A 57,671-nucleotide genomic window follows, 5' to 3' on the forward strand; every position below is an offset into this window, starting at 1 on the left:
TAACCCACTTACTGACGGTTGATTTACCCACTCCCATCGCTTTGGCTGCTTCTTCTTGAGTATAACTTTGGTCAACGACAAGTTGAGCCGTTTCTAATTTTATTGCTGCAGAATACGTTGCGCGTTTTAATTTCGTCATTTTTTCACCCAAATTTGTATGCAAATAGCATAACATTTCTTTCTTAATGGGTGGCCAAAATCACTCTACCACTACAGTCTAGTTTAGCTCCAGAAGGGTAAGCCCTTTTAACCTAAAATAAAGCCACTCAAGCACCCGTAATTCCTTCCAAAACGCCAATTAAACAATATCAAACACATCTTTATATTCTGCGTAAAAGTACAGTAATAGATTGAACCAAAATAGGAACTCAGCTATGGTTTGTTTATCAATAAAAACAAATAAAAAACGAGTTAATCTACAGGCTCGTTATGTTTCTATCAAGAAGGAGTCAATGCATTGACCCAATTATTATTTACTTCCTCTCTACCCAAGTTTGCATTTATCTAATGTAAAATACTTTCAACGTTTGAACAAAAGCAACACACGTATTTAAACCAATAAATTTAATCAAGGGTAAATAAAATGAAAAACGTAAAATTAACTTTAGTAACAGCTCTTTCTGTTTTGGCTTTAACTTTTGCAGGCGTGGCATCAGCGGATAACAACAGCGGATCTGATAACCATAAACAACAAAATGAAGTTACTTATACCAAGAAGGTAAATAAAAACGTTAGTAAGAATAATACGAAAACAGTAGTCGTTACTAAGAACGTTAAGAGTACTAACAAGAAAGTTGTTGTTAAAAGTACCCCAGTCAAAAAGGTTGTCGTTACAAAGACAGTGGTAAAACAGCCTGCTAAGACTAAACAACAATTTTATACTGTTCGTTCTGGCGATAATTTGTCACTTATTTCTGCAAGAACTGGAGTTAGTGTGAAGAAGCTTGCAAAATTGAATCAGATTAAGCATGTAAACAACATACGTATTGGACAGATATTGATAATTCTATAATTTTAACTCAGCATTTAATTATAGATTTTTAAAAGACACCCCACCTTTTGGCGGTGTTTTGTATTCGCTAGATAGGTTGGTCTAACGATAATCAGCCCAACTTTTCCATATCTAAAACAATCTATTGGACTTCGTGCCTCAGCTCAACCTACAGAAAGGTTGATGAAAAGCCGCCCAGCTGAACGAAGTGAGACAACCAAGGAGCAATGCGACGCCGGCCCGAAGGGTGAGTTTGAAAAACTCATGAAAAGTAGGGAGTGTAGTGAAACAGTGATTTTGGTCATCCCTTAAGAATTAGTTAAATTGACAATGCACTATTTTTTACTTTTATTGCTAATGTATATTCGTTTTACATTAAGCAAAAAATGACCTTGTTTTAAATTAATATTACTAAAATAAATAGCAGAACTGTTAACAATGACCTTTTATACCCCTTTATTACAGCCTCATTTTAAGCACATTGAAATTGGCGATACGCTTACATCACTTTGGAGTGGGTGTGGCAGTATTGTGCAGTGCCAGCTTGATGATGAGCCATGTGCTGTTAAGGCAATAAAAATACCCCGTTATATACAGCATCCTAAAATTAAACAAAGTGAAGTTGCACTTAAAAGAAAGCAGTATTCCTATAGCGTTGAATATACTTTTTATAAGCTTTATAGCCCGCATTTACCAGTACATGCGCAAAGTGTTGACTGTATAAGTGCAATTAATAAAGACGATGAATACGCATTGGTGTTTAAAGACTTCACCAAACATGGGTTTACTCAAGCAGAGCCACAACATGTTAAAGCTATATTAAAGTGGCTTGCGCACTTTCATGCATTTAACTTAAATAAGCCCGCTGATGGGTTATGGCAGCAAGGCAATTATTGGCATTTAAGCACACGACCAGATGAGTTTAATAAATTAAAAACAACGGATGATAAAAAGTCCGATATTAAAAATGCTGCACATAAAATAGATGAGCAGCTACAACGTTGTGCATACAAAACGCTGATTCATGGCGATGCAAAACTTGCTAACTTTGCAGCAAATGAGAGTGGTAAAATACTCGGTTATGATTTTCAGTATATAGGTGCAGGTTGCGGGATAATTGATGTAATGTATTTTATGACCAGTTGCTTAAGTGATGCACAATTACACGAAAGCGCTGATGAGTATCTTGCGTATTATTTTGATAATTTAAATGCTGCTATTGCTACTTATCATCCTTTAGCACCTGCCGATAAAATAGCTGACGATTGGCTCGCTTTATGGCCTGCTGCATGGGCTGACTTTTATCGATTTTTATCTGGCTGGAGCCCTGAGCATCAAAAAATAAATAGTTATATGCAACAGCAAGTAAACAGCTGGTTAGCGAGTAACATTTAATAAACACAAAGGGTTGATGGCTTGCATAAATATCAAGCAAAACAATACATTTTGGCACGATGTATGAAAATCTCTTTAAAACTACAGGTCAAATGACCTTTTTTAATATAAAATACCGCAAATTCTTCTATCACTAGGTTTACATCATGGCTATTCACGTTATTTCTCACCCTCTTGTTCAACATAAATTAGGCCTAATGCGCGCGCATGGTATTAGCACTAAAAGCTTTCGTGAATTGTGTTCTGAAGTAGGTACTTTATTAACCTACGAAGCAACAAAAAACCTACAGTTAGAAGATAACGAAATTACAGGCTGGGATGGCAATAAATTAAAAGTAGAGCATATTAAAGGTAAAAAAATTACCGTAGTGCCTATTTTGCGTGCTGGTCTTGGTATGATGGACGGTGTTATGCAGTTATTACCAGCGGCTAAAGTAAGTGTTGTTGGTCTTGAACGTAACGAAGAAACACTAGAGCCAGTACCGTATTTTGAAAAGCTAGTAGGTAATATTGATGAGCGCTTAAGTTTAGTTATTGACCCTATGCTTGCAACGGGTGGCTCAATGATTGCTACAATCGATATGCTTAAAAAAGCAGGCTGTAAAGAAATCAAAGTAATTGTATTAGTAGCCGCACCAGAAGGTGTAGAAAAAACACTTACAGCACATCCCGACGTAGAAATATTTACAGCCTCTGTAGATAGCCACTTAAACGAAAAGGGCTATATTATCCCTGGTTTAGGCGATGCGGGCGACAAAATATTCGGTACTGTTTAGGAGTCTTAAGTGCAAAATAATGACACCTTTTCAATAAAAACTATTTTAACGGGCGCGCAAATGCTGTTTGTAGCATTTGGTGCGCTGGTATTAGTGCCGCTTTTAACGGGCTTGGATCCTAATGTTGCGCTTTTTACCGCAGGCATAGGTACTTTGCTGTTTCAGGTAGTGACTAAAGGCCAAGTACCTATATTTTTAGCTTCATCGTTTGCTTTTATTGCACCTATTATTGCCGCTGTGCAAATGTGGGGCGTGCCGGCCACTATGGGCGGCTTAATGGTGGCGGGTTTTGCTTATATGCTTTTAAGCTTATTAGTAAAATTTAAAGGCGTTGCAACGCTTCATAAATTTTTACCGCCTGTGGTAGTAGGCCCAGTAATTATGGTGATTGGCCTTGCACTTGCACCTGTTGCTGTAAATATGGCAATGGGTAAAAGTGGCGACGGCAGTATTCAAATTATTGATTACACCAGCGCTATTTATATTTCGTTGTTCTCGTTAGTGGTTACGCTTATTTTTGCAGTATGGGGAAAAGGCGTATTTAAGCTAATACCTATTCTGGCAGGGGTTGTAGCGGGTTATTGTTTATCGCTCGGTATGGGCGTTGTGCAATTTGACGCAGTAACTAACGCACAGTGGTTTGCTGTACCAAACTTCACTTGGCCTGAGTTTAAATGGCAAGCTATTTTGTTTATGGTGCCTGTAGCAATAGCACCTGCAATTGAGCATATTGGCGACATGATGGCTATTAGCCAAGTAACCAATAAAGACTTTTTGAAAAAGCCTGGGCTTCACCGTACTTTGTTTGGTGATGGCCTTGCGACTTCTGCGGCATCATTATTTGGTGGCCCGCCTAACACTACTTACTCAGAAGTAACGGGGGCAGTTATGCTTACCAAAAACTTCAATCCTAAAGTAATGATGTGGACAGCTGTTATTGCCATTATTTTAGCCTTTGTTGCTAAAATGGGATCTGGCTTACAGACTATACCTGTACCTGTAATGGGCGGTATTATGATCCTACTTTTTGGCTCTATTGCTGTAGTGGGTTTAAATACATTAGTTAAGTCGGGCGATGATTTAACCGCGCCGCGTAACTTAAGTATTGTTGCACTTATTTTGGTGTGCGGTATTGGCGGTATGCATATTGGTGGCAGCCAATTTAGTTTAGAGGGCGTAAGCCTTTGCGCTATTTTAGGAATAGTACTTAACTTAGTATTACCAAAAGCAGAGCCTGAAAAAGTTTAATTTTGCACATTAGCTAAATAGATTGCACCATAATAGCGCATTTATAATGCGCTATTTTTTTAACCTATTAATAAATATATAAAAATAATAATGGTCTAGTATCTGCATTTAACTCCCAGACGCATTGTATGCAAAGGAGTAACTATGTCAGAGGCCAATATTGTGGATATAACCCCGTTTTTAGCAAAACACCAACTGCCTTTAAAGTATCAATATTTGAGTGAGCAATATTTTGTTCCACTCGCGCATGACATTCTCGAATCTAAAAAAACAAATACTCCTATTTTTGTTGCCATAAATGGATGCCAAGGCTCAGGAAAAACAACGCTCGCCGACTTTTTAGTTACGTGGTTTTCTAAAAACACACCACTTAACAGTGTTGCATTGTCGATTGATGACTTTTATTTAGCAAAACAAGCACGTACTGAGCTTGCCAAAGATGTACATCCTCTTTTTACTACTCGAGGAGTACCGGGTACTCACGACGTAGCATTAATGAATAGCACAATAACTAACTTACTGGCAGGAGAGGTAAACGTACCGCTTCCACGTTTTAATAAACACGAAGACGACTGCGTGCCAGCAAGTGATTGGCTAACAAACGAAAAGCCAGTTGATATTGTTATTTTAGAAGGGTGGTGTGTAGGCAGTGAGCCACAACCGTTGTTTTCATTGAGTGAGCCACTTAACGAGTTAGAGCAACTGTTTGATAAAGAAGGCGTTTGGCGCCGCTGTGTAAATAGCTGTTTAGCAAACGAATATAAAGCCGTTTTTAACCTAATTGATTATACCGTTATGCTAAAAGCACCGAGTTTTAGTGATGTTTTTACATGGAGACAAGAGCAAGAACAAAAGCTAATAGCCAAAAAAGGTGAAGGCTCAGGCACCATGACTAACGAGCAATTGGTGTATTTTATTTCTCATTTTGAGCGCATTACGCGTGAGAACTTAAACACACTGAGCGCTAAAGCAAACGCTTTAATTGAACTTGATAGCAACCGCGATATTAGCGGTATGCACCTAACGAGTGATGACACACTTCAACCTATTATTTTTACAGATTTGGACGGTACATTACTCGATCACGCTGATTACAATACAAATAATATCAGTGAGTTATTACAGCAGCTACAAAATGCGCATATTCCTGTGGTGTTTAATACCAGCAAAACTTTTTGCGAAGTTATCGAGCTTAAAAACGATTTAAATATTCAACAGCCTTTTATTGTAGAAAATGGTGCCGCGGTATTTATTCCAGAAGACTATTTTGAATTAAAGCCAATTGGTTGTAAAAAAGTAGGCGCGTACTGGTGTTATGCAATGGCAAAGCCGTTATCTAGTTTATTAAAGGACTTAAATACTTTAAAGGCGGATTACAAAGCACATTACAAATTGTTTAGTGACTTATCGAGTGAGCAAATATCAGAGCTTACCGGTCTTAGCGATGCACAAGCAAGGCGCGCACAAACCCGCGATTATTCAGACCCTCTTTATTGGTATGGCAATGACGAATTACTCACAGCCTTTGTAAACGATGTTGAAGCACTCGGCTACGATATAAAAATTGGCGGGCGCTTCATTCATATTGCCAAAAATACCGATAAAAGCGCTGCACAGCAGTGGTTAGTTAAACAGTTTACCCATCATTTCAGAAAGCCTCTCACGGTTATAGCTCTAGGTGATAGCGATAACGATAAGCAAATGTTAGAGCACGCAAATATCGCCATTATTATCGCCAATCCGGCGAGTAAAAAGCCGGTTAAATTGTCGCACAACAAAGCACGATACTCTCAATCACCGGCACCGCTGGGCTGGATTGAAGAAATAACATCGTTGCCGTGCATTAGCAGTATTTTAAGTATTTCTGAGGAGCAAACATCTCATGGCTGATTTTTATCAAAATGGCATTATTACAACATTACATAACATTGCCGACAGACCAATCGAGGATCTAGAAAAAGAGCTACTTACCTTTAGTAAGCAGCGTCCAATGGGATTAATACTACCTTCATTGTTTAGTGAACTTGAAGGCCCTGCGCTTCAAAATATAGTGAGTGAATTACGCGAAGTACCGTATTTATCGCAAATTACTATTGGGCTAGATAGAGCCGACGAAGCACAGTACCGTCATGCACTTGGCTTTTTTAAAGAGTTAAACCAAAACCACAAAGTATTATGGAACGACGGCCCACGCTTACAAGCACTTGATAAAGAATTACAAGAGCTAGGCGTTGCACCGCGTGAGCTTGGTAAAGGCCGTAACGTGTGGTACTGCATGGGCTATAAATTAGCAACAGCGGAAGTGGAATCTATCGCGCTGCACGATTGTGATATTTTAACTTACGACAGAAGCTTACTAGCGCGGTTAATTTACCCTGTTGCGCACCCGCGTTTTAACTATGAATTTTGTAAAGGGTTTTACCCGCGTACTGCTAATGGCAAAATTAACGGCCGTGTATCGCGCTTATTAGTAACGCCATTACTTCGCTCATTTAAAACTATTTTAGGCAATACAGACTACCTTGAATATATGGACTCTTTTAGATACCCACTTGCAGGTGAGTTTTCGTTTAGACGCGATGTATTAAACGATATTCGCATTCCAAGTGACTGGGGCCTTGAAATAGGTGTACTGAGTGAGATGTATCGTAACTATTCACATAACCGCTTGTGCCAAGTAGATATTGCCGATAATTACGATCATAAGCACCAAGAACTTTCGCTTGATGACCAAAGTGCAGGCTTGTCTAAAATGTCGATTGATATTACTAAGGCATTGTTTAGAAAGCTGGCAACTCAAGGTGTTACTTTTACCAGCGAAACAATTCGCTCACTAAAAGCAACGTACTACCGTATTGGTTTGGATTTTATAGAAACCTACCACAATGATGCGCTTATGAACGGGTTAACGCTTGATGTACACCAAGAAGAAAAAGCAGTAGAAATGTTTGCACAAAATATTATGGAAGCAGGTCAACACTTTCTAGAAAACCCAATGGAAGCGCCATTTGTGCCAAGTTGGAACCGTGTTGTATCAGCGATGCCAGATGTACTTGAGCGCTTAAAAGAAGCCGTAGAGCTAGATAACGAAGAATATAGTTAACCTGCGCGCAGGTTAACTAGCCTATAAGTCTAAACAATAAATATTAGGGGCGCATGTGATTTCAGTTAGCGAATTATTTTTACAACGAGTAGAGCAACATCTTCATATTATTTATGAGGGGGTTGAGCTGCCTTTATCGGTTACTGAGCTTGCTCAGCAACTTATTAAAATTATATTAGGTAGCAATACACTGCGCGACCCGACACCCCATACAAACCGATGGGATGAACAAGATATAGTATTGATTGCTTATGGCGACTCTATTATTAAACATGATGATAGTGAATTTGCCGTATCGAGCCCAATGGAAGCGCCACTTAAAACACTACACAGGTTTATAAGAGAGCAATGTGATATGCAGCTAAATGCCTTGCATATATTGCCATTTTATCCGTACAGCTCAGACGAAGGCTTTGCCGTAATGAACTATGTGCAAGTTAACGAGTCGTTAGGTGATTGGGGCGATATTCAAAACATCGCTAAAGATGTAAAGCTAATGGCAGATTTAGTTATAAACCATTGCTCAAGCAGAAGTGTATGGTTTGAGAACTTTTTAAATGATTTACACCCGGGTAAAGATTACTTTAAAACGGCCAGCTTAACGGATGATTTAAGCCAAGTTGTGCGCCCGCGAACCTCATCGTTATTAAATACTGTAACAACGCCAAGCGGCGAAAAACACGTGTGGTGTACGTTTAGTCACGATCAGGTTGATTTTGATTTTGCAAACCCCGATGTGCTTAAAGAGTTTGTGGGAATAATTAGGCATTATTTAGACAATGGCGTGCGTTTATTTAGACTCGATGCTGTTGCATTTTTGTGGAAACAGCTTAATACAAGTTGCATAAATTTGCCGCAAACACATGAAGCCGTAAGGCTAATGAGAACACTTATTGAGCACGCAGAGCCCAGCGTAGTTATAATTACCGAAACCAATATTCCAAACCAAGAAAACCTATCGTACTTTGGTAACGCAAACGAAGCGCACAGTATTTATAACTTTGCCTTACCGCCATTGTTGCTACACACATTACTTAGCGGCGATAGCACAGCAATTAAACATTGGATGATGAGCATGCCGCCTGCGCAAAATGGTACGGCATACTTTAACTTTATAGCCTCGCACGATGGAATCGGGCTCAGACCCATTGAAGGTTTACTACAACCGAGCGAAGTGGCATCACTAGTAAGTACAACCATGCAGTTTGGTGGTCGTGTATCTATGCGCACAAGTAACGATGGCACACATACACCGTACGAGCTAAATATTGCTTTATTTGATGCACTACAAGGGACGCACAATGGCCCCGATAAGTTTGGCCTTGAGCGGTTTATGTGTGCTCACGCCATTATGTTTGCGCTTGAAGGTATCCCAGGGCTTTATATTCATAGTTTGTTGGGTACAACTAACGACTATGACCGATTTGAAAATTCACAGCATAATCGCGCTATAAACCGCCATCGTTGGCAAGAGTCAAAACTACTGACTGCAATTGGTGAAAAGTATAGTCATCATCATAAAGTGTTTAACGGCATAAAAAGCTTATTGGCAGTACGTAAAAAGCAGGGGGCTTTTCATCCTAACGCTACTCAGTTTACGCTGCATCTAGCAGGTGGGTTATTTGGCTTTTGGAGGCAAAGCATTGACAGGCGCCAAAGCATATTTTGTGTTTATAACATTAGCGATAAACCACAAACACTCACATTGGCTGACCTAAATTTGATTAATACTCAAAAGTGGTTTGATTTAGTTGCCGATAAAACAATTGAAGAAAGCCAATTAACAATAGAGCTTGAGCCGTATCAAAGTGTCTGGCTGAGTAATATTAAGTAAATGCTAACTCTTTAAAAAGTCTGCAAATGCAGACTTTTTTATTGCCTAAATTCTGTGGTTGTTTACTGTAAAGCCCCTTTACACCAATTAATAGCATATTCTTTCTGTAGAGTTACTTTCATCACTATAATTGATATAATTAGCCCTCTTTTATTTATAGGGTTTTTCATGAAGTATTTTTATTTAGCTATTACGTTACTATTTAGCTCGTTGGCTTTAGCCCAGCAGCCAGTCGATCTTGAAATAAATATGAAAAACACCGGCCTTGCATACAAACAAGCAGTGCAGGCTACACAGATTGACGAATTTAATACCGCAATCGATGAATTTATTAAGCTGGTAAAAGTAAGTAAAACGGCTAAGTTTTACAAAAAAGCTGAACAATCATTACAAGGCCTTGATAAAGTGATTGCCCAAGCTGAACTTGCAAAAAAAGCAGCAAACGAGCAGGGGCTAAGTGCTGCAAAAGAACCACTGAAAAATATAGATAATTTACGTAAAAAATATCATGAGTTACACGAGCCTCCAGGGTTCTTTGAATTACTATTCGGTTCATAAACCTAAACTCTATGTATCTTTAGTAGCTACTTTTAAGCTAATTGCGTTAAAGGTATCTGCAGCAATAAATATAAGGAAACACAATGGAAATTTCAGTTTCAATGTTAGAAGGCCAAAAGCAAAGCGCTAAATTTGGCGACCTAGAAGTAATAAGCGATCAAAGTGTAAATGCTGGTGGCAACGCAGAGCATCCAGAACCATTTGATTACTTTTTAGTAAGTATGGTTTTATGTGCAGGTTTTTATGCGCGTAAGTTTTGCGAGCAGCGTGATATTTCTACTGAAGGTATGACGCTTACTCAAAACAACGAAAATGTAGATGACAACGGTAAAAAGTTATTTTCAATTGAGATTAACTTACCAGATGGCTTCCCTGATAAGTATAAAAAGGCGCTTATTGCAGCTGTAAATACCTGTACCGTTAAAAAAGTGATTCAGGCAGTACCTGAATTCTCGGTAGTTATTAAATAACCACCTGCTTATAAAGCTTAAAAATACCGCCGAGTAACATTAAAAACCCGGCGGTATCACTACAACAATTCTGCTATTTTTTCTTCATACCTTGCACTGCTTTAAAGCGTGGGTTGTTTTTACAAATTACAAATACACGGCCTTTGCGTTTTACAATTTGACACCCCGGACGTTGCTTCGCACTTTTAAGAGAGCTTAATACTTTCATACCTTTTCCTTTTTAACAGTCGATAAGCTTTTAAAACGGCGATTAAACTGCGCAACGCGACCATCTGTAGCGGTTGTTTTTTGCTTGCCTGTATAAAATGGGTGCGAGTCACTTGATACATCAATAGGTACGTATGGGTATGTATTACCGTTTATTTCTACTGTGCGGCTCGTTTTTATGGTTGAGCCAATAATAAAGTAAGAATCGGCAGCGGTATCGTGAAACGCAACCACGTGGTAGTCAGGATGAATATTTGGTTTCATATTACGCCTCAATAAATGATATGTGATAATGTATCATTTTAATTTAACGTATTTATTCCCTCATTGCAAATTATTTAAATGTTCCTCAAAAAGGCCGTAATTGCTGGCTATTTGTGCAAACAAATCAAAAAATAAGCACTTGAATTAAAAATGCTGGCTATTGCCGTTTAGGCTGTTATAACTATATTTAAGAGTTAAAAACGTTAACAAATACGGTTATAAAGTTATTACAGAGGTTATGTATGAGCGACGCAACACAACAACAAGAACAAATTGATCAAGGGGTGATGGAAACCCTAAGAGAGCGCGACCACAGTACCTTGGCGCAGCAATTAAACCCTTTAACCTGCAACCATAACGATATTGTAGAATTATTAGCGCGGTATATGGCACTTAGTGAACAGGAAGACGATGAGCTGTTCGATGATTGGTTTGATAACCTAACTAAAGAGCAACATACTGTTTTAAAAGTGTTTGAAGTTTATCGCGGGCAGTATGAACACCAAAATTAGTTGTAAAGCTATTTCATTATTAAGTAGCCGCAGTTAAACAATTACGGCTACTTTCATTAATTTAAAACGTTAGGTCGAACAGGGCTTGATTATTTATATAGGCTTTTTTCTCGGCCGCATGACACGCCATACATGCTCCTTTTGCAATATTAAAGGCGGTTTTATGGTCACTAGGTTTACCGTCAAGTAGCGAGGTTTGAACTTTTTTCCACAAACCACTGAATAAAATTGCATTAGCGTTGTGTGCACGTGCAGGGCGTTTTAGTGTTCCATTTTGAATGGTTGTTTTAATTTTACGCCACTGATACTCCGCAAACTCCGGGTTGTTCCTTTCAACAGCCTCATGCATTTTTTCAAATCGTTGACCAACCTCTAACATGGGTTGATCAAAGCCTCGCAGGTATTTTTGTATAATAGCAAAACGATCTTGCTCAGTTGTTTGATTGAGTATCCAATCATTTTGGTTTTTGGCGATTGAGTTAAAGCTAGTAGCGAAGAGAAAAAAGCTAGATGTAAGAAAGAAAGATATTCGCATTATTTTACCTGTTTATTTGTTGATATCGGAATTCGATATTAGTGAATAAACATATAAAACACAAGCTAAAAGAGGTTCACATTGAAGCACAAAGAGTTATTTAGCGGTTTTATTCGCTTACATGTTTTATATCATGCTGCTAAATCGCCAATATACGGAGCATGGATGATAGAAGAGCTTGCTGAACACGGTTATAAAATGTCGCCGGGCACACTGTACCCAATGCTTCATAGTATGCATGGCAAAGGCTATTTAGAATGTGAAAAAAAGATTCATGATGGGCGTTCTAAAAAGTATTACTCATGCACACCACTTGGTCTTGAAGCATTAGCCGAAGCAAAAAACAAATTAAAAGAATTAAAATTAGAAATTAAAAGTTAGCTATTGTTTAGCTAAAGCCTGTTGTTTATAAGCTCAAACGTGGTTTTATATAATTTAAGAATGCTGCAATTAGTGGCAATATCACACTATTTGTATAATATCAGTTGCATTAAATTAATGATCTATTATGGCGTTAATAAAATAGCGAAATAACAAGGTAGATTTAACATCTAGTTGTTCTCGGCAATTGCTCTATCTCCTGCATCCTCGCAGGCGTTTTGTATAAAAGCATGGCCTTCCTAGCGAAGTTTTTCAAGTTAGTATGTTCAATTAAGTAAAATAATGATTTGTGGTTAACTTAAGACCTGTTCCTGGTTGAAATACAGATGGTTGCTTTATTACTCATGTTTGGAATGATAATTGCTTCTTTAATTATAAAAATAAAGTCGTCAATTTTTAGACACATGAGGCAAAAATGAATTTTGGAACTCTTTCTTCGCAGTTATACAATGACAATAGCTATTCAAGCCTAAGTAATTTAAATAAAAACACTGTAAAAACGGATGATCCTAGTAAAAGTGAAGAGGCTAAAGCAGACTCTTCTTTAAGTAAAAATGCCGAAAAAACTACGATCTCGACTGCAGCTACTGAAGACGCAAAGTCTATCACTAGCAGCGAAACAGAAGATTCGAGTGACAATTCAGCGGTTCAAATGAATAAAGCGATCGAATCAATTAAGGATTTGCAGAGTAAAATAAGAGAAATGACCAATAGTTCTGATACGCCCACAGGTGAAGCGGTAGAAGAGCTAAGCGAACTTAGAAAGCAACTGGATAGTGAGCTAGCGTCGATACAATTAACAGTGCGAAAAAATGTATCTACTTTAATGGATTCAATGTTTTCATCATTTTCAGATAATAAAAATTCAGGTTTGCTTTTTAATAACCAAGCATAATTTAACTTACTTTTTAATATAGTTATAAACTAAGCCGTGATTTTATAAAATCTAAAAAAGCCACAATTCGAGACGATACCGCACTGTTTTTATAATACACGGCTTGTATAATTTCTCGGTTATTTGGCGAGCTAATTGCATTGGGTAGCACTTCAACTAATTTACCTGTTTTTAGGTCATTGCCAATCATAAAGTGAGAAAGTAGCGCAACGCCTTGGTTTGCAATACATAGTTGGCGCACTGTTTCGCCGCTGCTTGCGCTAAGCGAAAACGTGAATAAAGCGGGTTTTACTAATGGCCAGGTATTTAATTTAGGGGAGTCACTAAAACCAATTAACTTATGATTTTGTAAATCATCAATTTGCGCAATTACTGTGTTGTTTTTTATATATTCTGGGCTGGCTACAATACGTAACTGACTGCTGCCGAGTTTACGAGCATGTAAGTTTGAGTCTTTTAAATCACCAATACGTATGGCTAAATCGGTTTTATGTTCAAGTAAATCAATAATGCTGTCGTGTGAGGTTATATCAAGTGTTATGTGAGGGTATTGCTTAGCAAATTCGCCAATTAAAGGCGTAAGTTGGTGTAATACAAAAGGGCTTGCAGCATCTATTCGCAGCTTGCCACTTGGCGCTTGTTTTAAAAGCTTTATGGCTTCTTCACCGGTATAAAGCGTATTTAACCCCTCGCGCGCATATTTTATAAAAGTATGGCCCTCTTCGGTAAGTTCTAATCGGCGTGTTGTTCTGTTTAGCAAAGTACATTGCAATGTATTTTCAAGGCGTGATACAGCTCGCGACACTTTAGCCACCTGTTTATCGAGCAAATTAGCCGCTCCCGAAAAGCTTCCGCAATCTACTACCGTTATAAATGTTTCTAAATCTTCAGTTTTTGAATGAACAGCCATAAGTATATCAACACCATTTTTGCATTATTAACAAAAGTATTTTGTCACTAATGCTATTTTTTGCAAACGATATTTTAGCCAAACTACATTCTTCATATATTAATGAGGATATAACTATGCCATTGGCTTTGTGGGCGCTTACCTTAAGCGCATTTGCAATAGGAACAACTGAGTTTGTAATAGTGGGATTAGTTCCTACCATTGCAAACGACTTGGGCGTAAGCCTACCTTCAGCGGGTTTGCTTGTAAGTTTATATGCGGTTGGCGTTGCTATTGGTGCGCCGGTGCTAACAGCTTTAACGGGTCGTTGGAATCGTAAAGTGGTATTAATAAGCTTAATGGGCTTGTTTGTATTGGGCAACTTACTCGCTTGGCAAGCGCCAAGTTACGAAACACTAATACTTGCGCGTATTTTAACGGGGCTTGCCCATGGTGTGTTTTTCTCAATCGGATCGATGATTGCTACTAGCTTAGTAAGCAAAGATAAAGAAGCCAGTGCAATTGCCATTATGTTTACCGGGCTTACTGTAGCACTAGTAACTGGTGTGCCATTAGGTACATGGATTGGCCAACACTTTGGTTGGCGTGCAACGTTTTTAGTTGTGTCGGTATTAGGTTTAATTGCATTAATTGGCAGCTCTATTTTAGTACCAAAAAACTTAAAACAATCAATACCAGCAACGTTTAAAGAACAACTACAAGTAATTGTAAAACCGCGTTTATTACTCGTATATTTAATGACTATATTAGGCTACGGCGGCACGTTTACAGCGTTTACTTATTTAGCACCTATTTTAGAGCAACAAACAGGTTTTGCGCCTTCGGCTATTGCTTTAATAATGCTTGTTTACGGTGTATCTGTAGCAATAGGTAATATTTGGGGTGGAATGTTAGCTGACAAACGCGGCCCAATTAGCGCACTGAGTATTATATTCAGCGCTTTGAGTATTATTTTACTGATATTTACCTTTACGATGGAATCAAAAATTGCGGCTGTACTTACTATTCTAGTCTGGGGCGCATTTGCTTTTGGTAATGTACCGGGCTTGCAACTTTATGTAGTAAAGCAAGCGCAAAAGCACACGCCAAATGCGGTAGATGTTGCATCAGGTTTGAACATAGCCGCATTTAATATTGGTATTGCACTTGGCTCAATTATTGGCGGTAGTGTAGTAGAGAATATGACTCTGCAAGATACAGCATGGATAGGCGCTGTTATCTCTGTTTTAGCACTCGGTGTTACACGCTGCAGCGGTATGCTTGATAAACGTGAAATTCAGTAAGCGTAAACTATCCTTTGTTAAGGTTGAAACTAAAATTAATGACCTCATACCTGTTATGAGGTCATAGAATTTTAAGTGACAGTCGTAACAAGAAGTAAAAGGTGTATTTCGTAAAGCTTTAAAAGAGCTTGTTTTTAACCGATTATTTTACAAGGAACAACCATGACAAAACGTGTAATAGAAATGCCAGAACTCGGTATGGGAACATTCCGCTTAGAGGGCGACACTGCCTATAACTCAGTAAAAATGGCACTAGAAGTTGGGTTTCGCCATATTGATACCGCACAAATTTATGGCAATGAAGAGCAAGTAGGTCAAGCTATAAAAGACAGCAATATTCCCCGCAGTGAAATATTCTTAACCACCAAAGTGTGGAATAACAAATTAAATAAAAGCGACTTTATCCCAAGCGTTAAAAAGTCACTTGAAAAGCTACAAGTTGATTCGGTCGACTTACTGCTAATTCATTGGCCATCGCCTGCTAACGACGAGCCAATGAGTGAATACCTTACTGAATTATTAAAAGCAAAGCAGCTTGGTTTAACTAAGCACATTGGTGTTTCTAATTTCACTATTGCAAACTTAAATGAAGCAATGCAAACGCTTGACTCACGTGAAATATTTACCAATCAGGTTGAGGTACACCCGTACTTAACTAACACTAAATTACGTGCTTTTTGTGCCCAGCACGACATTCATGTAACGGCATATATGCCATTTGTTGTAGGTAAGGTGCTTAAAGATCAAACCATTATCGACATTGCTAAAAAGCATGATGCAAGCCCGGCACAAGTTGTTTTAGCATGGGTTAACGCCAATGGCATGACGACAATTCCATCATCAACTAAGCGTAAAAACTTGGAAGATAACTTTAACGACCATGTTAAATTAGATGATGAAGACATAGCCCGCATTGATGGCTTAGATTGTGGCGACCGCCAAGCAACACCCGACTTTGCGCCGCAGTGGGATCAGTAAACTTACCTCAAACGCAAAGTTAAACAAAATATTCTAAGGTGTAGATTATCTACACCTTAACTTTTATAAGGAATACACATGTTAACGGTTATAGCTGCACTGTCGTGCAAAAATATTGATGCAGATGTAATGCTTACAGCACTTGAAAACTTACAAAAGTCATCGCGCCAAGAAGTAGGGTGCTTACGTTATGAACTATCGGTAAAAAGCGATGATGAACATACAGACTATGTAGTTAGCGAACAATGGGCGTCTGATGAGCACTTTGAAGCGCATAAAAACGAGCCACACTTTAAAGCGTTTGGTACGCAAGTTACTGGGCTTTTAACCAACAGTAGTATTGATGTATATAAATCAATTGGTTAAGCAGTTTTATACCACTTAGCTAAACTACATAACTAAGTAAATACTCAAGCAGGTGCTGTTAACTTACATCACCTTTTATTCTTACACTCTAACCTACCTAAATACTATACTTCCCCAATATATCAATGAAACCTAATAGGACTCTTTTTTGTTAATTCGCAGTGTGGCGAAATCTAAAGTGCTCCATAACATTATTAAAAGTCGTTTTTTGTATCACAAATTACTCTAATAAATGGCTTATTTAATTTATTGTTTACATTAAAGTTCTCTGGTGTAAATATAGAAACACTCATAGGCACTGTTAAGTGCCTTAGCGCATGGAAAGTATAGTGAACGATGTAACATCAATCACTAGAAAATTGCTAGCTAAAAAATCACAGCCAATAACGCCTTAATAGCTTTAAGCTGTATCAATTTATATGGAGATAATAATGAAAAAATTAATGGCAATAGTCGCGTTTTTAGGCTCTGTCTCATTTGCACAAGCTAATGATAGTTTTGTAGTGAACGCTAAATTTTATGATAATAAAAACCTAATTGGCTCACCTACTTTAGTTGTAAATTCAAACGAAGAGGCATCAGTTTCAGTTGATAATTCCTATAGCTTTGCCCTTACACTAACGCCAATTGATGACTCGACCGTAAGCTTAGCAACCGACCTGAAATTAGGTGAAAAACATATGGCACCTTCTTTAGTTGTTGAACTAGGCAAAGAAGCAAGCATAAATATTGATGGTAAAGAGCTTTCAGTTTTAGTAAATAAATCAAGCAGCTAATAAGTTAAAATTAGGAGTATAATTAATGAGAAACTCAAGAAATGAAATAGTAAAATATGGAGTCTCTTTTGGTACAGCCCTAGCAATTGCCATTTCATGGAGTGCTAACGAGTCTGTGTTATGGGCAATCTTGCATGGTTTTTTATCTTGGTTTTATGTTATTTGGCATGTAATTACGTGATAAGTGTTTTCGCGTGTGCACTGGTTGATTATGTAGATTGCGGTCAATGTTAATACTCGAGCAATTACCATTTAAAACGATTAAGTTAAAAATATAAAAGGAATAATTAATAATGAAAGGTGCGGGTGGAAGCTCTGGTGGTATTGGGCATTTTTTTATTGGTTTGATTATGATGTGCGGTGGCTTTTATATGCTGCTAAACGCAATTTCTGTAACCTCTAATTTTGGACTAAGTTCTCGCATTTATAGTGTTAATGCTTTAGGTGGCTTTGGCGTTACAGGCGGCATGGTTATGATCCCGTTTATTTTTGGTGTGGGTCTGATTTTTTATAATTCTAAAAACATTTTAGGTTGGGTGCTATCTCTAGGTTCGTTAACCGCACTAATATTTGGCGTTATATCGAGTGTTCGATTTAGTATGCGAACTATGACGTCGTTTGATTTGATTGTTATTATAATTTTAGCGTTTGGCGGCTTAGGGCTGTTTTTACGATCGCTTAAATCTATTGATACTTAACCTGAGCTCTGGTCAAGAGATTTACTAACGTATTGAATCATGGTGATATTTAAATTTATTTTCTCTAGCCAGAGATTTTCAGTGAAAACAAGGCGAACTTAAGTGCCAATAGCTGCTCGAGATAGATTTATTATCCAGAGTTCAGGTTACTTAGTATGATCATTTAAACAGTAAGTGCTTGTGGCTAAACAGGCCAAGCAAATTGCCTAAATGAGATGTTAAATCTTGGACGGGTTGTTTTAGGCGCACTCGCTAGAGCGTGTTGGTAGTTGTCTTGAAATCCTTGGCCCATGATAAGGAGTGAGCCATCTTCTAGCGTGAGACTATGCTGCTCTTGAGTGTTACGTTGGCTGCGGATTAAAAATTCGCGCTCTGCACCTAAACTTATTGACGCAATAATATCTGTAGGGCCAAACGCGGGTAGATCACTATGAAAGCTTAAGCTTTCTTCTCCATCTGGGTAATAAAGGCACACCGCCACACTAAATTCGACACCCGTGAGATCAGTTATTTGCTGTTGTAATTGGCTTAAAAGAGGGAACCAAGCACTGTGACGACCATGATATGAAGGAAAAAGCTGGGATTGTTCTAATTTGGGATCTAAAAAAATCATTCGCCAAGGGAAAATACGTATTTTACTGCCATCAGGCATTTGCATAAATTCAGGCTCATTAAGATTACAATGTGATGCTAACCATTCATATATGGCAGTACTATGTGAGCGAGGCATAAACTGTGAATGGTAAGACGCATCGCAACTTAGTGGCAGCTTCATTTATTAATTCCTTTCATGGTAATACTTATTCTAATTTGAGCCTAGTCGCTTTTAGCTCATTAAACGCAATCTTTGCTCTAAAATTAATAATACAGCCCACCAACTAGCGAGCTGTTTGTCTATCACTTAATTTAAGTTATTTAATGATAGAGAGCAATGCCGGGTTTGTAACTAGATTACGCACGCCATGAGCATGATCTTCGTTAAAGGTGTTACTTTCACACCATTTGCCAATGCTGTTTATATCTACTTTAGCCACTTTTGGTTTAACTGACCATGTTACTTGAAAAGGAGCGCGAGCTTCGTTGTAACTCGGGCCAGTAGTTGAGCTGCTATAAACAACAGGTTCACCCGTATTTGTAGGTGTAGCAATCGCTTGATAGTAACCTTTAACGAATGACACAGTGCTTATTTCAGTAAAATCAAGTGCGTTAGCATCGTCTACTAACACATACACTTGCGCTTCAACACGTAGTTGTGGATTTTTAATCGAATCACTTAAACAGCTACCTAAAGTCGGGCCTGGTTTAACAATTGCTGATGTATGAACGTTATGCACTTCAATTGTATTGCCAACTGAAAGTGAACCGTGAATACTTGGACAAATCTGTGCTTTTATAGGTTTACTCTCGTTTTTAGTTAAAGCACCTGAATACAAATAACCACTTTGAAACCTTTTTCCGTCGCCATTACCAGCATATTAACTAAACTACCCACGGCATGCTCTGCATTTTTATGAAAATGGATATTACATAAGTTCATCTGGGATGACGTAGGAGATGGCGAAAAACGACGATATTTTCGCCAGTAAAGTTATCAATATTACGTGGCGACTGCGGGCCAAAACCTTTGTTTTCTGTGTTTTTAGCAAGTGCTACGCGCTGCATTTTTAGGACATTGTCACTCACGCTTTCATGATTATCCTTAGCAAATCTAATTGCTTGTAAAATAATAACTATTTAATAGACAAATCGTACTTTAAAATAAGCGCATCTATGTAACGGGTGCGCAATGTGTGTTGTTTTTCATGATCGGCGCCGTGTCCTAGTGCTTTGTTTAAAAGCTTCATGGCTGGGTGTAGTAGCGATCTTTCGTCTTGGTTTAAACTCGCTTTACTGCGCAGTTCGGTAATGTCGTCAACTAATAACCTGCCAATATCTACCGAGACTATTTCGTCTATTAATCCATTTTGAGTAAGTACGCCGTACTTACTGCATAAAAACTGTTGCCAAACTTGTTGTAGGTGCTCATCTATTTCGCAGCCAAATAACTCTTCGTTAAACGTAAATCCTTGCTGAGCGAGTTTAGTTAGGCTTGCAGTATATTGCTGTGCAAAATAATTAAAAGCGTGGCTTGATGATTCTATTTTTTGTTTTAAAAGGCCTTGCCCCCAATTAACACAGCCGCGCGGGTAATAGTCGTCATACTCTTCGCATTCATATAAGCCTGAATATGAGCTGCAGCTGAGTTGGCTTTTAATACAGTAACTTGGTTTGGGGAAAACACTTCGCTCTTGCCAAGCTAAAAGTGTATCTGCATCTATATTTAATGCTTGGCACAGTTCATCGGTGTTATAAAAATGAGTTGCTAAGTAGTCAGATAAACGCATAAAGCCTCTGGTATCGTTAAAAATAAAACACTGTTTATATATACAGTTATTCATTTTGTATTACCAAACTTAATAACACAAGCGATTTTATAATTAAATGTGCGCTTACACCTCCAAAAGTATCGGCAATTATGTTACAAATAGCGCAAGTTTTATAAATAATGATTTTTTATGCGCACCCTAGAGAAAATTAAACAAGCAAGCCTTATTACAGCTATCAAAACGCCATACTTAGCAAACGGTGAAATAGACCTAGCAAAGTACGATGAACTCGTAGAAATACAAATTGCAGCGGGCGTTGATGGCATTGTAGTTGGTGGCACAACAGGCGAAGGCCAGTTAATGAACTGGGAAGAGCATTTAATGCTTATAGCGCACAGTGCAAACAAGTATGGCGACAAACTAGTTATTGTCGGTAATACCGGTAGTAACAATACCCGTGAAGCGATTAAAGCAACTAAGTATGGCTTTTCCAGCGGTATGGATGCAGCACTGCAAATTAACCCGTACTACGGACGTACGTCAATCGCGGGTGTTAAAGAGCACTTTAAGCGTGTGTTAGATATTGGTCCTGCCTTTATTTACAACGTTGCAGGGCGAACAGGTCAAGACCTAACACCTGATATTATTGAGCCACTGGCACAGCACGAGCATTTTATTGGTGTTAAAGAGTGTGGCGGCAATGAGCGCATAGCCCATTATGAACAACAAGGTATTGCATGTTGGTCGGGTAACGATGACGAAAGTCACGATGCACGCCATACGTACAAAGCGCATGGTGTGATTTCGGTTACTTCTAACCTTATACCTGGTTTGTTCCGTCAGTTAATGGATACTAAAAGTGATGATTTAAATGCGTCGTTACAACCATTAATGAACTGGTTGTTCTGTGAGCCAAACCCGATTGCTATTAATACCGCCATGATGATGACAGGCGCAGTAAACCCTGTATTTAGATTACCGTATTTACCGCTTAGTAATGAGCAGCAAAAAATCGGTTTACCACTTATAAATCAGTTAAATGAAGCTGATGTAGTGGGTGGTAAGGCGCAGAGCTTAAATTTAGCTAATGTGTTAACTCTTTCTTAATTATAGTTTTTTGGCCATTAGTAATGCGTGTTTACATGCACCTACTTATGGCCTTTTTTACTGCCAGTAGTAATTGAGTTTAAGTTTCCAGCTTGTTAAGTTTGTATGCTTATAACTAATGCGAACATCAAAATTTTGATTTATAGGTATTGATATTTCAGCTTGAGTTGTTGATTTTTCATCATTACCCAAGATAAATTGCTCGTGAGACGCTCTTAATTTTATATCTGAATACAATGTTGTTATTACACCTAGCTCTAACGATGAATCGTAAAGCTGCTCTGTTGCTGCAAGCTTCCCGAGATAAGCGTTCGCAAGCGTGAAAACCAGCGTTTTATTGTCATTAAACAAAAAAGATTTACCCAGTCCCCCCATTAAAAATGTGCTTGTGCAGCTTTGGCACAGTGTACTTTGCCTTTCGAACCCAGCATTAATTTTCCAAGATAAGTTATTCTCTTGTGGCCATTTTACATAGGTTGGCGAAAATGATTCTAAGTCGAGTAGATGCAACTTATCGACGTATAAATTTGAATTTAAAAAAGACACCTCTGAATCAACCATTTCTAAGTTAGAAAACGCAATACGTGCCACATCTGAAGCTAACGAGTCAAAGTAACTGAGTCTAAAGCCTAGCCCCAGGCTGCTTTGTTCATTTATTCGTGTAGAAGAGATAGAGATTTTTGAAGGTTTTTGACCTTTGTGAGGTGCTTGTTGTGAATATGACGAAACACTCATTTCGTTACCAATAGGGAGCGCTAATCGCGCTTTAATTAGCGCGCTTTTTAGGTCTTTGATATGCCCAACATCTTGTTTTTTTATTTGTTGTAATTGCACTAGTTCAAATAATGTTTCAATAATTCGCTTTTTACTTTTTACATTTAGTGCTGAGAACTCATTATGCTTAATATACTTAGGCGAGTTGTATATTTTCTCTGCAATATCTGATTCATTTGTAGAGAGCTCTTTCATGTACTGTGTAAAAACAGTGCTTCGCGATGGCGTAAATAGTATTTTTTTCAATAAGTTATGATTGTTATAGGAAGCTTGATGTAATTTCGAAAAAACAGTGGTTGGGATCATCCACGGTGAGCTGTTATTCGTTAATTGCTCTGCAATGACGAGTTCGATTAGTTGCGCAATGTGAAAAGCACAGTTTTCATCAGCAAAATAATAATCGAACTGTGCACCGAGTAATTCCCACAAGTGATTTGCAATAAATGTTGTGTCGTCAATATTGAGATTGAGCTTATATTCCCACAGATCTCTGAGCTCTATTTCACCGTAGTTATGCTGGTGGCGATAAAATAATTGATCGGAAAACCCGGCATTATATCCACCAAATAATCCTTTAGTTATATACACAAGACCGTTTTCGTTTTCTGGCACATGAGCACCATAATTTATACTGTAATCGAGTAATTTATTTTTTGTGGCTGTTGAACGATTAAGTTTTAACAATAAATGGCCATAAAGTGACGCTGGATTACTCATATAACCTGACGCAAATACAAGGCTTATAGAATGAATAGGTTGCTCATCTCGCCATCGGAATAATTCGGGGCATAGAGCTTTGGGCTGCGAAAATGTTAGTCCTTGTTTTTTTAACCACGTGTATCGTGCAGGGTATTTACATTGTATTTGCGAATCGTTATTAAAGCGGTGTACGGTCGCCCTAAGTTCATCAAAAGGGCTCTTGTGACCGTTAGCAGATATAAAAAAAGATTTATTGGTAATATAGCTTTTATCGAACGCAGGCTTTTTGTAATGACCTAGTTTTAACCATGTAGGGTGCTGGGATAACTGCTGTAAATTCGTTGATGCCTGAAGGTTAAATGATGTAATAAAGAAAATAAAAAATATAAGCGTATAAACTTTCATAAATACCCAGCGGGCTTGGGGCAAAAAGAGTAAAGGGACTAAATTAGCCCCTTTATAAATTATATTGCAGAGCAGTTAGCTGAGAACTGGCTAGCGATATTGCTTTCAACAAGTGTGTAAAGTGCTTGTGCATCGTTTACAGATGTTTGAGCAAAATCGTTACGGATAGTTGAGATCATTTGTGGGTGAGCTGCACTGTTGCAACCACGAACATTTAACATTGCAGAAATGTATTCGCCTTCACCTTGTGCTATTTCTTGCTCTAGGATTGGAAATGTTTGCTGAATAAATAGTGCTGTTTTAACGTTAGCGCCTTCGCAGCTCTCTACAGATGAAACGTTAGAGGAAACTGCGGTTGTTCCTAAATCCCAAATAATATTTGAAATAGCAGCGGCAGTGCCGTTGTCAGGAAAAATCATTGCGCCGATACCACATTGTTGCCACGGATTAACGTTAGCTTGAGCTGGGGTTACTATGAATGCGCTTGCTAGCACTGCTGCAGTTAAACATTTTTTTATCATTATTAAATCCTTATTTAAATGTCCCTTAAATGGGGCTTGAATTCTATAGATATCTTGGCTTTAGAGCAATAATACTTCTTATAAATTTAATGAGAAGTATATTTTGTTAAATTAAATGAGGGTAAAGCCTGATTTTAATCTGGCTTTATAGCATTAAATCGAAGAGGTTTTTAAATCAATGGCTTTGCGATTCAACAAAACAAAATATTTAATTAGTAATATGGTATAAAGCTAACTGTTAGCTCGTTTTTGCTGTATAATTTGCGACCCTTGATAATGTGGCCGTAGGTTATACAGCATGAATTTTAAATCTTTTAGTTTCGCTCCTGAAATCATCCAGGCGTTGGACGAACTTAACTATCACACCCTTACGCCCATTCAGCGCGCAGCAATTCCAGCTGTTCGTAAAGGTAAAGACGTTTTAGCCAGTGCACAAACTGGTACCGGCAAAACTGCCGCGTTTGCTTTACCTATCATCCAAAAATTGGTTGAGTCTGAACTCAGCACAACTAATGCACCTCATGCATTAGTACTTGCTCCAACGCGTGAACTTGCAGAACAAATTGCTAATAACTTTAGAGACTTTGCAAAGCATACATCACTTAAAGTAGTTAGTTTATTTGGTGGTGTGAGCACTGCCGGCCAAGCAAACGCTTTAAAAGAAGGCGTTGATGTTGTAGTTGCTACACCAGGTCGTTTATTTGACCATATCCGCCTAGGTAACTTAAGCCTTGCGAATGTTAAGCACCTTGTTCTTGATGAAGCTGACCGTATGCTTGATATGGGTTTTATCGAAGATATGCAAAACGTCATTAAAAGCTGTGCAGAAGAGCGCCAGATTTTACTTTTCTCTGCTACATTCCCTGCAGCAATTAAACAGTTTGCATCTAAAGTATTAAAACAAGCTGAAATAGTTCGTGTTGATCAAACTAACAGTACAGCAAGTACCGTTGAACATGTTGTTTACCCAGTTGAAGAACGTCGTAAGCAAGAGTTACTTTCTGAATTGATTGGTAAGAAAAACTGGCAACAAGTGCTTGTATTCGTAAACATGAAAGAAACCGCTGACGAGCTTGTTAAAGAGCTTAATCTTGATGGTATTCCGGCTGGCGTTTGCCACGGTGATAAGTCTCAAGGTAACCGTCGTCGTGCTTTACGTGAATTTAAAGAAGGCAAGGTACGTGTATTAGTAGCTACAGAAGTGGCTGCTCGTGGTATCGATATTGATGGCTTACCTCGTGTAATTAACATTGATTTACCATGGCTTGCAGAAGATTACGTTCACCGTATTGGCCGTACAGGTCGTGCTGGTCGCCAAGGTCAAGCAATCTCTTTTGTTAGCCGCGAAGAAGAAAACACCTTGTTTGAAATTGAAACGCTAATCGGCCAAAAAATCAAACGTGTATATTTAGAAGGTTATGAAGTAAGTAACCGTGAAGTACTCATTGATAAAATTGGTAAAAAACCAGCGCATTTACGCCGTACACGTTCTAACAAGTTATCAGGACAAGCAACCGGTGAAGCGAGAGCAGTAAATCGCTCACGTATTTCAAGCGTTCGTAAAAGCTTAAAAGGCGAAAAGCTATCACTTAAAAAGTCATAGTTAACGCCGTTTAGTTAAAAAACCTGAGTTTACTCAGGTTTTTTTGTGTCTAAAATTTGAGTGTTAGTAAAGTTAATGCATTTAAACAAAAAAGCCTCACAAAGTGAGGCTTTTCGATAAACAGCTTAAAAAAGAGGTTTAAGCGTTTTCTAACATAGATAATGCGACCGCTTCAGCTGCTTTAATACCATCAATACCGGCTGATAAAATACCGCCCGCGTAGCCTGCGCCTTCACCTGCAGGGTAAAGCCCTTTAGTGTTGATGCTTTGGAATGTTTTGTCGCGCTTAATACTAATAGGCGACGAAGTACGTGTTTCAACGCCGGTTAGTAAACCGTCGTTAGTTGAAAAGCCACGAATTTGTTTATTAAACGCGGGGATTGCTTCGCGAAGCGCATCAATAGCAAATTGTGGTAGCACTTTGCTCAAGTCAGTTAACTTAATACCTGGTGTGTAAGAGGGTTGTACTTCACCTAAATTTTCTGAAGATTTACCTTTCAAAAAGTCGCCAATTAGCTGTGCTGGTGCATCGTAGTTACTACCACCAAGCTCATATGCTTGCTCTTCAAGTTTGCGCTGTAAGTCTATGCCTGCAAGTGGGTTACCTGGGAAGTCTTGCTCTGGCGATATGCCTACCACAATAGCGCTGTTAGCATTACGCTCACTTCGAGAATATTGGCTCATACCATTGGTAACAACGCGGCCTTCTTCAGAGGTTGCCGCTACTACCGTGCCACCTGGGCACATACAAAAACTGTAAACGGTGCGGCCATTATCACAATGGTGAACAAGTTTATAATCGGCAGAGCCTAAAATTGGGTTACCTGCATTTGTGCCAAAACGGCATTCATCGATCATTGATTGTTTATGTTCGATTCTAAAACCGACTGAGAATGGCTTTGCTTCAACGTATATGCCTTTTTTATGGATCATATCAAACGTGTCGCGTGCACTGTGTCCAACGGCTAATACAACATGGCGAGTGTTTAGTTGTTCGCCATTTGAAAGCGTTAAACCTGTTACTTGTCCATCGTCTAAATGAATATCGTCAACACGTGTGCTAAAGCGAATTTCGCCGCCAAGTTCTATTATACGAGCGCGCATTTTTTCAATCATGGTAACAAGTTTAAACGTACCAATATGCGGCTTACTTACGTATAAAATTTCATCGGGTGCGCCTGCTTCTACAAATTCAGTAATTACTTTACGGCCGTAATGTTTTGGATCTTTTACTTGGCTGTATAACTTACCGTCTGAGAATGTACCTGCGCCACCTTCACCAAATTGTACATTTGATTCGGTATTAAGTGTGCGTTTACGCCAAAAGCCAAACGTGTCTTTTGTACGTTCACGTACCTCTTTACCGCGCTCCAATATAATGGGATTAAAACCCATTTGAGCAAGTAATAAGCCTGCAAATAAACCACACGGGCCAAAACCAATCACAACAGGGCGCTCTGTTATATCTTCGCGGGCTTGGGCTACAAATTTATAGTTTGTATCTGGCGCTACTTTTACATGTTGGTCTTTTTCAAATGTAGCGAGTAAATCGGCTTCGTTATCAACTTCTATATCGAGTGTATAAATAAGCAAAATAGCTGATTTTTTACGTGCATCATAACCACGCTTAAACACATTAAAACTGTGCAATTGTTCTGGTTGGATTTTTAGTTTATTTACAATTGCTTGGCCAATTGCATCTTCGTCATGATCAAGTGGCAGCTTTATTTCGGTTAAACGTATCATTTATATCTCTTTTAGGTGTCATAGCGGGGTATTATTACCGCTCACAATAAGGGGATGCAGGGCACAACGGGTGTGCAAACATAAGGCGCGTATTTTACGTTAAAATAGGGTGATATGGCACTTATTTATTGTATTTTTGGGGTGAATGGGTATGATCCGCAACTGTTGTTTAAAATTTTAGGTATTAAATATAGTATGGCGTTTGTAGTCACCGAAAACTGTATAAAATGTAAGTACACCGATTGCGTATCAGTGTGCCCTGCAGATGCATTTTTTGAAGGCCCTAATTTTTTAGCCATTAGCCCAATTGATTGCATAGATTGTGGGTTATGTGTCCCGGAATGTTCAGCCGACGCAATATATCAAGAAGATGAACTCCCTGAATCTCAAAAAGAGTTTACTGAATTAAATGCTGAACTTGCACTCGTATGGCCGCGCATTACTGAGGTTAAGCCTGCACCAGAGGACGCTGATGTTTGGAATGGCATAGATAACAAACTCAAACTACTCGAAACGTGATAAGTAACAAACAGTTACTCCTTTATCATTAAATAGTTAATTTTTCATTTCAAAGTATTAACAAATGTACCTGGATAAATTACAATCTTTGGCTTAAGTTGCTCCTTATGAGTAATTACAGTCTAAATGGATGTTTATGCAGTACTTTATAACTATAATAAAAAAGTTTATCTTCCTATTTTTTAGTTTCGTTTTATTACTCTCAAGCCTTAATGTAGCGGCTGAAAAACAGCAAGTATCTTTATCCCGTATTGATTCTAATATCACCGTTGATGGTGTTATGGATGAAGCGCATTGGCAAAATGCGACTCGTATTCCTTTAATCTACCAAGACGAGCCTAACGAAAAAGGCACTCCGCCTGTAAAAACGGATGCTTTTATTTACGAGGATGGCACAAACTTATATGTTGCCTTTGTTGCAGAGGATCCAAACCCTGAGCAAATTCGTGCATCGCTGCGTGACCGCGATACGTTGTGGGAAGACGATGTAGCCATTCTTGTTATTGACACCTTTAATGATGAACGCAGTGGTTATGAATTTCATGTGAACCCTCTTGGTGCACAAGGCGACATTCGCATGACCGACACTGATGGCTGGACCTCTGATACTTCGTGGAATGCTATTTGGGATAGCGCAGGGCAAATTAACGAGCAAGGTTATGTTGTTGAAATGCGTATTCCTTTTAAGGCACTACGTTTTCCTGAAAATAAAAAAGAGCTAACGTGGGGTTTTTCAGTAATGAGAAACTACCAGCGTGATGTTTTGTATCAGCTATCAAATATGGGGTTCGATCGAGATACAAAATGCAGTCTTTGTCAGTTTGATAAGTTAGTGGGTTTTAGCGATATAGAATCAAGTAAAAACATTCAACTTACACCTACGCTAACCACACTACGTAATGACAATAAATCAGAGCTACCGGGTAATTGGGATAATGGCGATATAGACACCGAAGTGGGCTTAGATTTACGTTGGGGCTTAACAAAAGACGCTGTTTTAAATGCAACCATTAATCCAGATTTTTCTCAAGTAGAAACAGACTCTTTAGAGCTTGATGTAAATACAACTTATTCTATTTATTACGCTGAAAAGCGTCCTTTCTTTTTAGATGGGGCTTCTTACTTTAAAAGCAGCTTATTTGAACTTTTATATACACGTACAATTGCAGAGCCTACTTTAGGTGCAAAGCTAACCGGTAAAACGGGCGATCATAGTTATGCGTTAATGCTCGCTGATGATGATAATAGTAATATTTTATTACCAAGTAATCAGGGCTCTGGTTTTGCAAACCTAAATGAAAAAACTAATGCGGTCGCAGGGCGCTATCAATTTGATAATGGCGAACAAGGAACAATTGGTATTTCAACCACCCATAGAGAAAGCGACGACTATCATAATACCGTATTATCAGTAGATGGGAGTTACTGGCTTAATCAATCGGACACTCTTTTGTATCAGGTATCATCGGCTGATACCCGTAACTCTGAATTTTTAATCGAGAATTATAATTTATCTGAAACTCAGTCAGATGAAGCTTATGCTCTAGAACTTACTCGCGATAAACGTGATTACAAACTGTTTGCGTCGTATGAAAATATTGGCGAGGACTACCGCACCGATTTGGGTTATCAAGAAAAAGTAGATTACGAAAAGGTTGTGTTTGGAGGCGGGCAGACATGGTATCGAGATGAAGCTGATTTACTTACCTCATGGTCATACGAAGCTGATTGGGATAAAACGTGGGCTCAAAACGGTGACTTACTTGAAGAAGAATACGAAGGTTTTTTAAGTTTTAAAGGTCAAATGCAATCTATTTTTGAAATTGGTTTAGTACATCGCTATGAAAATTATAATGGCAATTTCTACAATCAAAATATTGGCTATATTTATACTGGGTTCAAACCTACTAAAGATTTAAAGCTAACCTTATATACCGAATATGCAAGCCGTATTGACTATACCAACGAACAGCTTGGTGATGTGTTTAATACTCAAACACAGGTGGTATGGGATATTAACGACCATTGGCAACTCGATATAAAACACAACTATAGCCAATTGGATAACCCGCAAGGGGATCGTGTATTCACTGCTAACTTAGTCGACTTTAGACTTCATTATAAATTTAGCATGCGTTCAATTCTTAAATTAATTTTACAATTTGAAGATATTGATAGAGACGAAAATGCTTACTTTTATCAAGTGAGCCAAATCAATAAAGATTATGGTAGCCAGCTTGTTTACTCATATAAAATTAATGCACAAACATTATTTTACTTAGGGTATTCAGATAAAGGTTACCAAGATGATTCTCTTAAAAATATTGAGCGGGATCAGCGTACATTTTTTACAAAAGTTAGCTATGCATGGCAGCTGTAATCGCTAAAAATTACAGTGCAGCAGAAATGCTCGTTATATTAGCAAGTTGTAATGATGCAGTTTGTTACGTTACTTAGCTTTTTTGCTAAAATTGTTGCAGAAGGCGTTGAAGAAATAGGGCAGTTTGAACTGGTTAAAAAATAGGTGTGAGCTCTGTTCAGGGATATTTAGTTAGCCGCCCTGAGTCATCGATTAATGTAGGTAATAAAGTATTACGGAACAACACTAGTAACCTTTCAGCATCGGGTACAAGTGCGTGGGATATTGTTAGTTAGTTAGTTAGTTAGTTAGTTAGTTAGTTAGTTAGTTAGTTAGTTAGTTAGTTAGTTAGTTAGTTAGTTAGTTAGTTAGTTAGTTAGTTAGTTTACAAATAAAAATGCCACTCTAAATAGAGTGGCAATTTTTTGTTTAATCAGTAATTAATATGTTAAAGATCAAATGTGCGAGAAACAGCAAGTACAATACGCTCATCAGCATAATCGTAATCTAAGCTTGTGTTTTCAGCAGCCACTTCAATACCAAAACCTTCGTAGCTTGTTTGGTATGCTAAACGGTAATGGTAATAAGATTTGTCTCCCTTAATATAATCCCACTCAAACTTATCACCATCAAGTGAGTTTGAAATATCAAAGCTTGCACGTAGTGCATGATTTGGAGCCAGCTCATAAGTGTGAGCGATCATCGAAATAACATGGCCTGTATCGTAACCAAAATAATCCCAGCTGTACCAAAAATTAAGCTCAGTTTGGCCGTATTCACTTGCGTAACCAAATTTAGTGTAAGCCTCAGCGTAGTTGCCATCGCTGTTATTACCTTGATAAGTGTAATACGCAATACCGTAGTCAACGCTAAATTGCTCATCAAGTTGTACATACTTACCTACATAGGCATCAAGCTCAAAATCGGTGTCGTCACCAAAATCTACATTTGAAGCCCATACACCTGCGTAAACACCACTATCAAAAGCATAGTCTAAGCTACCTTGAATTGCAGGATCGTTATCTGTTTGAGTTACACCGTTAAAAGTGTAGTCAGACGCTGCCGTGATTGTTGTTGACCAATCAGCTGCTGCAGTCGTTGATAAAAGTGCAAATGGTAGAGCTACTACAAGTTGTTTTAGTTTGTTATTCATTATTAATCCCTAGTGTACTGTGTCTATTTTTGTGTAATCAATTGCGTTTGCTTTTGGTGAGCTATCTATATTCGTTACTGTTTTAAATTTACTGTATCCGATAAAAGCGGCACAGATAAAGAACAAGCCAATAACTAATGCGCCTACCCATTGAATTTGTAAAAATTCTAATTTAAACAATAGTGTAAGTAGTGATAGAGCAACAATATTACCTATCATGTATTTCATTTTGCCAAAACGCTTTACGGTAAAGTTTAGGTTATCTGTATATAAACGCACTAACGAATCGAGAGAGTTAATTACAAATATGATACCTACAAATACCATGGCAAAGTTTTTAATACCTTGAGTTGGAATGCCCGCATCGTGGTAGTGATAAAGTACGCTAAACCAAATCGCAATCGGAATAGAAGGGAAAATCAACATCGCACCCAATACTTGGTATGTTTTAAGTCCACCAACAAAGCGTGATGTAAATTGACCAATCATTATGCTCCATGCAAACCACCAAAATAAGTAAAACTCATGGTAATCATTAAGCGGTAAAACAAATTCATTAATGTTGGCAAAGTAAGTACCAATAGAGCCTAAGTTATTCGTAAATGCTGACATTTCACTGTCGCCAAGAACAAATGCGCCAGCCCACATAAAGGCGATTAAAGCTAAAAATAACCACGTAGTAGAAATACTTAAAATACGTACATATTTAATATCAGTACTTGAGTAAACCGCAAAACAGATAGCCGCAAACACAATTAAGTAAAACTCAGAAACTATACTTGTTCCATCACCTAGTTCGGGTAAATACCACGGTAGGTTTGTAAGCAGTAAATAAGCGGTAAATGCACATGTACCAATAATTACAACGTTATTGATAAATTTAACCCAAGGAATTTCGAAAAATTTCACTTTAGGTTCTATTACACAGAAATAAAAGCACGTAAGAAAGTAAAATCCCCAGATCAAAAATCCCCAGTAGCCAAACTCAATAGCCAGTGGATTTGCAAACGCGTATTCTGGGCTTGCTTTTATGTCTGCATAACCTGCAAACTCAGTTAAAGGAAACATGATAAGGCCAACATCTAGGCCAGAAGTAAATAGTATTGCTATAAACGTAAAGGTTCGAACTGGTGTTACACCTACTACGCGTACATTCCCCCATTTAATTAAAATAGTGATAATGGCAAGTAAGGTAAAAATGATGCCTGCATTAAGCCAAATAGTCATTGTTACCCTCCAGTAATGAATAAAAATAATTCATAAGCACTCCGTATTTTATTGTTTTATTCTCGCATTAACACAACGTAACCTATTTACATCGTGTGCCACTGCAAGGCACGCACAGGTTTAGCCCGACGAGACTAAACCTAAGCATGTGGCTAAAGTTAGATCTGTGTACTACGTTGTGTTTCTTGCCAGTTTGTTGTTATGGCAACATTCACATCCGATTTCTGTAATGGGTCTTTACCTAAAATTATGTCAGCTGCTTTTTCGGCAACCATAATAGTAGGCGCATTCAAGTTTCCGTTAGGAACAGTTGGGAATATAGATGAGTCAACAACACGTAGTCCTTCAATACCATGTACTTGGGTATTAGAGTTAACAACGGCCATATCATCTTCACCCATTTTGCATGAGCAAGAAGGGTGGTAGGCACTTTCTACGGCTTGGCGTACAAAGGCATCTATTTCTTCATCTGTTTGAATGTGTTTACCTGGTTGAATTTCTTCATCGCGGTATTCATCAAAGGCATTTTGCTCGATTATGTCGCGTGTTAAGCGAACGCACGCTCTAAAGCCTTCAATATCGTCTTGATGCTCAAGGTAATTAAATAAAATGGTTGGTGGTTGCTCAGGATTTGCAGAGGCAATAGTCACACTACCTCGGCTTTTTGGTTTGTTATGACCCACATGTACCTGAAAGCCATGACCTGCAAATGCACTTCTACCATCGTAACGCATTGCTGCTGGTAAAAAGTGATACTGAATATCTGGCCATTCAACACCTGGTTTTGAGCGAATAAACGCACACGATTCAAAATGATTCGTTGCACCTAAACCCGAACGCGTTAGTAACCAACGCGCGCCAATCAAACCTTTTGAAACAATGCCTAGCTTGCCGTTAAGCGTGATAGGTTGCTTACACTTGTATTGAAAGTAAAACTCAAGATGATCTTGTAAGTTTTGACCAACACCTGGTAAATGATGCTGTACTTCAACGCCTGCTTTTTCAAGCGCTTGAGTATCACCAATACCAGAGAGTTGTAAAATATGTGGAGAGCCAATTGGCCCTGCACTTAGTACAACGTCTTTTGCAGCATGTGCAGTTTTAACGTCGCCATTTACTTTGTATTCAATGCCAGTGGCTTTTTTGCCGTCTAAAATCACGCGTTGTGCCAGTGCACCTGTAATAATTGTTAAATTACTACGCGATTTTACAGGGTCTAAATACTCACGAGACGCAGAGCTGCGCACGCCGTCTTTTACGGTCATGTGCATTGGGCCAAAACCCTCTTGTTGCGAGGCGTTGTAATCATCTGTTGAGGCGTAACCAGCTTCAACACCTGCTTTTATAAACGTGCGATAAAGCGGGTTTTGCATTTCGTTGCCGTTATTAACGCCAAGCGGGCCTTTACCACCACGGTAAGTATTTTCACCAAGGTAAAAGCTTTCTGCCTTTTGAAAATACGGTAAACATGATTGGTAATCCCAACCGTTTGCACCGTGTTGCTGCCATTCGTCAAAATCTTTTGCGTGGCCACGTACATACACCATGCCATTAATAGATGACGAGCCGCCTAATACTTTGCCACGAGGGCAATGCATTTCACGGTTATCTAAATGAGGCTCTGGCTGCGTATGAAACTGCCATGCGTATTTGTCACTATTCATAGGAATAGATAACGCAGTTGGCATTTTTATAAAAATACTTTTATCGCTACCGCCAGTTTCAAGTAGTAACACGCGGTTATTTGAATCTTCAGACAAACGGTTTGCTAAAACACAACCCGCCGAACCCGCGCCAACAATAATATAGTCGTAATGATTACTCATAGTAGGGCGCCTTAAAATGGGCTTTCTATGTCGGCCATACCAACATAGATAGACTTAGTTTGCGTGTATTGATCAAGCGTTTGAATACCATTTTCACGGCCAATACCCGATTGCTTATAACCGCCAACTGGCATTTCAGCAGGTGAGTTACCGTATGCATTAATCCAACAAATACCCGCTTGTAACTTATGAATAACGCGGTGCGCACGTTTAATATCGCTAGTAAATACGCCAGCTGCTAAGCCTAGGTGTGTACCGTTAGCACGTGCAATCACATCGTCTTCGTCGTCAAAAACCAGCACGCTCATTACTGGGCCAAATATTTCTTCTTTAACGATAGTCATGTCGTCATTACAATCAATAAATACAGTCGGTGCTACAAAATAGCCATTAGGTGCAGATTCTGGGGAAAGCGTTGTACCACCAGTTAAAAGCGTTGCACCTTCTTCAATACCTTTATTAACGTAGCTCATTACTAGTTCTTGATGCTTTTTAGAAATAAGTGCGCCAAAGTTAGTATTTAAATCTTGTGGGTCGCCAGCAATGATGTTTTTCTCAGTGCGCGCTTTAAGCTCATCAATAAACTGCTGGTAGATATTTTTATGAACGTAAATACGTGTACAGTTAGTACAAATTTCGCCTTGCGTATAAAAGTTACCTAACATAGCAGCGCTAACCGCTTGCTCAATGTTGGCATCATCAAATACTAATAATGGAGATTTACCACCGAGTTCCATTGTTACATCTTTTAACGTACAGGCAGCACTTGCTACTACTTTTTTACCTGTGCCTACTTCACCCGTAAACGATACTTTATCAATATCGCTGTGCTGAGTTAGCCACTGGCCTACATCGCCTGCGCCTTGAACAACATTAAACACACCTGCAGGTACGCCAGCTTCAAAAAACACTTCAGCAAGCTTAATAGCACCAAGTGGTGTTTCCTCAGATGGTTTAAATATAAATGCATTACCAGCAGCAAGGGCAGGGCCCGACTTCCAACATGCAATTTGTAATGGGTAGTTCCATGCACCAATACCTGCACATATACCTAGCGGTTCTTTACGTGTGTAGTAAAAGTCATCACCCACCATTTGTTGTTGGCCTACTTGTGCTGGCGCAAGGCCTGCAAAGTATTCAATTACATCAGCGCCGGTTTCAATATCAACACAATTTGCTTCTTGCATTGGTTTACCGGTGTCGAGTACTTCTACAAGTGCCAGCTCATCGTTGCGTTCGCGTAAAATAGCCACTGCTTTTAATAAAATGCGGCTGCGTTCAATGGGTGTCATTGCTGACCACTGAGCAAAGCCTTGCTTTGCACTTGCTATGGCTGCGTTTTGAATAAATTCGTCGGCAATTTCTACTGCGTAAATAACCTCGCCCGTAGCTGGGTTTGTTACATCAAATGTTTTGCCGCTTTGGTTTGCAAGAAAATGGCCGTTAATAAAATTTTGATAGACAGGTGTAGTCACGCTAGGCTCCATATTGCTTGATAAGTGAAAGTACATAGCTTTTTGCTAACTTTTCACTGTGTTTAAACTGATTATTGTCTGATTTACTCAGTACTGATCTTAACCATAGGCCATCGATCATGGCGGCGCTAAGTTCAGCAGCTTGCTTTGCTTGCTCAATAGGCATTAATTGCTTAAAAGAAAATGCTAAATTACTTTGCAAGCGTCTACTGTTTACATTTTGTAGTCTGTGTAACTCTTTATCGTGCATCGATTGTGCCCAAAAACTCAACCACGTTCGGGTTGTATCATTGCGTTGTTGTACAAGCGCAAAGTTGGCTTCGACAATATACATTAAACGTTCAGTCGCATTTGTTTGATGGTTTACTTTGCCTATCAAGTCTTGCTTTAAGCTTGTTAGTAAGTATCGAACAGTGGCTTCAATCAGCCCCTGCTTACCATTAAAATAATGACTAATAATACCCGACGATAAACCTGCATTTTTACTAATGCTGTTTATAGTCGTTCCTTGCAGACCTTTGCTTGCAACAGATTCTATAGTTGCGTCAATTAACTGCTGACGCCTGACAGGTTCCATTCCAACTTTAGGCATAATTTTTATTAATTGAACGTTCAATAAAGATAAGCTTAAGGTAATAGCTCTAACAATTCAAGGCTGAGGTAAACATCTAGATGCCAAAATGCAAATTAATCATTAATAAATTTGCAACTAACGCAACAAATAAAGTCGGTTTATATTGTATTTAAATCCATTAAATACAGTGAGTTATAGTTGTGTGTTTTGAATTCAATAATGGTAATGATTTGTTTACAGTAATAAATGAATAAAATGATCAAAAACAATTAGTACAATAATAGTTAGAGTACTAATAGTATTAATTTGATACAAAATTGCACTAAACCTGCAATTGCTTAGTACTCTAATAAATTTACTTTGAGTGTGAACTACGCAGGTTTACTGCATTTAATTGGTAGGATTTTTAAGTTAGGCGTTATTAATAACGCCTTTGAAAAGTAGAGGGTAACGTCTTAGTCTATTGCCAATGTAGTCATCAGCTAAAATTTGCTGGCAAATAAAATCAATATCTTCGCTTGCTTCAAAAACCCAATCAAAGCGCTCTATAGCCAGTAAAAATCCACGCTTTAAATGAGTTTGAGCACGGTACTGTTCTAAATTGTCTTGAATAATTGAGACTTTGCTTGGATCAGCTTTAAGTTCTTCTACTACTTGGTTTATAAAATTAGTATTGAGCTTATTGCTTGTATTAGAAGGGCGGTTCCTGAGTTTTCGCGGGTACATTAGCTCTCGTTTGCAATGTTATATAATTTTTTCAAAAAGTCGTCTTTATGCTTTTCATGTTCGTAGTCAAGGTGGTAGGTATTATGAAAACCAAAGCGTAATTCAACGCCGCTACCTTGTAGGTATACAGTGTAGCCATCTGCGTCTGAATAAGCAGTAACGCCTTGATAATGTTTACCTTCGTCAGTCATTTCGCCTTTTTGAATGATGCGTTCATACACGGCTAAAATCTGTTTGTTGTCAATTTCGTTTTTCATACTTCACCCTTTTATTTAATACCTCATACGATAAGGATATGAGGGTCGATCATCTTAAAAACAATAGCTAAAAATGTGTGATATTGCTTTGTAATTTAGCCTTTTTAAATTATGCTCAAAACTCATTTAATGTTGAGCTTACACCATGATAGACAAGGCGTTACTACTAAAAACTCGTGAGTTATCGGATCAATTAATTGCATTGCAAACGCCAATTAGGATACTCGATGCTATTAATTGGGATAAGCAAACTAAAGAGGAGTTTTTTAGACAAAAATGTCAAAAAAATCCACTTATCGATCGTGCTTATTATCAACAGCGCGACCTTGGTTTTGTCCCTAGCGAGTTACGCCAAGCGTTTTCTACTTTGCACCGTAACATTATTAACCAATTGGGGCAGTTAAATCCGATTGCTCAATATATGGGAAAAATGTGCACTGAATATAAAACAGTATTAAGTATGCTTGAATATCGTGGTACGCCAGAGTTTCATGATTTATCGGTGGAGCTATTTGGTCACCCTAAAGACTTATTCCATGCTGGTGAGCCCTCACTTTCTGAGCTAGCTAATATGTTAGATAAACCGCTGCAAAATTTACTTATAGCCGACATATTGCCCGACGACCCTAAAAATATTGATGCTGTAGATGCTGTACGTATTTTGTCTGAGCAAGTAAATGCCAGTATGGCAGGGATAAACGTAGAGGTAATGCTTAGCGATGGTATTGTCAGTGATGCAGCCGCCGGTGCTAATAATATAAAGCTTAATCAAGATGTTAAGTTTTCTCAGCGTGAGCTTGATATTTTAGAAGTTCACGAAGGATGGATACACGTAGGTACCACTCAAAATGGTTTAGCTCAGCCTTATTTAACGTGTTTGAGTAAAGGCACGCCAAGCTCGACCATTACCCAAGAAGGCTTAGCGGTATTAACCGAAATTATTACATTAAAATCGACCCCAAGGCGTTTATCTAAATTAGTTAATCGGATTCAAGCAGTTACAAAGGTAATAGATGGCGCTGAGTTTGTAGATATATACCGTGATTATGTAGCGCAAGGCTTATCAAAAGACGACAGTTACACACTCGCGCAGCGTGTGTTTAGAGGTAGTACGCCAACAGGTCTGCCTTTTACAAAAGATATTGCCTACATTAAAGGCTTTGTACTGGTATATAACTTAATACGTGTGGCGATACAGCTTGGTCGAATCGATAGACTGCCTTTATTATTGGTAGGTAAAATATCGATAGATGATTTTAGATTAATATCGCAGCTTCATGATTTAGGTGTAATAGAGAGCCCGCAGTTTGTACCACCACACTTTAAAGATTTACGCGGTTTGGCCACTTGGTTGAGCTTTGGTCGCTTTATTGGTGACTTATCGTTTGAAAAGTTAGAAAACGATTATAAACCGTTATTTTTGTAATTAAATCACCATTTTCATTCAGGAAATATCTGTTTATTTTTTAGTATCGAAATCAAAACGCAGTTGGTATGAGTAACTGCGTTTAATTGTGTAGCTACACCTATATGGTCACATATAGAGACTGTAAGTACTGAGCCAAAAGGTTCATCGTTGAACAATAATCCTTTAATAAAAATACCTAACTGTTGTTCATAGGCAGTAATTTCAATTGCCATTTGGGCTACAGCCAAACTTTTAGATAATCAGTAAATGCCTCATTATTATGAAAACTTAAGCGCTAAATTTTACAGTTCAATGTGACAGGCTACGTAATTTAATAATTGATTAGCAGCAACCACTGCTGCAGATACTTTTTTGAAACTTTTAACTTATTGTTCAGTAAAATTAATTGTTTATTTTAATTATCGGTTTCAAAGGGTTATTTTATATTTTGTTTCGTACACGTGCATCATGCGTTTAGCAGTATCTGCATCGAATCCGTCATAGTGAATTCCCTTAAGAAATTCATACATAGCGGGGGTACGCATATACTGATTAACTAAGGTTATTGCTTTTTCGCCTTCGACTGTTTGACTACAAGCAAAGTAACCATTAATAAACTCAGGGTATTCACTTATTGCACGGCTATCTAGTTGGGCATATTGTTCGTCGGATAAAAATGATTTAACAGTATATTCATAGTCAACAATTATATCGATACGCTTATGTGTGAGTAGTTGTCCTAATTGTGCAAAGCTATCGGCACTATTTATAGAAGCGACTTGATGCCGATAATCTGCGAACATGGTATCAAGCTGTTGGTAGCTTGTTGAAGAAAGGATCCCAAATGTTTTATTATTAGAAAGTAGTTTGGAAACAGACACTTTTTCTGGTAGCCCTTGTAGGGTTTCTTTATACCCAAAAATTTTACGCTGTACGAACATTGTTGTGGGTATTTCAGAGAACAAGAAAAGCTTTTCTCGTTGCTTTGTTTTAATCAAGTTATAACTGCATACCGGTTGCGGCCCTGATAAACGCTTTATTAAGCGAGCATGGTTGGTCCATTCTGTGCTGATGTTAAATTCATCGCGTAGTATTTGTTGAAAAAGAGCATAAAAGCGTTTTTCAGCTGTACGCTCAGTCGTATCGTTATTATACGCACGGGACAATATAGTAAGGGAAGAGTGAGCTTCGGCTAGGAGAGGTAAACTAAGTAAACTAATGAAAATACAACATTTTAAAATATTCATGCAATGTCCTTTTTGTTTAAAACTATCAAGGAATGCTTGAGTTGTCTTTATAAAAAAAGCCCATACGGGCTTTTTTTATACTTAAACATAACAGATTCAATTAACGTGCGTTCGTGCTTTCAAATATTTTGTCAGCTGAGGCTGCTACAAAACCAGTATAAAGCTCGCCGTCTGCTTGAGGGTAACGAATAGCAAACTCATAAAAACAGCTAGGGATGCTCATATCACCGTCACTAAAGGTCACTGAGTATTCATCAGCAAGTGTTGACGATTGCTCTAGTAACACCTCTGGTGAGCCTTTAACTTCGCCGCCTGATGTATTAAGCGAAAAGCCTGCATCTTTCAGAGCTTGATTAACATCATGAATATTATCAAACTTAGCAAGCGTATTAATATTTACAGTAAAGTGGTTAGCACGATAACCCCACGCCGACATCCACGCTGCATATTCGCTTTCAGCTAGCAGCTGTTTGTAAGTATCGGTGCTTACTTGCCAATGTGTACCTGAGTATAAAAAGTTATCTGCTGTTACGGCGCTTTCGTCAATTTTACTTACCATATCGCTTACGATGGCTTGTAACTCAGGTGAGCATTTTTCGACTAATAACTCAGAGATAAACACTTTTGGCTGATTTGGATCGCTATGCTCGTAGTGCTTTGCGTAGAGTTTTTTAGCTTCAAAGTGGTATTCACCACATTCTTTGTAACCAATTGCTAAAAAGTGAGCCGCGAGTTTTTCAAGGCCGACCTTTTCAATATTAAATGTACGCAGTGCAATATGATCGTTAATAATGTCATCTTTTTGCGTTGACCCTAAAAGGTCATGAATTTTGTCTGCCGATGGAGTTACGTTTAAGTAGTTTTCCCAAAGGTTATTAAATAATGTGTTTACATCAGTATGCATATCAAATCCTTAAATCTTAAAATTTGGTTTTATTGCTTATTCAATTATTAAGCCCGGCGCTAGGGTTTGCGGTAAGCTCACTTTGTCTGATTCAACAGACGCTACAGGGTATGCGCAATAATCAGCGGCGTAATAAGCACTTGCTCTGTGATTACCACTGGCACCAATACCGCCAAATGGAGCTGCGCTTGAGGCACCCGTAATAGGGCGATTCCAGTTAACAATACCGGCGCGAATACGCTTTAAAAAGTGAGTGTAATCATCTTCACTATCGCTAAGTAAACCAGCGGATAAGCCAAAGCTTGTGTTGTTGGCTTCAGCAATGGCGCTGTCAAAATAGTCAAAGCGATATACTTTAATCAGCGGTCCAAAATGCTCTTCATCTGGCATGTCGGTAACGTGTGTTACATCAATAATACCCGGGCTTACAAAACCTGTGCCTGGTTTTAATTGCTTAAGTTCAACAAGGATTTGCGCGCCTTTTGATACTAATTCACTTTGCGCAGCAACCATGCCTAATGCTGCTTTTTCGCTTATCATTGCACCCATAAAAGGCTGCTCTGTAGCAAAGCTGTCATCTACAACTATGTTTTTAGTCGCGCTTATTAGTTTTTCTAAAATAGCATCGCCATTGAGCGACTTTTCAATAAATAAGCGGCGTGCACACGTACAGCGCTGGCCTGAGGTAATAAAACCAGATTGAATAATATCGTGCACAGCAGCGCTTACATCATTCACGTCTTTTACAATCAGTGGATTATTACCGCCCATTTCAAGCGCTAAAATCTTACCAGGGTGTCCAGCAAATTGCTTATGTAATAAGTGACCTGTGTTTGAGCTACCGGTAAAAAATAAGCCATCTATATCTTTATGAGAGGCAAGTGCTTTACCTGTTTCAATTTCACCTTGCACAAGGTTAATAACACCTGCAGGTAAGCCCGCTTTTAGCCAAAGTGAGAGGGTAAACTCAGCCACGTGCGGCGTAAGCTCTGATGGCTTAAATACCACTGTATTACCGGCTAAAATTGCAGGTACAATATGCCCGTTTGGTAAATGCCCCGGAAAGTTGTACGGGCCAAAAATAGCAACAACGCCATGCGGTTTGTGTCTAATAAACGCTTTAGCACCAGGCATTGGGTTTTCGGTTTTACCTGTACGCTCATGGTATGCTTTTACAGATATAGCTACTTTACCTGTCATTGCGCCCACTTCGGTACGGGTTTCCCACAATGGCTTGCCAGTTTCGCGCGCAATAATGCTAGCAAATTCTTCGCTGTGTTCTTTTAATTGTGCCGCGAAGTTTTCTAAAATAGCTATACGTTCTTCAAGTGGTTTGTCGGCCCATTGTAATTGCGCTGCTCTGGCTGCTTTTATAGCTGAATCTATTTGATCAGCGTTTGCGCCATTACCTTGCCATACAACATTGCCATTACTTGGATTGATTGATTCAAATGCTGGGCCAAGGCCTGTATGCCATTGGTTATTAATTAGGTGTGTATTCATAAATTATTTACAGGCGGAAGAATCGCGCTGCATCTCCTTGGCTTAAATTAAGTGCCTTAGCTACATCTTGGCTAATGACGAGAGTATGTTTTGCATGATTGTAATGTGCGTCTTTGGTAAAGGTTGCTCTAAAGCCACTTACACCTTGATTACATACAGCCAGCGTATCAGAGCTATTTTGTGATATGTGATCAAGCTCACCAATTGTTATAGGGCAAACTTGGGAGTCGCGAATACTGCGAATATTACCAAGTTTTGCTTCAACCGTTGGACCTGCGTCAAATAAGTCAACGTAGCCTCTGTGCTCAAAACCTTCTTTTTCGAGTAGCTTTAGCGCAGGTTTTGTTTTTTCATGCACATGGCCAATAACGGCTTGGGCTTTTTTGCTAAGCAAGTTCACATAAATAGGATATTTAGGCATTAATTCGCTAATAAATACCTTATCGCCTAAGCCCACTAAGTGATCCGCTTCTGGAAATTCGATACTAAAAAAATGCTCTTGAAGCCATTGCCAAAAAGGTGAGTGCCCATCTTCGTCGCTCACGCCGCGCATTTCTGCAATAACAGTATCGGCAAAACGCTCGCTATGCTGCGCCATAAACAAAAAGCGTGAACGCGATAAAAATCGGCCCGTTAGCCCTTTGCGGCTGTTTTCGCGCAAAAACAATGTGCATATTTCAGAGCAGCCTGTGTAGTCGTTACACATACTTAAAATATCAACGGTGTTATATACATTTAAAGTAGGCGAGTGATGAACTGTTTTACCTAAATGATAATGATACAAAGGCACCGACAAGCCCACTGCGGCTTCTATCGCGGTTGTGCCAATAACGTCACCTGTTTCACTGTCTTCTAAAACAAATAAGTAGCTTTCATCTAACGGCTGATTGATGTTTTTAGCGAAGCTTTTTTCAGCGCGTTCAATTTTTTCTTTTAGCTGTGCATCATCAACAGGTAAAGAGGTAAATCCATGGCCTGATTCAATCGCAATTTGTTTAAGTGCGTCAAAATCATTGGCAGTAATAGGACGTAATACTTGCATTAATTACTTGCTCCAATAGCACGCCTGTAGGCGTGCTAACTTAAACTATATTAACCGTTTACTACATCGCTAACGGCTTTTTCAAAGCGCGCTAAGCCTTCTTTAATATCTTCAAACGGGATAACTAAAGATGGCGTAAAGCGAATTACATTCATGCCAGCTACAAGGTTCATTAAACCATTATTAGCACTGGCTACTAAAAAGTCGCGTGCACGGCCTTCAAATTTATCATTTAGTACTGCGCCAATTAATAAGCCTTTACCGCGTACTTCACTAAACACGTTGTATTTTTCGTTAATTGCATTTAAACCATCACGGAATAACTGTTCGCGCTCTTTAACACCATTTAGTACATCAGGTGTATTTACGGTATCAAATGCAGCTTCGGCTACGGCACAAGCAAGTGGGTTACCACCGTAAGTAGAACCGTGCGTACCAATTTTTAAATGCTCAGCAATGTGTGTGCGAGTGATCATAGCGCCAATTGGAAAACCACCACCTAATGCTTTTGCAGTTGTTAAAATATCAGGTACAACTCCTAAGCCTTCGTAAGCGTATAAATCGCCTGTGCGACCAACACCTGTTTGTACTTCATCAAAAATAAGTAGCGCGTTATGTTTAGTACACAGTTCACGTACTTTTTTAGCAAATTCATCTGTTGGTGAAATAATACCGCCTTCACCTTGCAACGGTTCCATCATAACTGCACATGTTTTATCGCTGATCAGCGCTTCAAATGCAGCAATGTCGTTAAAGTCACAATGTTCTATGTCAGCAGGTTTTGGACCAAAGCCATCTGAGTAAGCAGTCTGTCCGCCAACGGTTACGGTAAAGAAAGTACGTCCGTGAAAGCCTTTGTTAAATGCAATTATTTGCGATTTTTCAGCGCCGTACACGTCAAGTGCAAAACGACGGGCTAGTTTAAGCGCCGCTTCGTTTGCTTCTGCACCTGAGTTTGCAAAGTAAACTTTGTCAGCAAATGTTGCTTCAACCATTTTTTGAGCCAAACGAAGCGCTGGCTCATTAGTCATTACATTTGATAAGTGCCAAATTTTTTCGCCTTGCTCTTTTAATGCTTTAACAAGCGCCGGGTGACAATGACCCAAACAGTTAACGGCAATACCACCTGCAAAATCAATAAACTCGTTGTTATTTTGATCCCATACACGAGAGCCTTCGCCACGAACAGGAATAATAGCTGAAGGGTTATAGTTTGGTACCATTACGTCGTTAAATAAGTCTCTTGTTACTTGCATTTTGTACACCTAAATTGAATGGGCTTAGATAAATGATTCGCTGCTAAATTAAAGAAGAATATAGCCTTTATTCTTCAGCAAACACGTTATTATTTCTTGTAGGGGTCATTATCGAAGGTTAACAGTTAAATTTGCAGTGCTATTTTGTGAAAAATGGTTAGAATAAAAGTCAAATTAACGAAATAAATACGCATTATGATAACTCTACAAGACGAGAAACTACTTTCTGTACTAAAAACAAACGCTAGAGCCAGTATTTCTGACCTTGCTCGCATGCTCGATTTATCTCGTTCAACAGTACAAAGCCGTATGCTTAAATTGGAAGAAACAGGCGTAATTAAAGGGTATAGCGTTGATTATGGGGATGACTATTTAAGTAAAATGGTATCAGCTCATGTGTCTATTAAGGTTAAGCAAAAATTAACGACAAAAACGAACATAGAGCTTAAGCAAATAGATGCAATTTCACAGCTTTATGCCATAAGTGGTGAGTTTGATTTAATTGCTGTGGTACAAGCGCAAAATCTAGAGCAGCTTAGTCATTTGCTAGACGATATAGGTAATTTAGATGGAGTAGAGCGCACTACATCGTCTGTGATTTTAGAGACCAAATTTAAGCGCTAGCATAGCTTTTATCTTGTACAACATACTTTTTTTGTTTTTGTTGAGGAAATCTAAATATAGCTAAATTTATACCCAAAAAAATGTTTAAATCATTGTCTTTTCAGGATTTAATGTTAGAATTTTGAATAACAAGGAGTTAATAACTTGATACACGGATGTTTATAAGTATCCTCCCTTATGTATTCACGTAAACAACCTCAATAAACTTTATATTAGAAGCAATACTTATAGTCTTGTTTCAAAATGGAAGTAGTTTTGCTACAGCATTAAGGAAAATGATGAAAAAAATAATTATACTAATAGTATCAGTTATATTTGTTGGCTATTATTTAAACGCAAAAGCGAGTCAGAGCTCATTAAATAAAGAGACTGAAGTTAAAACGTTCAGCGATATATACTATAAACTTGAAACGTCCTCTGTAAGTATTGATGAAATTATAATTGGTGCTACTGAGTTCGCTTTAACAATGTGTGCAGATCGAGCTTATCAAGAAGTTTTAGGTAATTCGGTTCAAAGTTGTAATAAGCATTTTAAAATGACAAAAGGTACATGCGCGAGTTATTTAATTAAAAGCTCTCACAGGGTGTATAAAGATAAAACAAAAGTAACTTTATTAGCAGAGCGATTTATTAACTGTGTAAGTTAGTTATTTTTGTAATACATTGTTATGCGTTGGCCATGCTTTTTTGTACGATTAACTACACTTGTTTTAATTCCTGTAATAATTAGCAATGGATTATGCCTGCACTGCTTTTCTTTGTGTTACTTGGCTTATCAGAGCCTTTAAAATTTGACTCAAATTTACCAACAATTGCTCCCTACAACGCGGGTAATCAAGTCCAGTGTATTTTATTTGAAATGGAGGCCTCATTTAAGCTTCAAACCCTCCCTTGGCTGCGTGCACAACGAGAAGTGAAATTACCTCGCCGATATTTTTAGAAAGATGGTATTGGTTAACTCATCCAAATAGCATTAATAAACCTGAAGATAAAATGCATTACGGTGCTGTAAGGGGGAGTTATCAGGCTAACTGGCTTAAATCAAAAAGTGTTTCAGTACATGTAGAGGTAAACACTTTAGAGGAGTTAGTTAATATTTTTCATCATCAAAGAGTAGATAGAATATTACTCGATTTAGATGATTTTGAGCTCGTAGTGTCTAAATTGAGTATTGATAAAGCAATATACGATAAAGAATTTTTTCGTTATGTGCCCTTAGGCTTGTTTGCATCAAACTCTTTATTAAAATGTCATTCTGAGTTTATGGAACAGTTTGATGAAAATATAGGCACTTGCTCTCATGCTCCCTTTGCGTTGTCTAATTGTAAAAAAACGCAAGTTCTAAATTTAATATATAAGCAAGTTAAAGCATTAGTGAGTTTGCCTAGATTAGCAGAGGAAATACTCATTATACCCATTCCAATAAATAGCTGATCTATTTTACTTGCTAAAACAACCCATTTTTTTGTTGTAAATTTCGCAAAGGGAACAACCATTTACATCAATTTACGCCTAGAACTGAATTATTTTTTCGGCGTAAAATTTAGATCACATACTTATACCAATCCGCAATAATACTTAATCATTTTACGGGGCTAAACGTGTCGCTACCTGCGTTAAAAAATTCTCAATTAGAACAACTAAATAGCGAATTTTTTGCCTGGCTACCAACTCGTTTTTCCGCCCTCAAGATAGCTCACTTAATTAAGCAGATTGGTATTAGTAATAGCTTACCGTTAGCTGAAGATGAAATACTTGATCGTGATAAAAGATGGGAAAGTGAAATTAAAGAAGGCAAATCCAAGTTAGGGGTGCGATGCTAAATCAGCCTTTATCTAAAAAGTTAAAAAATGGAAGTCCTTATTTAATGGTGCTGTTACCGAACTTACCCTCACCGATAACCAAGGTGAAAATATAGCTATGAGTAAATTAACAAGTGACTATTGGCAAGGTGATGAAGATAAATTTAATAAAGTATTTACGCACCTCGATGATTATTACTTTAATACTGTTGAATGCGATGCATCGACTCACCACTTCCAAGAGCAGTTAAGTATACCGGTGTTTAATAAAAATTATAATCATATTGGGGTATTAATATTGGGCATAGACGTAGAGAAAATGCTGCATTCAACGACTAACTACCCACAGTAAATACCTCAAAGTTATACTAAAAATTATTCTGAAGCATTTTTAAGGTTTGGTGCTCTGCGTATAACTTCTTTGGTTGCTTCATCTAATTTAATAAAATAAGCATTACCGCCAATACCTTTAAACTCTTCATCTGTAAATACAATCGTGTTGTCATCAAAAAAGGTGACTGCTTCTTTTTGAGTAACAATCCCTAAGTCTATTTTTGATACATCACCAGAGAAAAACTTATCCCCTTTAAAGTTTTCAAATAACCAAAGACTGGTTGAATCCAGTAATACTAGTTTTTTACGATCGGGGCTGAGCGCTGCAGAGGTTATCCAGCATAGTTTTTCAAGCGTGGTACACGTTTTAAAAGAGTCAACTAGTTCTGCATCAAAATTAGCAGCATGATCGCCTACCTTATATACATTTGTGATCCCATCAAATGGCTCAGTTCTATTTTTAGTAAATAGGTATAAGTGACGCCCCAGTGCAACAAAAGCTTCTAAATCATAGTTACGCTTATCGGGCTCTACAGGTGAGTCATCGAGTTCAGGATAGGTAAATTTGATTATTTCGGCTTGAGTAGTGTCGCCTTTAATATCAATAGGGTTTTCTATTTTATAAATAGTGAGCCATCTACGATCGTTTTTGTTATTGCCAAAGTCACCTAAAAAAAAATGCCCAAATTTGTTTTGAGTCATGTCTTCCCAGTCTATGTTTTTAGCATTCTCCACTAAGATTTCTTTAGCTATAGAGCCATCTTGATTGAGGCGGTAAAGCTTAGGTTCATTGCCTCCGTCGTTAATAGCCCATAAACGTTTGTGCTTATCAAATTCAATACCTGATATTTCTTTTAATTTAGGATCAACTGAGATTTCTTTTTTACTATAAAGGGTATAGATTGAAGAACCAACAAGTGTGGCTATTATTAAAAAGATGATGGCTATAGTTATAAAAATGCTTTTTTTCAACATGAAAATTATGATATTTCAGAGTATTAAGATGCTGTGTATTATCGCTGATGAAAGTACATAACAAAAGAATTTTATAAATTTAGGCAATACTTTTGGATTGTTTAAGGTTAAATTCGGTTAAATAAATAAAATGTGATGCCTACCTAGTTGGTTCAAAAATTGCTCTGTACTAGTGAGCTTTTTAAAATAGATTGTTTATATACTAACCGCACTTTTTAGGTGCAGAAAAAATGAATTGTTGCACTGTAATAATGCGTAAATAAAGTTTTGGTTAACTTATGACGTGTTTAATGATTTTGAATGGAATCCACATCGCCTTTTTGTTTAGTTGTATGGCCTGTGGCAAAGATTAAGTACCCTTTTTGGTTTAGTTGGAGCCTGCTATGTTGAATAAACGTTTTTTTAAAACAAAAGATGAAGCTGAAGTAACCTTTGAGTTTTCTCATCCTGAGGCAGAAGAAGTTTGTTTATTAGGTGAATTTAATGATTGGCAACCTGTGCCAATGAAGCTTAATAAAAAACAAGGTGTGTTTAAATTTAAACAACGACTCCCTATTGATCAGCAATTCCATTTTCGTTATTTAATTAATGGCGATATTTGGGATAACGACCACCAAGCTGATGGCTATATTGGTAATACATTTGGTACAGAAAACAGCATAGTAAATACTCAACGCACTAATTAAGGCGATTCAATGGATGCTCTTTCGCAGTTGTTTTACCTGCATGGTATTGGCTTTGAATTCACTAAGTATACAGGTGAACAGGTGTTTTTTAGCGAAGATACGCGTAAACGTGCTTTGCAATGTTGTGGTGTTGATACAAATAACGAAGCGCAAGTAACTCAACTAACTTATGATTTAGATGCATCGCTTTGGCTAGATTTAGTGCCCAGTGTGAGTTTAGTTGATCAAAATACGTGTTTGTTAAAGCTTCGTATAGACGAACGCCAGCAATATTTAGCCGCTAACATTAATATCCCTTCTCTTGGGATGAATATAGCGGTCGAGAACCTTTATAATTTAGCGGTTACAGGTGAATATTACTTACATGACGTTCGCTATATTGAGCTAGCACTACCTATAGACACTATGCCAATCGGCTATCATGACGCTAATGTTCAGGTAGGTGAGCAGCAGGCTATTACACAAATTTGGTGTGTGCCTGAGCAAGTTTATCAAGTTGAAGATGCAAAGCGCACTGGATTATCTATTCAGCTTTATACGTTAAAAAATAAAGCGAATTTAGGTATTGGCGACTTTGACGATTTACTAACGCTTACAAAATTATGTAGCTCGCAAAATATGGATTACATATTACTTAATCCATTGCATTTGTTATTTGCAGATATGCCAGAGCGCGCAAGCCCTTATAGTCCTAATAGTCGTGCTTTATTAAACCCTCTCTATATATCTATAGCGTTGTGCGAAGACGCACAAAACAATGCTGAGCTTAATACCCAGATGCAACGAGATGATGTAATCGCGTTATTGCAAAGCAACGATCAGTTTATAAATTACGAAAATGTAAGCCGTATAAAGTATGCGTTATTTGAAGCGCTTTATAACCAGTTTGAACTAACAGCAAGTGATGAGCGTCGCCATGCTTTTACAGATTTTTGTAATACACATTCTACTACGTTAAATACCCTCGAATCAGATAACGTAACATTTGATTATTACCTGCAATGGCAAGCACATATTCAATTGGCACTGTGTCAAAAAAGTTGTGCAGAGCTAGGTATGGCTATTGGCTTAATAAATGACTTAGCTGTTGGCTGTGCGGGGGATGGAGCCGAATTTAAAAATCAAAAAACACTGTTTAGCCAAGGTGCAAGTGTAGGTGCTCCTCCAGATCCATGGGCTGAAGCTGGCCAAAACTGGGGGCTTCCAGCCCTCAATCCCCAAAGCCTTAGTAATAATTATTACCAATTTTATCGCTCGCTCATTCGCGCAAACATGCAAAATGTAGGTGGACTTAGAATTGACCACGTTATGGCGATTAGACGCCTATGGTGGTGCTTCGAAAACAATGGCGAACAAGATGGCTGTTACGTTTACTACCCGTTTGAGTACTTACTCGCGGTTTTAAAAATTGAATCGCATATTAATCAGAGTATCGTAATTGGGGAAGATTTAGGCGTTGTACCGCCAGAGGTAAGACAGGCTTTGGCTTTAAGCGGTATCTTTTCTAACAGCTTATTTTATTTTGAAAAACAACACAGTGGTGAGTTTTTATCGGTAGGTGAGCTAGCAACACATTGCTTGTTAATGATAGCCAATCACGATGTTCCTCCATTTACAGGCTGGTGGCAGTGTGATGATTTAAATATTAAGCAACAATACAAGCTTATTACTGATGATGAATACGCGCAATTAAAGCAACAGCGAATAGAAGAGCAACATAGGCTACTACGATTTATTAATCGCCATACCAATACAACTGATCTTTTGTTACATAGCGATGCAATCGAAGTTTATAACGCACTAGCATTGTGTTTGGCGGGTTCTCAATCGCGTTTATTTGCAATACAAATAGATGATTTAGATGAGCAGCAGTATCCGGTTAATATCCCCGGGACAGACAAAGAATATCCTAATTGGCGACGTGTATTAACGCATACCAGTGAAGAAATTTTTACCAAAAACGCCTCACTTTTAGCTGCTATCGATTCAATAAGGAAAGATTAAATGAGCAGTAAAATTAACAAAAAATCGCCTGCACAGGACAGCTCAGAACTTGCTAATTCAGTACAATACAGTTCAGTACAAGACAATTCAGTACATGAAAATAGTTACGATGCACAAGTGCATGCATTAAGTGCAGGGCGTTTTAAAGACCCATTTAGCTTTTTAGGGGCACATAAAACAAGTGCAGGTATTGAAATTCGTTTTTACTTACCAACGGCATTAAACGTAAGTGTTACATTAAATAATAAAAATATTGAAGCACAGCGCTATCAACAAAGTGACTTATTTATAGCCAAGGTTGATGCACTACCCACTGCGCCTTATCAATGTATTGCTCAGTACACAAATAGCAGCGTTACCTTTTATGATGAATACAGCTTTGAAAGCACACTTGATGCACAGGCCATGTATTTATTTAATGAAGGCAGCCTCGAACATGCTTACTCTCATTTTGGTGCACATTTTAGTACTCAACAAAACGTAGAGGGTGTGCGCTTTTGTGTATGGGCGCCTAATGCTGCAAGTGTCTCTATTATTGGTGAGTTTAACTTTTGGCAAGCGAATCGCCACTTTATGCGCTTTCACCCGGCAAGTGGTGTATGGGAATTATTTGTACCGGGTCTTAAAGCCGACATGTGCTACAAATTTGCAATTACCGCTCAAAGTGGAGAAGTACTTGAAAAAGCCGACCCCTATGCATTTAAAATGCAACAAGCACCTGGTACTGCAAGTGTACTGCAGTATAAACCAGAACCTATAAAGCTTAGCGCTCAGGCACTTCAAAACAGACAAAAGCGTAATCATATTGATGCGCCAATTAGTATTTATGAAGTGCATTTAGGCTCATGGCAACGCGCTGAAAGCAACCGCTATTTAAGTTACGCAGAGCTTGCTGACAAACTCGTTAGCTACGCCCTTGAAATGAATTTTACCCACCTGCAACTTATGCCAATAAGTGAATACCCGTTTGATGGTTCGTGGGGTTATCAACCCGTTGGTTTATTTGCTCCTACTAGCCGTTTTGGCGACTACAACAGCTTTAAATACTTTGTAGAGCAGTGCCACAAAGCTAATTTAGGTATTTTACTTGATTGGGTACCAGGGCATTTTCCTAGTGATCCGCATGGCTTGCACCGATTTGATGGCACACATTTATATGAACATGCCGATAAGCGCCAAGGTTTTCATCCTGATTGGAATACCTACATTTATAATTACGACCGCCCTGAAGTTAAAAGCTTTTTAATTTCAAATGCTATGTATTGGTTACATCAATTTGGTTTAGATGGTCTGCGGGTAGATGCCGTAGCCTCTATGTTGTATTTAGATTACAGCAGAAAAGAAGGCGAGTGGGTTCCTAATTGCTACGGCGGGCGCGAAAACTTAGGTGCAATAGAGTGCTTAAAACAAGTCAATATGCGCAGCTACAAAAACAACCCAGGCATTATGATGGTGGCTGAGGAGTCAACAGCATGGCCGGGTGTCACTCAAAGTGTTGAGCATAACGGTTTAGGTTTTGGCTATAAATGGAATATGGGTTGGATGAACGATAGTTTGCATTACATGCAGCACGACCCGCTTTATCGTCAGCATCATCATCACGAGATGACTTTTTCGATGGTATACGCCTTTAGTGAAAACTATATATTGCCATTAAGTCACGATGAAGTAGTACACGGGAAAGGCTCGTTAATTGAAAAAATGCCAGGCGATGATTGGCAGAAATTTGCAAACTTACGCGCTTACTACGCATTTATGTGGGCACATCCGGGTAAAAAGCTCTTGTTTATGGGCGGCGAAATTGCACAGCGAAAAGAGTGGGGGCACGATCATTCTATCGATTGGCATTTACTTGAGCACCAAAGCCATAACGGGGTAAAGCAAACCGTAAAAGCGCTCAATACCGTTTATAAAAACCAACCCGCGTTGTATGAGTTAGATTCTAGCGCAGCTGGTTTTACCTGGATAGATAACAATAACAATCAGCAGAGCATTTTAAGCTTTGTTCGCTATGCTAAAAACGCAAAAGACTTTGTGGTTGTTATTGCTAACTTTACCCCCGCGTCATATGAAAACTATGTTATTGGCGTACCGAGTAAAGGACGTTACAAGGTTATTTTAAATACTGACGACACTCAATTTTTTGGTTCAGGCGTTGAGGTAGCTAAAGATTCATCGCAGATAGTTAATGCTATCGATGAGTCAAATCATGGCTTTAAACACAGTATTTCAATTGCCATTGGTGGCTTAACCACTATTTACTTACAGAAGGTTGATGATGAGTAACCAATTTGATGTAGCCGCAGGTAATGTAGAACCGTTAGGTTCTAGTATTATTAATAACGGGGTTAACTTTGCGCTTTATGCGCCAGGTGCAAGCCAAGCTTATGTGTGCCTGTTTGACAAAAGTGGCCATTCAGAAATCCTAAAAATGGCGATGAATATCAACGAAGGGGGTATTTGGAGTATTCATATTTCGCCATTAAGCGCAGGCGCACTTTATGGTTTTAGAGTTGAGGGTGAATATAACCCTAAAAATGGTCAATTATTTAACGAAAATAAGCTACTTATAGACCCGTATGCAAAAGACTTGTTTGGTGAGTTTACTTGGAGCGAACGCCATTACGGGCAAATGCCAATTGGTACGAAAAGTTGCGTAAATAATGCGATTGATATACCTAAATCAAAAGTAGCGGCTCCTACTTTGTATGCGGATAAAAAGCCAAATCATCGTTGGTCAAACACGGTTATTTACGAGTGTCATGTTAAGGGCACCACGTGTCGTCATCCTAAAATCCCTAAATCTCTTCAAGGAAAGTTTTTAGGGTTAAGCCACCCAAGCTTTATTGAGCATTTACAAAGCTTTGGCGTTACAGCCGTTGAGCTTTTACCTGTACATTCTTTTATTAGTGAGCAATTTTTAACTGCAAAAGGCCTACAAAACTATTGGGGTTATAACACGCTTAATTTTTTTACCCCTCATAAAGACTATTTGGTAAACGACGATATAAACGAGTTTAAGCAAATGGTGCGTGAGCTTCATGGCGCCGACATAGAGGTTATTTTAGATGTTGTTTATAACCATACAGCAGAGGCGGGGGCAGATGGCCCTATATTATCGTTAAGAGGCTTTGATAACTTAGCGTATTACCGCACAGTAGAAGGGCAGCCTGATGTATATATAAACGATACTGGCTGTGGCAATACCATAAATATTGATCACCCTAAAACACTGCAACTGGTACTCGACAGCCTTCGTTATTGGGTTGAAGTAATGGGAGTTGATGGTTTTAGGTTTGATTTAGCGACCATTTTAGGGCGCTCGAAAGCAGGCTTTAGCTCTGCGCATACTTTTTTACAAGTGGTAGCTCAAGACCCAGTGCTAAACAAGGTTAAGCTAATAAGCGAACCTTGGGATATCGGCCCTGGTGGCTATCAGTTGGGTGCATTTCCGCCGCCGTGGCGAGAATGGAACGATCAATACCGCGATGTAATTAGACGTTTTTGGCAAAGTGAAACAGGAATTATAGCAAGCGTTGCAAAACGTTTGCATGGATCGTTTGATATTTTTGAGCACAGCCAGCGTGGACCACTCAATAGTATTAACTTTATAACGAGTCATGATGGTTTCACGCTTGCTGATTTAGTGAGTTATGAGGAAAAACATAACGAGGCTAATGGTGAACAAAATCGAGATGGGCACAGTGCAAATCATTCGTTTAACTGCGGGGTTGAAGGTTTTACCAGTGACTCAAAAATAAACGCACTGCGCTTACAACAACAAAAAAACTTTTTACTTACTTTGATACTCTCAAAAGGTGTACCCATGATTGCCGCTGGCAGCGAAATGGCGCACTCGCAAGGGGGGAATAACAATGCTTATTGCCAAAATAATCGTACGAGTTGGCTTGCCTGGAAAGATTCTCAGCTTAATCATTCGCTAACACGATTTATTGATGACGCGTTAAAAATTAGACGCGCACACAGTGCGTTTAAACACAGTGTATTTTTAGATGATATAGACGAGCGTTTTACCGTTAAGTGGTTTACCGAACAAGGTAAAACCATGACCGACGCTCATTGGCATGAAGATACCAGGCAGTTTTTAATGTATAGCTTACTTGATAAGCAAAATAATCATGCATTACTAATGATTTTTAATGCCAGTAAAAAAACAGTTTTTTGCCAAATGCCGCCTTCGCCTATTAATGCACCGTGGCAAATGGTTTTATCAAGTGTAAATAATGCATCTGTGAGTAGTAATGAAGATGCGATGGTTGAAATTACAGCACAAAGCAGCTGGGTTTTTAGTGCCAATTTAGAGGATGTAAGTCATGGCTAAACAAAGTGATCAAGTATGTGTAGTAAAGGGCTGGCAAGAAGGTCCTGTTATAGATGAAAGTACGCTTAAAGATGACTTAACACGGCATTTTTATTATACCCTCGGGCGCGATAAAATTGGCGAGTCGCAGCATTATTTATATCACGCATTAGCGCTTACTATTCGCGACAGACTTGTTGCGCGTTGCAGAGAAACAAACCAGCAAATTAAGCAAAATAAACGCCGTAAAACAGCCTATTTATCGCTTGAATTTTTAATGGGGCGTGCACTTGGTAATGCCGTTTTAAATTTAGATTTAGACGAGCAAGTAAGCTCAGCGCTACAAGAATACTGTACAACAATAGAAACGATTGAAGATGCCGAACACGACGCAGGCTTAGGTAATGGTGGTCTGGGGCGTCTTGCGGCTTGTTTTTTAGATAGCTGTGCTAGTTTGGCATTACCGGTAATTGGTTATGGCCTTCGTTACGAATACGGCATGTTTAACCAATCAATCAAAGATGGCAATCAAATTGAGCAACCAGATAATTGGCTACGCGAAGGACACCCGTGGGAGCTAAGCGCACCAGAGCACGCTAAACGTGTGAAATTTGGCGGCTACGTGCAAAGTTACACAGATAAATTTGGCCGAGAGCATCGCCAGTGGATGAGTTCACAAGATGTATTAGCAGTCCCTTACGACGTTCCTGTCCCGGGTTATAAAAACAATATTGTAAATACGTTACGCTTGTGGAAATCAGAAGCGACGGATGAATTTAACTTAACCGAATTTAATGCCGGTAGTTACTCAGAAGCCGTTGCACAAAAAAACCTAGCTGAACAAATTACCATGGTGCTGTATCCAAACGATAGCAGCGAAAATGGTAAGGAGCTTAGGTTGCGCCAACAATACTTTTTATCATCTGCGAGTATTCAAGATGTAGTAGATCAATGGGTTTCTCAACATGGCGAGAGTTTTAGTGACTTTGCTGATTTTCATGTTTTTCAGTTAAACGACACGCACCCAAGTATTGCCGTTGCAGAGCTGATGCGCATTTTAATTGATGATTACGAACTTGACTGGAACGATGCTTGGCAAATCACTACTAAAACAATGGCCTATACAAACCATACGCTACTTCCTGAAGCGCTTGAAAAGTGGTCAGTTTCGTTATTTTCAAAGCTATTGCCACGTATTTTAGAAATAGTTTACGAGATAAACGCACGCTTTTTAGCACAAGTAGCACAGCAATGGCCGGGTGATGTTGAAAAACAACGTGCCTTATCGTTAATTGAAGAGGGCGACGAGCCGCAAATTCGTATGGCTTATTTAGCCATTGTAGGTAGTTACTCTGTAAATGGCGTAGCGGCACTGCATACCGAACTTTTAAAAGCGGGCTTATTTAAAGAGTTTTACGCGCTGTGGCCAGATAAGTTTAATAACAAAACCAACGGTGTTACACCAAGGCGCTGGCTTGCGCATTGTAATCCTATTTTAAGTGAATTAATCAGCGAAAAAATTGGTCATGGCTGGGTTAAAGACTTTTCAACTATTAGTGACCTACGCCGCTTTTTTGATGACAAAGCATTTCATGGGCAATGGCAAAACGCTAAACGAGAAAACAAACAACGTTTAGTTGATTTAGTTAAGGCGCGCTGCGATGTAGATTTTGACGTATCGATGATGTTTGACGTACAAGTAAAACGTATTCACGAATACAAACGTCAGCTATTAAACATACTTCATGTGATTCATTTATACGACCGTATTCGCCGTGGTGATACGCAAGGGCTTGTTCCTCGCTGTGTTTTATTAGGTGGTAAAGCAGCACCGGGTTATTACATGGCTAAAAAAATTATTAAGCTTATTAATAACGTGGCAGAGGTTATAAATAAAGATCCGTTAGCGGCCCCGTATTTACGCGTCGCCTTTTTACCTAATTACAACGTAACCGCTATGGAAGTGATTTGTCCTGCAACCGATTTGTCAGAGCAAGTATCTACCGCAGGCAAAGAAGCGTCTGGTACTGGCAACATGAAGTTTATGAT

The 57,671-nt window shown here is 38.5% G+C and carries 56 protein-coding genes and 2 pseudogenes (1 of these 58 running past the window's edge); 34 read left to right on the forward strand and 24 right to left on the reverse strand.

The window, feature by feature from the left end:
• On the reverse strand, positions 1 to 139 hold a 139-nt coding region (locus PX700_RS17635), incomplete at its 3' end, for a helix-turn-helix domain-containing protein (protein WP_197209075.1).
• Between the two features lie 444 nt (positions 140 to 583).
• Here PX700_RS17635 and PX700_RS17640 point away from each other — a divergent pair.
• The 9 genes from PX700_RS17640 (at position 584) to PX700_RS17680 (ending at position 10,375) form a co-directional block, all read left to right on the forward strand.
• Positions 584 to 1,012 carry a LysM peptidoglycan-binding domain-containing protein gene (locus PX700_RS17640; RefSeq protein WP_479521445.1) on the forward strand — a complete coding sequence of 143 codons (429 nt, stop codon included), beginning with the start codon at positions 584 to 586 and terminating at the stop codon, positions 1,010 to 1,012.
• Positions 1,013 to 1,429: 417 nt separating this feature from the next.
• Positions 1,430 to 2,386 (forward strand): phosphotransferase, encoded by a 957-nt coding sequence (locus PX700_RS17645; protein WP_479521446.1) that lies wholly within the window; start codon positions 1,430 to 1,432, stop codon positions 2,384 to 2,386.
• Between the two features lie 146 nt (positions 2,387 to 2,532).
• Entirely contained in the window at positions 2,533 to 3,162 is a 630-nt protein-coding gene (upp, locus tag PX700_RS17650) for a uracil phosphoribosyltransferase (RefSeq protein WP_002958676.1), read from the forward strand.
• Between the two features lie 9 nt (positions 3,163 to 3,171).
• The gene (locus PX700_RS17655) at positions 3,172 to 4,410 is read left to right on the forward strand and encodes a uracil-xanthine permease family protein (RefSeq protein ID WP_479521447.1); all 1,239 of its coding nucleotides are present in this window, start codon (positions 3,172 to 3,174) and stop codon (positions 4,408 to 4,410) included.
• 144 nt (positions 4,411 to 4,554) lie between these two features.
• Entirely contained in the window at positions 4,555 to 6,300 is a 1,746-nt protein-coding gene (locus PX700_RS17660) for an HAD-IIB family hydrolase (protein ID WP_479521448.1), read from the forward strand.
• Positions 6,293 to 7,513 carry a glycosyltransferase family protein gene (locus tag PX700_RS17665; RefSeq protein ID WP_002958673.1) on the forward strand — a complete coding sequence of 407 codons (1,221 nt, stop codon included), beginning with the start codon at positions 6,293 to 6,295 and terminating at the stop codon, positions 7,511 to 7,513. Before PX700_RS17660 ends, PX700_RS17665 begins: the two co-directional genes overlap by 8 nt.
• A 55-nt stretch (positions 7,514 to 7,568) precedes the next feature.
• Positions 7,569 to 9,347, forward strand: a complete 1,779-nt coding sequence (locus PX700_RS17670; protein ID WP_479521449.1) for a sugar phosphorylase — start codon at positions 7,569 to 7,571, stop codon at positions 9,345 to 9,347.
• A gap of 168 nt (positions 9,348 to 9,515) precedes the next feature.
• Entirely contained in the window at positions 9,516 to 9,905 is a 390-nt protein-coding gene (locus PX700_RS17675) for a cytochrome b562 (RefSeq protein WP_197181612.1), read from the forward strand.
• Positions 9,906 to 9,988: 83 nt separating this feature from the next.
• Positions 9,989 to 10,375: an OsmC family protein gene (locus tag PX700_RS17680; protein WP_479521450.1), complete on the forward strand. Its 387-nt coding sequence runs from the start codon at positions 9,989 to 9,991 to the stop codon at positions 10,373 to 10,375.
• Between the two features lie 73 nt (positions 10,376 to 10,448).
• Here PX700_RS17680 and ykgO read toward each other — a convergent pair whose 3' ends face one another.
• The gene (gene ykgO, locus PX700_RS17685; RefSeq protein WP_002958669.1) at positions 10,449 to 10,583 is read right to left on the reverse strand and encodes a type B 50S ribosomal protein L36; all 135 of its coding nucleotides are present in this window, start codon (positions 10,581 to 10,583) and stop codon (positions 10,449 to 10,451) included.
• Positions 10,580 to 10,846, reverse strand: a complete 267-nt coding sequence (locus tag PX700_RS17690; RefSeq protein ID WP_479521451.1) for a type B 50S ribosomal protein L31 — start codon at positions 10,844 to 10,846, stop codon at positions 10,580 to 10,582. Before PX700_RS17690 ends, ykgO begins: the two co-directional genes overlap by 4 nt.
• Before the next feature lie 242 nt (positions 10,847 to 11,088).
• Here PX700_RS17690 and PX700_RS17695 point away from each other — a divergent pair, with 242 nt between their 5' ends.
• Positions 11,089 to 11,358: a hypothetical protein gene (locus tag PX700_RS17695; RefSeq protein ID WP_166421578.1), complete on the forward strand. Its 270-nt coding sequence runs from the start codon at positions 11,089 to 11,091 to the stop codon at positions 11,356 to 11,358.
• A 61-nt stretch (positions 11,359 to 11,419) separates the two neighbouring features.
• Here PX700_RS17695 and PX700_RS17700 read toward each other — a convergent pair whose 3' ends face one another.
• Positions 11,420 to 11,893 (reverse strand): hypothetical protein, encoded by a 474-nt coding sequence (locus PX700_RS17700; protein WP_415637064.1) that lies wholly within the window; start codon positions 11,891 to 11,893, stop codon positions 11,420 to 11,422.
• Positions 11,894 to 11,974: 81 nt separating this feature from the next.
• Here PX700_RS17700 and PX700_RS17705 point away from each other — a divergent pair, with 81 nt between their 5' ends.
• Entirely contained in the window at positions 11,975 to 12,274 is a 300-nt protein-coding gene (locus PX700_RS17705) for a PadR family transcriptional regulator (RefSeq protein WP_182196517.1), read from the forward strand.
• A 415-nt stretch (positions 12,275 to 12,689) separates the two neighbouring features.
• Positions 12,690 to 13,169, forward strand: coding sequence for a hypothetical protein (locus PX700_RS17710; RefSeq protein WP_415637063.1), 480 nt, complete (start codon positions 12,690 to 12,692; stop codon positions 13,167 to 13,169).
• Between the two features lie 22 nt (positions 13,170 to 13,191).
• Here the strand turns inward: PX700_RS17710 and PX700_RS17715 are convergent, their stop codons facing one another.
• Complete coding sequence (locus PX700_RS17715; RefSeq protein ID WP_479521452.1) at positions 13,192 to 14,079, reverse strand: LysR family transcriptional regulator; 888 nt, start codon at positions 14,077 to 14,079, stop codon at positions 13,192 to 13,194.
• Positions 14,080 to 14,195: 116 nt separating this feature from the next.
• Here PX700_RS17715 and PX700_RS17720 point away from each other — a divergent pair, with 116 nt between their 5' ends.
• The 6 genes from PX700_RS17720 to PX700_RS17745 all read left to right on the forward strand — a co-directional run bounded on the left by PX700_RS17720 (position 14,196) and on the right by PX700_RS17745 (position 18,180).
• Entirely contained in the window at positions 14,196 to 15,362 is a 1,167-nt protein-coding gene (locus tag PX700_RS17720; protein WP_415637061.1) for an MFS transporter, read from the forward strand.
• Between the two features lie 162 nt (positions 15,363 to 15,524).
• Entirely contained in the window at positions 15,525 to 16,340 is an 816-nt protein-coding gene (dkgB, locus tag PX700_RS17725; RefSeq protein WP_222714733.1) for a 2,5-didehydrogluconate reductase DkgB, read from the forward strand.
• Positions 16,341 to 16,418: 78 nt separating this feature from the next.
• Entirely contained in the window at positions 16,419 to 16,706 is a 288-nt protein-coding gene (locus PX700_RS17730) for a putative quinol monooxygenase (RefSeq protein ID WP_002958660.1), read from the forward strand.
• Positions 16,707 to 17,137: 431 nt separating this feature from the next.
• Positions 17,138 to 17,482 (forward strand): hypothetical protein, encoded by a 345-nt coding sequence (locus PX700_RS17735; protein WP_479521453.1) that lies wholly within the window; start codon positions 17,138 to 17,140, stop codon positions 17,480 to 17,482.
• A 25-nt stretch (positions 17,483 to 17,507) separates the two neighbouring features.
• Positions 17,508 to 17,663, forward strand: a complete 156-nt coding sequence (locus PX700_RS17740) for a hypothetical protein (protein WP_415637058.1) — start codon at positions 17,508 to 17,510, stop codon at positions 17,661 to 17,663.
• A 112-nt stretch (positions 17,664 to 17,775) separates the two neighbouring features.
• Positions 17,776 to 18,180: a hypothetical protein gene (locus PX700_RS17745; protein ID WP_002958658.1), complete on the forward strand. Its 405-nt coding sequence runs from the start codon at positions 17,776 to 17,778 to the stop codon at positions 18,178 to 18,180.
• Between the two features lie 184 nt (positions 18,181 to 18,364).
• Here the strand turns inward: PX700_RS17745 and PX700_RS17750 are convergent, their stop codons facing one another.
• The 3 genes and pseudogenes from PX700_RS17750 to PX700_RS17760 form a co-directional block, all read right to left on the reverse strand.
• Positions 18,365 to 18,955, reverse strand: a complete 591-nt coding sequence (locus PX700_RS17750) for an alpha-ketoglutarate-dependent dioxygenase AlkB (protein ID WP_415637057.1) — start codon at positions 18,953 to 18,955, stop codon at positions 18,365 to 18,367.
• Between the two features lie 136 nt (positions 18,956 to 19,091).
• Positions 19,092 to 19,842: pseudogene (locus tag PX700_RS17755) on the reverse strand (delta-class carbonic anhydrase).
• A gap of 68 nt (positions 19,843 to 19,910) precedes the next feature.
• On the reverse strand, positions 19,911 to 20,564 hold the full coding sequence (locus tag PX700_RS17760) for a DUF6058 family natural product biosynthesis protein (RefSeq protein WP_415637083.1): 654 nt from the start codon (positions 20,562 to 20,564) through the stop codon (positions 19,911 to 19,913).
• Positions 20,565 to 20,735: 171 nt separating this feature from the next.
• On the opposite strand from PX700_RS17760, the gene dapA reads away from it, so the two are divergent.
• The gene (gene dapA / locus PX700_RS17765) at positions 20,736 to 21,653 is read left to right on the forward strand and encodes a 4-hydroxy-tetrahydrodipicolinate synthase (protein ID WP_415637056.1); all 918 of its coding nucleotides are present in this window, start codon (positions 20,736 to 20,738) and stop codon (positions 21,651 to 21,653) included.
• 57 nt (positions 21,654 to 21,710) lie between these two features.
• On the opposite strand, the gene PX700_RS17770 is transcribed toward dapA, so the two are convergent.
• Both PX700_RS17770 and PX700_RS17775 read right to left on the reverse strand, forming a co-directional pair.
• A complete protein-coding gene (locus tag PX700_RS17770; protein WP_479521454.1) occupies positions 21,711 to 23,531 on the reverse strand; it encodes an Lnb N-terminal periplasmic domain-containing protein in 1,821 nt (606 codons plus the stop codon).
• A 59-nt stretch (positions 23,532 to 23,590) separates the two neighbouring features.
• Complete coding sequence (locus tag PX700_RS17775; protein WP_415637054.1) at positions 23,591 to 24,052, reverse strand: DUF3015 family protein; 462 nt, start codon at positions 24,050 to 24,052, stop codon at positions 23,591 to 23,593.
• A gap of 298 nt (positions 24,053 to 24,350) precedes the next feature.
• Here PX700_RS17775 and PX700_RS17780 point away from each other — a divergent pair, with 298 nt between their 5' ends.
• Entirely contained in the window at positions 24,351 to 25,655 is a 1,305-nt protein-coding gene (locus PX700_RS17780; RefSeq protein WP_197181618.1) for a DEAD/DEAH box helicase, read from the forward strand.
• 138 nt (positions 25,656 to 25,793) lie between these two features.
• Here the strand turns inward: PX700_RS17780 and PX700_RS17785 are convergent, their stop codons facing one another.
• Positions 25,794 to 27,401: an NAD(P)/FAD-dependent oxidoreductase gene (locus tag PX700_RS17785; protein ID WP_415637053.1), complete on the reverse strand. Its 1,608-nt coding sequence runs from the start codon at positions 27,399 to 27,401 to the stop codon at positions 25,794 to 25,796.
• Positions 27,402 to 27,596: 195 nt separating this feature from the next.
• Here PX700_RS17785 and fdxA point away from each other — a divergent pair, with 195 nt between their 5' ends.
• The 3 genes and pseudogenes from fdxA to PX700_RS17800 all read left to right on the forward strand — a co-directional run.
• A complete protein-coding gene (fdxA, locus tag PX700_RS17790; protein WP_024599924.1) occupies positions 27,597 to 27,920 on the forward strand; it encodes a ferredoxin FdxA in 324 nt (107 codons plus the stop codon).
• 136 nt (positions 27,921 to 28,056) lie between these two features.
• The gene (locus tag PX700_RS17795; protein ID WP_479521455.1) at positions 28,057 to 30,300 is read left to right on the forward strand and encodes a DUF5916 domain-containing protein; all 2,244 of its coding nucleotides are present in this window, start codon (positions 28,057 to 28,059) and stop codon (positions 30,298 to 30,300) included.
• 87 nt (positions 30,301 to 30,387) lie between these two features.
• Positions 30,388 to 30,575: pseudogene (locus PX700_RS17800) on the forward strand (GGDEF-domain containing protein); the annotation flags it as partial.
• Between the two features lie 152 nt (positions 30,576 to 30,727).
• Here the strand turns inward: PX700_RS17800 and PX700_RS17805 are convergent.
• The 7 genes from PX700_RS17805 to PX700_RS17835 form a co-directional block, all read right to left on the reverse strand.
• Positions 30,728 to 31,432 carry a TorF family putative porin gene (locus tag PX700_RS17805; RefSeq protein ID WP_479521456.1) on the reverse strand — a complete coding sequence of 235 codons (705 nt, stop codon included), beginning with the start codon at positions 31,430 to 31,432 and terminating at the stop codon, positions 30,728 to 30,730.
• 9 nt (positions 31,433 to 31,441) lie between these two features.
• Complete coding sequence (locus PX700_RS17810; RefSeq protein ID WP_479521457.1) at positions 31,442 to 32,659, reverse strand: BCCT family transporter; 1,218 nt, start codon at positions 32,657 to 32,659, stop codon at positions 31,442 to 31,444.
• Positions 32,660 to 32,817: 158 nt separating this feature from the next.
• Complete coding sequence (gene betA / locus PX700_RS17815; protein WP_479521458.1) at positions 32,818 to 34,485, reverse strand: choline dehydrogenase; 1,668 nt, start codon at positions 34,483 to 34,485, stop codon at positions 32,818 to 32,820.
• 11 nt (positions 34,486 to 34,496) lie between these two features.
• On the reverse strand, positions 34,497 to 35,960 hold the full coding sequence (gene betB, locus PX700_RS17820; protein ID WP_479521459.1) for a betaine-aldehyde dehydrogenase: 1,464 nt from the start codon (positions 35,958 to 35,960) through the stop codon (positions 34,497 to 34,499).
• A 1-nt stretch (position 35,961) separates the two neighbouring features.
• Positions 35,962 to 36,537, reverse strand: coding sequence for a transcriptional regulator BetI (betI, locus tag PX700_RS17825; protein WP_415637081.1), 576 nt, complete (start codon positions 36,535 to 36,537; stop codon positions 35,962 to 35,964).
• Positions 36,538 to 36,945: 408 nt separating this feature from the next.
• Positions 36,946 to 37,260: a hypothetical protein gene (locus PX700_RS17830; RefSeq protein ID WP_415637047.1), complete on the reverse strand. Its 315-nt coding sequence runs from the start codon at positions 37,258 to 37,260 to the stop codon at positions 36,946 to 36,948.
• Positions 37,260 to 37,517 carry a DUF3081 domain-containing protein gene (locus tag PX700_RS17835; protein WP_415637046.1) on the reverse strand — a complete coding sequence of 86 codons (258 nt, stop codon included), beginning with the start codon at positions 37,515 to 37,517 and terminating at the stop codon, positions 37,260 to 37,262. Before PX700_RS17835 ends, PX700_RS17830 begins: the two co-directional genes overlap by 1 nt.
• 145 nt (positions 37,518 to 37,662) lie before the next feature.
• Between PX700_RS17835 and PX700_RS17840 the strand changes: the two genes are divergently transcribed.
• Positions 37,663 to 38,943, forward strand: a complete 1,281-nt coding sequence (locus PX700_RS17840) for a flavohemoglobin expression-modulating QEGLA motif protein (RefSeq protein ID WP_008169642.1) — start codon at positions 37,663 to 37,665, stop codon at positions 38,941 to 38,943.
• A gap of 410 nt (positions 38,944 to 39,353) precedes the next feature.
• Here PX700_RS17840 and PX700_RS17845 read toward each other — a convergent pair whose 3' ends face one another.
• The 5 genes from PX700_RS17845 to PX700_RS17865 all read right to left on the reverse strand — a co-directional run bounded on the left by PX700_RS17845 (position 39,354) and on the right by PX700_RS17865 (position 44,877).
• On the reverse strand, positions 39,354 to 40,172 hold the full coding sequence (locus tag PX700_RS17845) for a hypothetical protein (protein ID WP_479521460.1): 819 nt from the start codon (positions 40,170 to 40,172) through the stop codon (positions 39,354 to 39,356).
• Positions 40,173 to 40,272: 100 nt separating this feature from the next.
• On the reverse strand, positions 40,273 to 41,076 hold the full coding sequence (locus PX700_RS17850) for a 2-oxoadipate dioxygenase/decarboxylase family protein (RefSeq protein ID WP_479521461.1): 804 nt from the start codon (positions 41,074 to 41,076) through the stop codon (positions 40,273 to 40,275).
• A 36-nt stretch (positions 41,077 to 41,112) separates the two neighbouring features.
• On the reverse strand, positions 41,113 to 42,579 hold the full coding sequence (gene astD, locus PX700_RS17855) for a succinylglutamate-semialdehyde dehydrogenase (protein WP_479521462.1): 1,467 nt from the start codon (positions 42,577 to 42,579) through the stop codon (positions 41,113 to 41,115).
• Positions 42,580 to 42,586: 7 nt separating this feature from the next.
• Entirely contained in the window at positions 42,587 to 43,621 is a 1,035-nt protein-coding gene (gene astA / locus PX700_RS17860; RefSeq protein WP_007580762.1) for an arginine N-succinyltransferase, read from the reverse strand.
• A gap of 50 nt (positions 43,622 to 43,671) precedes the next feature.
• Positions 43,672 to 44,877, reverse strand: coding sequence for an aspartate aminotransferase family protein (locus PX700_RS17865; RefSeq protein WP_415637041.1), 1,206 nt, complete (start codon positions 44,875 to 44,877; stop codon positions 43,672 to 43,674).
• Between the two features lie 195 nt (positions 44,878 to 45,072).
• Between PX700_RS17865 and PX700_RS17870 the strand changes: the two genes are divergently transcribed.
• The 5 genes from PX700_RS17870 to PX700_RS17890 all read left to right on the forward strand — a co-directional run bounded on the left by PX700_RS17870 (position 45,073) and on the right by PX700_RS17890 (position 47,655).
• Positions 45,073 to 45,501 (forward strand): Lrp/AsnC family transcriptional regulator, encoded by a 429-nt coding sequence (locus tag PX700_RS17870; RefSeq protein WP_165741137.1) that lies wholly within the window; start codon positions 45,073 to 45,075, stop codon positions 45,499 to 45,501.
• Between the two features lie 278 nt (positions 45,502 to 45,779).
• A complete protein-coding gene (locus tag PX700_RS17875; RefSeq protein ID WP_415637040.1) occupies positions 45,780 to 46,148 on the forward strand; it encodes a hypothetical protein in 369 nt (122 codons plus the stop codon).
• A 244-nt stretch (positions 46,149 to 46,392) separates the two neighbouring features.
• Complete coding sequence (locus tag PX700_RS17880; protein WP_415637039.1) at positions 46,393 to 46,935, forward strand: hypothetical protein; 543 nt, start codon at positions 46,393 to 46,395, stop codon at positions 46,933 to 46,935.
• Between the two features lie 167 nt (positions 46,936 to 47,102).
• Positions 47,103 to 47,324 (forward strand): hypothetical protein, encoded by a 222-nt coding sequence (locus PX700_RS17885; protein WP_415637038.1) that lies wholly within the window; start codon positions 47,103 to 47,105, stop codon positions 47,322 to 47,324.
• A 97-nt stretch (positions 47,325 to 47,421) separates the two neighbouring features.
• Complete coding sequence (locus tag PX700_RS17890) at positions 47,422 to 47,655, forward strand: hypothetical protein (RefSeq protein WP_415637037.1); 234 nt, start codon at positions 47,422 to 47,424, stop codon at positions 47,653 to 47,655.
• A gap of 23 nt (positions 47,656 to 47,678) precedes the next feature.
• Here PX700_RS17890 and PX700_RS17895 read toward each other — a convergent pair whose 3' ends face one another.
• On the reverse strand, positions 47,679 to 48,611 hold the full coding sequence (locus tag PX700_RS17895) for a hypothetical protein (RefSeq protein WP_415637036.1): 933 nt from the start codon (positions 48,609 to 48,611) through the stop codon (positions 47,679 to 47,681).
• A gap of 383 nt (positions 48,612 to 48,994) precedes the next feature.
• On the opposite strand from PX700_RS17895, the gene PX700_RS17900 reads away from it, so the two are divergent.
• The 5 genes in view from PX700_RS17900 to PX700_RS17920 are tightly spaced (at most 9 nt apart) and all read left to right on the forward strand, a layout consistent with a single transcriptional unit that may run on beyond the window.
• Positions 48,995 to 49,297: an isoamylase early set domain-containing protein gene (locus PX700_RS17900; protein ID WP_369619955.1), complete on the forward strand. Its 303-nt coding sequence runs from the start codon at positions 48,995 to 48,997 to the stop codon at positions 49,295 to 49,297.
• Between the two features lie 9 nt (positions 49,298 to 49,306).
• The gene (gene malQ, locus PX700_RS17905) at positions 49,307 to 51,301 is read left to right on the forward strand and encodes a 4-alpha-glucanotransferase (protein ID WP_479521463.1); all 1,995 of its coding nucleotides are present in this window, start codon (positions 49,307 to 49,309) and stop codon (positions 51,299 to 51,301) included.
• Positions 51,302 to 53,587 (forward strand): 1,4-alpha-glucan branching protein GlgB, encoded by a 2,286-nt coding sequence (gene glgB, locus PX700_RS17910; protein WP_479521464.1) that lies wholly within the window; start codon positions 51,302 to 51,304, stop codon positions 53,585 to 53,587.
• Positions 53,580 to 55,643, forward strand: coding sequence for a glycogen debranching protein GlgX (gene glgX / locus PX700_RS17915; RefSeq protein ID WP_479521465.1), 2,064 nt, complete (start codon positions 53,580 to 53,582; stop codon positions 55,641 to 55,643). The genes glgB and glgX overlap by 8 nt, the downstream gene beginning before the upstream one ends.
• Positions 55,636 to 57,671 carry the 5' portion of a glycogen/starch/alpha-glucan phosphorylase gene (locus PX700_RS17920; protein ID WP_479521466.1) on the forward strand. Its footprint extends 502 nt past the window's final position, so the window shows 2,036 of its 2,538 coding nt (coding positions 1-2,036); it begins with the start codon at positions 55,636 to 55,638; its stop codon lies off the right edge, out of view. Before glgX ends, PX700_RS17920 begins: the two co-directional genes overlap by 8 nt.

Source organism: Pseudoalteromonas sp. TP27 (assembly GCF_056470645.1).

Coding starts and splice junctions, on each gene's coding strand:
- PX700_RS17720 (WP_415637061.1), top strand. CDS start 14,196: ATGCCATTGGCTTTGTGGGCGCTTACCTTAAGCGCATTTGCAATAGGA.
- PX700_RS17660 (WP_479521448.1), top strand. CDS start 4,555: ATGTCAGAGGCCAATATTGTGGATATAACCCCGTTTTTAGCAAAACAC.
- betI (WP_415637081.1), bottom strand. CDS start 36,537: ATGGAACCTGTCAGGCGTCAGCAGTTAATTGACGCAACTATAGAATCT.
- PX700_RS17890 (WP_415637037.1), top strand. CDS start 47,422: ATGAGTAAATTAACAAGTGACTATTGGCAAGGTGATGAAGATAAATTT.
- PX700_RS17740 (WP_415637058.1), top strand. CDS start 17,508: ATGAGAAACTCAAGAAATGAAATAGTAAAATATGGAGTCTCTTTTGGT.
- PX700_RS17805 (WP_479521456.1), bottom strand. CDS start 31,432: ATGAATAACAAACTAAAACAACTTGTAGTAGCTCTACCATTTGCACTT.
- PX700_RS17745 (WP_002958658.1), top strand. CDS start 17,776: ATGAAAGGTGCGGGTGGAAGCTCTGGTGGTATTGGGCATTTTTTTATT.
- PX700_RS17775 (WP_415637054.1), bottom strand. CDS start 24,052: ATGATAAAAAAATGTTTAACTGCAGCAGTGCTAGCAAGCGCATTCATA.
- PX700_RS17830 (WP_415637047.1), bottom strand. CDS start 37,260: ATGTACCCGCGAAAACTCAGGAACCGCCCTTCTAATACAAGCAATAAG.
- ykgO (WP_002958669.1), bottom strand. CDS start 10,583: ATGAAAGTATTAAGCTCTCTTAAAAGTGCGAAGCAACGTCCGGGGTGT.
- PX700_RS17795 (WP_479521455.1), top strand. CDS start 28,057: ATGCAGTACTTTATAACTATAATAAAAAAGTTTATCTTCCTATTTTTT.
- dkgB (WP_222714733.1), top strand. CDS start 15,525: ATGACAAAACGTGTAATAGAAATGCCAGAACTCGGTATGGGAACATTC.
- PX700_RS17780 (WP_197181618.1), top strand. CDS start 24,351: ATGAATTTTAAATCTTTTAGTTTCGCTCCTGAAATCATCCAGGCGTTG.
- PX700_RS17870 (WP_165741137.1), top strand. CDS start 45,073: ATGATAACTCTACAAGACGAGAAACTACTTTCTGTACTAAAAACAAAC.
- PX700_RS17675 (WP_197181612.1), top strand. CDS start 9,516: ATGAAGTATTTTTATTTAGCTATTACGTTACTATTTAGCTCGTTGGCT.
- PX700_RS17850 (WP_479521461.1), bottom strand. CDS start 41,076: ATGCATACTGATGTAAACACATTATTTAATAACCTTTGGGAAAACTAC.
- glgB (WP_479521464.1), top strand. CDS start 51,302: ATGAGCAGTAAAATTAACAAAAAATCGCCTGCACAGGACAGCTCAGAA.
- PX700_RS17835 (WP_415637046.1), bottom strand. CDS start 37,517: ATGAAAAACGAAATTGACAACAAACAGATTTTAGCCGTGTATGAACGC.
- PX700_RS17845 (WP_479521460.1), bottom strand. CDS start 40,172: ATGAATATTTTAAAATGTTGTATTTTCATTAGTTTACTTAGTTTACCT.
- PX700_RS17640 (WP_479521445.1), top strand. CDS start 584: ATGAAAAACGTAAAATTAACTTTAGTAACAGCTCTTTCTGTTTTGGCT.
- PX700_RS17760 (WP_415637083.1), bottom strand. CDS start 20,564: ATGCGTTTATCTGACTACTTAGCAACTCATTTTTATAACACCGATGAA.
- PX700_RS17680 (WP_479521450.1), top strand. CDS start 9,989: ATGGAAATTTCAGTTTCAATGTTAGAAGGCCAAAAGCAAAGCGCTAAA.
- PX700_RS17665 (WP_002958673.1), top strand. CDS start 6,293: ATGGCTGATTTTTATCAAAATGGCATTATTACAACATTACATAACATT.
- PX700_RS17810 (WP_479521457.1), bottom strand. CDS start 32,659: ATGACTATTTGGCTTAATGCAGGCATCATTTTTACCTTACTTGCCATT.
- PX700_RS17750 (WP_415637057.1), bottom strand. CDS start 18,955: ATGAAGCTGCCACTAAGTTGCGATGCGTCTTACCATTCACAGTTTATG.
- upp (WP_002958676.1), top strand. CDS start 2,533: ATGGCTATTCACGTTATTTCTCACCCTCTTGTTCAACATAAATTAGGC.
- PX700_RS17770 (WP_479521454.1), bottom strand. CDS start 23,531: ATGAAAGTTTATACGCTTATATTTTTTATTTTCTTTATTACATCATTT.
- astA (WP_007580762.1), bottom strand. CDS start 43,621: ATGCAAGTATTACGTCCTATTACTGCCAATGATTTTGACGCACTTAAA.
- PX700_RS17695 (WP_166421578.1), top strand. CDS start 11,089: ATGAGCGACGCAACACAACAACAAGAACAAATTGATCAAGGGGTGATG.
- betA (WP_479521458.1), bottom strand. CDS start 34,485: ATGAGTAATCATTACGACTATATTATTGTTGGCGCGGGTTCGGCGGGT.
- PX700_RS17715 (WP_479521452.1), bottom strand. CDS start 14,079: ATGGCTGTTCATTCAAAAACTGAAGATTTAGAAACATTTATAACGGTA.
- PX700_RS17735 (WP_479521453.1), top strand. CDS start 17,138: ATGAAAAAATTAATGGCAATAGTCGCGTTTTTAGGCTCTGTCTCATTT.
- PX700_RS17895 (WP_415637036.1), bottom strand. CDS start 48,611: ATGTTGAAAAAAAGCATTTTTATAACTATAGCCATCATCTTTTTAATA.
- glgX (WP_479521465.1), top strand. CDS start 53,580: ATGAGTAACCAATTTGATGTAGCCGCAGGTAATGTAGAACCGTTAGGT.
- PX700_RS17690 (WP_479521451.1), bottom strand. CDS start 10,846: ATGAAACCAAATATTCATCCTGACTACCACGTGGTTGCGTTTCACGAT.
- PX700_RS17730 (WP_002958660.1), top strand. CDS start 16,419: ATGTTAACGGTTATAGCTGCACTGTCGTGCAAAAATATTGATGCAGAT.
- astD (WP_479521462.1), bottom strand. CDS start 42,579: ATGAATACACACCTAATTAATAACCAATGGCATACAGGCCTTGGCCCA.
- PX700_RS17840 (WP_008169642.1), top strand. CDS start 37,663: ATGATAGACAAGGCGTTACTACTAAAAACTCGTGAGTTATCGGATCAA.
- PX700_RS17645 (WP_479521446.1), top strand. CDS start 1,430: ATGACCTTTTATACCCCTTTATTACAGCCTCATTTTAAGCACATTGAA.
- PX700_RS17865 (WP_415637041.1), bottom strand. CDS start 44,877: ATGCAAGTAACAAGAGACTTATTTAACGACGTAATGGTACCAAACTAT.
- PX700_RS17875 (WP_415637040.1), top strand. CDS start 45,780: ATGAAAAAAATAATTATACTAATAGTATCAGTTATATTTGTTGGCTAT.
- dapA (WP_415637056.1), top strand. CDS start 20,736: ATGCGCACCCTAGAGAAAATTAAACAAGCAAGCCTTATTACAGCTATC.
- PX700_RS17700 (WP_415637064.1), bottom strand. CDS start 11,893: ATGCGAATATCTTTCTTTCTTACATCTAGCTTTTTTCTCTTCGCTACT.
- PX700_RS17785 (WP_415637053.1), bottom strand. CDS start 27,401: ATGATACGTTTAACCGAAATAAAGCTGCCACTTGATCATGACGAAGAT.
- malQ (WP_479521463.1), top strand. CDS start 49,307: ATGGATGCTCTTTCGCAGTTGTTTTACCTGCATGGTATTGGCTTTGAA.
- PX700_RS17900 (WP_369619955.1), top strand. CDS start 48,995: ATGTTGAATAAACGTTTTTTTAAAACAAAAGATGAAGCTGAAGTAACC.
- fdxA (WP_024599924.1), top strand. CDS start 27,597: ATGGCGTTTGTAGTCACCGAAAACTGTATAAAATGTAAGTACACCGAT.
- PX700_RS17710 (WP_415637063.1), top strand. CDS start 12,690: ATGAATTTTGGAACTCTTTCTTCGCAGTTATACAATGACAATAGCTAT.